This window comes from Flaviflagellibacter deserti (assembly GCF_042652085.1).
GTDB lineage: Bacteria > Pseudomonadota > Alphaproteobacteria > Rhizobiales > Methylopilaceae > Flaviflagellibacter > Flaviflagellibacter deserti.
This window is the reverse complement of sequence record NZ_JBHSJF010000006.1, coordinates 310,462-368,132: the sequence shown is the minus strand read 5'-3', so window position 1 is coordinate 368,132 and position 57,671 is coordinate 310,462. Positions and strand designations below refer to the sequence as shown.

General features: G+C 62.2%; 43 protein-coding genes, 2 tRNA genes and 1 pseudogene (1 of these 46 running past the window's edge). 20 read left to right on the top strand and 26 right to left on the bottom strand.

The window, feature by feature from the left end:
- Positions 1 to 263: the 3' portion of an MFS transporter gene (locus ACFPFW_RS08695; protein WP_114957589.1), read on the top strand. 940 nt of this gene lie to the left of the window's left edge; 263 of the gene's 1,203 nt are visible here — the last part of the coding sequence; its start codon lies off the left edge, out of view; it ends in the stop codon at positions 261 to 263.
- Positions 264 to 282: 19 nt separating this feature from the next.
- Here ACFPFW_RS08695 and ACFPFW_RS08690 read toward each other — a convergent pair whose 3' ends face one another.
- From ACFPFW_RS08690 to ACFPFW_RS08680, 3 genes are all read right to left on the bottom strand, one after another.
- Positions 283 to 1,017 (bottom strand): PopZ family protein, encoded by a 735-nt coding sequence (locus ACFPFW_RS08690; protein WP_114957588.1) that lies wholly within the window; start codon positions 1,015 to 1,017, stop codon positions 283 to 285.
- 135 nt (positions 1,018 to 1,152) lie between these two features.
- Positions 1,153 to 2,577 carry a TolC family outer membrane protein gene (locus ACFPFW_RS08685; protein ID WP_114957587.1) on the bottom strand — a complete coding sequence of 475 codons (1,425 nt, stop codon included), beginning with the start codon at positions 2,575 to 2,577 and terminating at the stop codon, positions 1,153 to 1,155.
- A 141-nt stretch (positions 2,578 to 2,718) separates the two neighbouring features.
- Positions 2,719 to 3,372, bottom strand: coding sequence for a protein-L-isoaspartate O-methyltransferase family protein (locus ACFPFW_RS08680; RefSeq protein WP_114957586.1), 654 nt, complete (start codon positions 3,370 to 3,372; stop codon positions 2,719 to 2,721).
- Between the two features lie 186 nt (positions 3,373 to 3,558).
- Here ACFPFW_RS08680 and ACFPFW_RS08675 point away from each other — a divergent pair.
- A tRNA-Cys gene (locus ACFPFW_RS08675) sits at positions 3,559 to 3,632 on the top strand.
- A 409-nt stretch (positions 3,633 to 4,041) separates the two neighbouring features.
- Positions 4,042 to 5,325 carry a polysaccharide lyase family 7 protein gene (locus tag ACFPFW_RS08670; RefSeq protein WP_114957652.1) on the top strand — a complete coding sequence of 428 codons (1,284 nt, stop codon included), beginning with the start codon at positions 4,042 to 4,044 and terminating at the stop codon, positions 5,323 to 5,325.
- A gap of 47 nt (positions 5,326 to 5,372) precedes the next feature.
- Here ACFPFW_RS08670 and ACFPFW_RS08665 read toward each other — a convergent pair whose 3' ends face one another.
- The 13 genes from ACFPFW_RS08665 to ACFPFW_RS08605 all read right to left on the bottom strand — a co-directional run bounded on the left by ACFPFW_RS08665 (position 5,373) and on the right by ACFPFW_RS08605 (position 29,042).
- Complete coding sequence (locus ACFPFW_RS08665) at positions 5,373 to 5,660, bottom strand: hypothetical protein (protein WP_114957585.1); 288 nt, start codon at positions 5,658 to 5,660, stop codon at positions 5,373 to 5,375.
- Positions 5,661 to 5,861: 201 nt separating this feature from the next.
- A complete protein-coding gene (locus tag ACFPFW_RS08660; RefSeq protein ID WP_114957584.1) occupies positions 5,862 to 7,295 on the bottom strand; it encodes a mannose-1-phosphate guanylyltransferase/mannose-6-phosphate isomerase in 1,434 nt (477 codons plus the stop codon).
- Between the two features lie 23 nt (positions 7,296 to 7,318).
- Positions 7,319 to 8,026, bottom strand: a complete 708-nt coding sequence (locus tag ACFPFW_RS08655; protein ID WP_114957583.1) for a GGDEF domain-containing protein — start codon at positions 8,024 to 8,026, stop codon at positions 7,319 to 7,321.
- Complete coding sequence (locus tag ACFPFW_RS08650; protein ID WP_114957582.1) at positions 8,026 to 9,063, bottom strand: right-handed parallel beta-helix repeat-containing protein; 1,038 nt, start codon at positions 9,061 to 9,063, stop codon at positions 8,026 to 8,028. Before ACFPFW_RS08650 ends, ACFPFW_RS08655 begins: the two co-directional genes overlap by 1 nt.
- Positions 9,064 to 9,077: 14 nt before the next feature.
- Positions 9,078 to 9,467 (bottom strand): hypothetical protein, encoded by a 390-nt coding sequence (locus ACFPFW_RS08645; protein WP_114957581.1) that lies wholly within the window; start codon positions 9,465 to 9,467, stop codon positions 9,078 to 9,080.
- A 4-nt stretch (positions 9,468 to 9,471) separates the two neighbouring features.
- Positions 9,472 to 10,935 (bottom strand): tetratricopeptide repeat protein, encoded by a 1,464-nt coding sequence (locus ACFPFW_RS08640; protein WP_162799722.1) that lies wholly within the window; start codon positions 10,933 to 10,935, stop codon positions 9,472 to 9,474.
- Positions 10,932 to 13,688, bottom strand: coding sequence for a tetratricopeptide repeat protein (locus ACFPFW_RS08635; protein WP_114957580.1), 2,757 nt, complete (start codon positions 13,686 to 13,688; stop codon positions 10,932 to 10,934). The genes ACFPFW_RS08640 and ACFPFW_RS08635 overlap by 4 nt, the downstream gene beginning before the upstream one ends.
- The gene (locus tag ACFPFW_RS08630; protein WP_114957579.1) at positions 13,685 to 16,573 is read right to left on the bottom strand and encodes a tetratricopeptide repeat protein; all 2,889 of its coding nucleotides are present in this window, start codon (positions 16,571 to 16,573) and stop codon (positions 13,685 to 13,687) included. Before ACFPFW_RS08630 ends, ACFPFW_RS08635 begins: the two co-directional genes overlap by 4 nt.
- 3 nt (positions 16,574 to 16,576) lie before the next feature.
- Complete coding sequence (locus tag ACFPFW_RS08625; protein ID WP_114957578.1) at positions 16,577 to 20,080, bottom strand: right-handed parallel beta-helix repeat-containing protein; 3,504 nt, start codon at positions 20,078 to 20,080, stop codon at positions 16,577 to 16,579.
- 27 nt (positions 20,081 to 20,107) lie between these two features.
- Positions 20,108 to 21,181 (bottom strand): PilZ domain-containing protein, encoded by a 1,074-nt coding sequence (locus tag ACFPFW_RS08620; RefSeq protein ID WP_114957577.1) that lies wholly within the window; start codon positions 21,179 to 21,181, stop codon positions 20,108 to 20,110.
- Between the two features lie 30 nt (positions 21,182 to 21,211).
- Entirely contained in the window at positions 21,212 to 22,756 is a 1,545-nt protein-coding gene (locus tag ACFPFW_RS08615) for a glycosyltransferase (RefSeq protein WP_114957576.1), read from the bottom strand.
- Positions 22,728 to 24,038, bottom strand: coding sequence for a nucleotide sugar dehydrogenase (locus tag ACFPFW_RS08610; protein ID WP_114957575.1), 1,311 nt, complete (start codon positions 24,036 to 24,038; stop codon positions 22,728 to 22,730). The genes ACFPFW_RS08615 and ACFPFW_RS08610 overlap by 29 nt, the downstream gene beginning before the upstream one ends.
- Before the next feature lie 600 nt (positions 24,039 to 24,638).
- The gene (locus tag ACFPFW_RS08605; RefSeq protein WP_162799721.1) at positions 24,639 to 29,042 is read right to left on the bottom strand and encodes a tandem-95 repeat protein; all 4,404 of its coding nucleotides are present in this window, start codon (positions 29,040 to 29,042) and stop codon (positions 24,639 to 24,641) included.
- Positions 29,043 to 29,356: 314 nt separating this feature from the next.
- On the opposite strand from ACFPFW_RS08605, the gene ACFPFW_RS08600 reads away from it, so the two are divergent.
- Together ACFPFW_RS08600 and ACFPFW_RS08595 are read left to right on the top strand one after the other, a co-directional pair.
- Complete coding sequence (locus tag ACFPFW_RS08600) at positions 29,357 to 31,075, top strand: type I secretion system permease/ATPase (RefSeq protein WP_114957573.1); 1,719 nt, start codon at positions 29,357 to 29,359, stop codon at positions 31,073 to 31,075.
- Positions 31,072 to 32,403, top strand: a complete 1,332-nt coding sequence (locus ACFPFW_RS08595) for an HlyD family type I secretion periplasmic adaptor subunit (protein WP_379770295.1) — start codon at positions 31,072 to 31,074, stop codon at positions 32,401 to 32,403. Before ACFPFW_RS08600 ends, ACFPFW_RS08595 begins: the two co-directional genes overlap by 4 nt.
- A gap of 35 nt (positions 32,404 to 32,438) precedes the next feature.
- On the opposite strand, the gene ACFPFW_RS08590 is transcribed toward ACFPFW_RS08595, so the two are convergent.
- The 6 genes from ACFPFW_RS08590 to ACFPFW_RS08565 form a co-directional block, all read right to left on the bottom strand.
- Entirely contained in the window at positions 32,439 to 32,936 is a 498-nt protein-coding gene (locus tag ACFPFW_RS08590) for a hypothetical protein (protein ID WP_114957572.1), read from the bottom strand.
- A gap of 45 nt (positions 32,937 to 32,981) precedes the next feature.
- Positions 32,982 to 34,094: an ABC-type transport auxiliary lipoprotein family protein gene (locus ACFPFW_RS08585; RefSeq protein WP_162799720.1), complete on the bottom strand. Its 1,113-nt coding sequence runs from the start codon at positions 34,092 to 34,094 to the stop codon at positions 32,982 to 32,984.
- 2 nt (positions 34,095 to 34,096) lie between these two features.
- Entirely contained in the window at positions 34,097 to 34,888 is a 792-nt protein-coding gene (locus ACFPFW_RS08580; protein WP_114957570.1) for an ABC transporter ATP-binding protein, read from the bottom strand.
- Between the two features lie 4 nt (positions 34,889 to 34,892).
- Positions 34,893 to 36,023 carry an MlaE family lipid ABC transporter permease subunit gene (locus tag ACFPFW_RS08575; RefSeq protein WP_114957569.1) on the bottom strand — a complete coding sequence of 377 codons (1,131 nt, stop codon included), beginning with the start codon at positions 36,021 to 36,023 and terminating at the stop codon, positions 34,893 to 34,895.
- 122 nt (positions 36,024 to 36,145) lie between these two features.
- The gene (locus ACFPFW_RS08570) at positions 36,146 to 36,604 is read right to left on the bottom strand and encodes an opioid growth factor receptor-related protein (protein ID WP_114957568.1); all 459 of its coding nucleotides are present in this window, start codon (positions 36,602 to 36,604) and stop codon (positions 36,146 to 36,148) included.
- 10 nt (positions 36,605 to 36,614) lie between these two features.
- Positions 36,615 to 37,697 (bottom strand): ATP-dependent DNA ligase, encoded by a 1,083-nt coding sequence (locus ACFPFW_RS08565; protein WP_114957567.1) that lies wholly within the window; start codon positions 37,695 to 37,697, stop codon positions 36,615 to 36,617.
- Between the two features lie 194 nt (positions 37,698 to 37,891).
- On the opposite strand from ACFPFW_RS08565, the gene ACFPFW_RS08560 reads away from it, so the two are divergent.
- Genes ACFPFW_RS08560 through ACFPFW_RS08550 form a run of 3 tightly spaced genes read left to right on the top strand, consistent with a single transcriptional unit; the run spans position 37,892 to position 43,411 of the window.
- Complete coding sequence (locus tag ACFPFW_RS08560) at positions 37,892 to 38,686, top strand: ImuA family protein (RefSeq protein WP_114957566.1); 795 nt, start codon at positions 37,892 to 37,894, stop codon at positions 38,684 to 38,686.
- Entirely contained in the window at positions 38,577 to 40,142 is a 1,566-nt protein-coding gene (locus tag ACFPFW_RS08555) for a Y-family DNA polymerase (RefSeq protein ID WP_379770288.1), read from the top strand. The genes ACFPFW_RS08560 and ACFPFW_RS08555 overlap by 110 nt, the downstream gene beginning before the upstream one ends.
- Positions 40,139 to 43,411, top strand: coding sequence for an error-prone DNA polymerase (locus ACFPFW_RS08550; RefSeq protein ID WP_114957565.1), 3,273 nt, complete (start codon positions 40,139 to 40,141; stop codon positions 43,409 to 43,411). Before ACFPFW_RS08555 ends, ACFPFW_RS08550 begins: the two co-directional genes overlap by 4 nt.
- 172 nt (positions 43,412 to 43,583) lie before the next feature.
- Here ACFPFW_RS08550 and ACFPFW_RS08545 read toward each other — a convergent pair whose 3' ends face one another.
- On the bottom strand, positions 43,584 to 43,838 hold the full coding sequence (locus ACFPFW_RS08545) for a hypothetical protein (RefSeq protein WP_114957564.1): 255 nt from the start codon (positions 43,836 to 43,838) through the stop codon (positions 43,584 to 43,586).
- Positions 43,839 to 43,968: 130 nt separating this feature from the next.
- Here ACFPFW_RS08545 and ACFPFW_RS08540 point away from each other — a divergent pair.
- From ACFPFW_RS08540 to nhaA, 7 genes and pseudogenes are all read left to right on the top strand, one after another.
- A tRNA-Asn gene (locus tag ACFPFW_RS08540) sits at positions 43,969 to 44,044 on the top strand.
- A 205-nt stretch (positions 44,045 to 44,249) separates the two neighbouring features.
- Positions 44,250 to 44,381 (top strand): annotated as a pseudogene (locus ACFPFW_RS08535) (hypothetical protein); the annotation flags it as partial.
- Positions 44,382 to 44,939: 558 nt separating this feature from the next.
- Positions 44,940 to 45,173, top strand: coding sequence for a DUF378 domain-containing protein (locus tag ACFPFW_RS08530; protein WP_114957648.1), 234 nt, complete (start codon positions 44,940 to 44,942; stop codon positions 45,171 to 45,173).
- Between the two features lie 334 nt (positions 45,174 to 45,507).
- Positions 45,508 to 46,362 carry a manganese catalase family protein gene (locus tag ACFPFW_RS08525; protein ID WP_114957563.1) on the top strand — a complete coding sequence of 285 codons (855 nt, stop codon included), beginning with the start codon at positions 45,508 to 45,510 and terminating at the stop codon, positions 46,360 to 46,362.
- A gap of 496 nt (positions 46,363 to 46,858) precedes the next feature.
- Positions 46,859 to 47,512: a PRC-barrel domain-containing protein gene (locus ACFPFW_RS08520; RefSeq protein ID WP_114957561.1), complete on the top strand. Its 654-nt coding sequence runs from the start codon at positions 46,859 to 46,861 to the stop codon at positions 47,510 to 47,512.
- Positions 47,513 to 47,535: 23 nt separating this feature from the next.
- Positions 47,536 to 47,943 carry a BA14K family protein gene (locus ACFPFW_RS08515; protein ID WP_114957647.1) on the top strand — a complete coding sequence of 136 codons (408 nt, stop codon included), beginning with the start codon at positions 47,536 to 47,538 and terminating at the stop codon, positions 47,941 to 47,943.
- A gap of 193 nt (positions 47,944 to 48,136) precedes the next feature.
- Positions 48,137 to 49,342, top strand: a complete 1,206-nt coding sequence (nhaA, locus tag ACFPFW_RS08510; RefSeq protein ID WP_114957560.1) for a Na+/H+ antiporter NhaA — start codon at positions 48,137 to 48,139, stop codon at positions 49,340 to 49,342.
- 155 nt (positions 49,343 to 49,497) lie between these two features.
- Here the strand turns inward: nhaA and ACFPFW_RS08505 are convergent, their stop codons facing one another.
- Complete coding sequence (locus ACFPFW_RS08505) at positions 49,498 to 50,262, bottom strand: Crp/Fnr family transcriptional regulator (protein ID WP_162799719.1); 765 nt, start codon at positions 50,260 to 50,262, stop codon at positions 49,498 to 49,500.
- A 62-nt stretch (positions 50,263 to 50,324) separates the two neighbouring features.
- On the opposite strand from ACFPFW_RS08505, the gene ACFPFW_RS08500 reads away from it, so the two are divergent.
- A complete protein-coding gene (locus ACFPFW_RS08500; RefSeq protein ID WP_379770281.1) occupies positions 50,325 to 50,768 on the top strand; it encodes a hypothetical protein in 444 nt (147 codons plus the stop codon).
- A gap of 772 nt (positions 50,769 to 51,540) precedes the next feature.
- Positions 51,541 to 51,774 carry a DUF2158 domain-containing protein gene (locus tag ACFPFW_RS08495; RefSeq protein ID WP_114957557.1) on the top strand — a complete coding sequence of 78 codons (234 nt, stop codon included), beginning with the start codon at positions 51,541 to 51,543 and terminating at the stop codon, positions 51,772 to 51,774.
- Positions 51,775 to 51,914: 140 nt separating this feature from the next.
- On the opposite strand, the gene ACFPFW_RS08490 is transcribed toward ACFPFW_RS08495, so the two are convergent.
- Positions 51,915 to 52,766, bottom strand: coding sequence for a class I SAM-dependent methyltransferase (locus tag ACFPFW_RS08490; protein WP_114957556.1), 852 nt, complete (start codon positions 52,764 to 52,766; stop codon positions 51,915 to 51,917).
- Between the two features lie 135 nt (positions 52,767 to 52,901).
- Between ACFPFW_RS08490 and ACFPFW_RS08485 the strand changes: the two genes are divergently transcribed.
- Both ACFPFW_RS08485 and ACFPFW_RS08480 read left to right on the top strand, forming a co-directional pair.
- Positions 52,902 to 55,949 (top strand): ATP-binding protein, encoded by a 3,048-nt coding sequence (locus ACFPFW_RS08485; RefSeq protein WP_114957555.1) that lies wholly within the window; start codon positions 52,902 to 52,904, stop codon positions 55,947 to 55,949.
- 24 nt (positions 55,950 to 55,973) lie between these two features.
- A complete protein-coding gene (locus ACFPFW_RS08480) occupies positions 55,974 to 56,240 on the top strand; it encodes a nickel-binding protein (protein ID WP_114957554.1) in 267 nt (88 codons plus the stop codon).
- A 659-nt stretch (positions 56,241 to 56,899) separates the two neighbouring features.
- Here the strand turns inward: ACFPFW_RS08480 and ACFPFW_RS08475 are convergent.
- Complete coding sequence (locus tag ACFPFW_RS08475) at positions 56,900 to 57,127, bottom strand: DUF6894 family protein (RefSeq protein ID WP_114957552.1); 228 nt, start codon at positions 57,125 to 57,127, stop codon at positions 56,900 to 56,902.
- Positions 57,128 to 57,235: 108 nt separating this feature from the next.
- On the opposite strand from ACFPFW_RS08475, the gene ACFPFW_RS08470 reads away from it, so the two are divergent.
- Positions 57,236 to 57,460: a hypothetical protein gene (locus tag ACFPFW_RS08470; protein WP_114957551.1), complete on the top strand. Its 225-nt coding sequence runs from the start codon at positions 57,236 to 57,238 to the stop codon at positions 57,458 to 57,460.
- Positions 57,461 to 57,671 lie beyond the last annotated feature (211 nt).

The window sequence follows — 57,671 nt, the reverse complement described above, 5'->3', positions numbered from 1 at the left end:
TCGCGCCCGCAATGGGGCTCGGCTGGATGATGCTGCACAACACGTTGCAGACAAAGGCAACACAGATGGCGCCGGAAGCGCGTGGCTCGGCGATGGCGCTGTTCTCGTCGTCTTTCTATATCGGCCAGACCACGGGCGTTGCGCTCGCAGGCTTGTCATTCGACGCCTGGGGAGCCGTACCCGGCTTCGTCACGGCCGCGATAGGCCTGCCGCTGCTAGGCGTCCTGTTCGCTGTGTTTCTTGGGAAAATCGCGAAAACCTGACGGGCAGAATATCCGACGATCAGCGGCGATTGCCGCGCGAGACACGCTCGATTTCGGCCTGGACGAGACGTTCGACCACGGCCGGCAGATTGGTGTCGAGCCAATCCTTCAGCATTGGCCGCAGCATCTCCTGAACGAGGTCGTCCAGCGTACGGGCATTTGCGGCAAAGATCGTATTGGCGAGCGATCCGAACGAGGCGGAAACCGCGCGGCTCGCCTCCGCCGCAAGCAGGCTCTCGCCAGACGGCGCGCTCGAACGCTTGGGCGTGGACGCCGCGCTCTCTTCCGGCAGCACGGCCCAGTCCGACATATCGTCTTCGTCGGGTGGTGACGCTGGTGGCGGTGTCGGATCGCGGAACTCGACCTCGTCCGGAACGGATTTCAGCGGCTTGGTGAGTTCGAGAACGTCCTCGTCCTCTTCCTCGTCGGCAATAGCGTCCCAGGGATCGACGGCCTCGGCGGCTAGTTCCGGCTCGGGCTCCTTGCCGGGCAGAGGAGGCGAGTCGAAGCTTGCGAGCATCGCATCGATATCGTCCTGGCTCATGCCGGCCATGTCGTCCTCAGCCGCCGCGGCGGGCGCGGGAGGCGGAGGCGGCGCGGCCTCGACGGCCTTCAGCGCAGGCTTCGCGGGGGCGGCAGGTGCGGGAGCGGCAGCCACCGGCGTCTCGCTCGGATCGTCGTCGGCGATGATCCGGCGAATGGAGGCGAGGATCTCCTCCATCGTGGGTTCGTGCGCTTTGGCGGTGCTGCTCATATTCGAAAAGGCCCCGGCGACACTAAACCTCGAAGGAGAATCATTGTTTCCCTGAGGTTGCGAGTATCGCACCGCAAAAATGGAAGACAAGAACCCTCGATTGCGTTTCCCCGGCTGACGCCGGGGTTGGCAATATCAGCGGCCGTCAGGCGTGCGCTGGCCGAACCACCTGTCACGCACCTGGTCGTAATGGATGCGCGAATCGTAGGTCGCGACCTTCAGGTTCAGCTGCACGACGTTCAGTCGGCCGATCGCCTGAAGCAGCGCATAGGAGGCGACGACACGGTCGCGCTGCGCGGTGATCAAGGTAACGCGGGCGTCGAGCAGGTCCTGGGTGAAGTTCAACACGTCGAGCGTGGTGCGCTGGCCCACCCGGTTCTCCTCGCGGACACCGTTCAAGGCGATCTGGGCCGCGTCGACCTGCGCCTGCGCGGCAATGATCTGGGACTTGGCGCCTTCGAGCGCGCCCCATGCCGACACGATGGCAGCACGGACCTGATCGCGGACGATTTCCGCCTCAAGACGGCGCTGGCCCAGGGTCTCCTTGGCCTGACGGATCACCGAATATTCCTGACCGCCCTGATAGATCGGCACGGTCAGCGTGGTGAGGACGGTGCCGTTAAACGTGTTGGTGTAATCCTCGCCGCTGAGGCCGCCGCCGAGCGCGTCGTCACGCTGCGTGCTGACGCTGCCCTGAAGATCGACCGACGGAGCGAGCACGCCCTGGGCGACCCGCACCTGAGCCGCCGCGGCGTCGACGGCATGGAATGCCGAACGCGTGGCCGGATGTTCCTTGAAACCGACCTGGAGAGCGGCATCGAGATTCGGAGGCAGCAGCCGGTCTACGGGCTTGCCGGGGAAGAGCTTGGTCGGCTCGTTGCCGATCACCTGGCGGTAGACGGCGCGGCTGGCCTTCAGATTGGCTTCGGCGACGCTGAGGTCGGACCGGGCGCCGGCGAGGCGCGATTCGGAGAGCGCGGTATCGGTGCGGGTGACCTCGCCGACCTGGAAGCGCTCGTTCGTGGCGCGCAGTTCTTCGCCGAGAAGGTCGACGTTGTTGCGGCGCAGGTCGAAGATCGCGAAATCGCGCAGCACGTTCATGTAGGCTTCGACGCCGTCGAAGAGCACGTTCTGCTCGGTGTTCAACAGCGTCTCGCGGGAGGCGAGTACGGACGATTCCGCGACCTTGACGTTGTTCTTGGTCTGGAAGCCGTTGAACAGGTTCTGGTTCAGCGTAACGCCGGCGCTGCGGCTGAAAACCTCGCTGTCGTTGATCGAGCGGATGCCCTCCTGGCGACGCTTGATTCGCGTGTCGACATAGCCTGCATCGGCGGAGCCGATCACCGTCGGGCGGTAATCGGATAGCGCCTGCGGAACCGCCTCGTCCGTTGCGCGGGTATTGGCGCGCTGGGCGTTAAGAGTGGGGTTGCCTTCATAGGCTCGGGCGAGCGCCTCGGGCAGCGTCTCCGCGCTCGCGGGAGCCGTAAAGCCTATCGACCCGACAACTGCCAGTAGCGGTACGGCGCAAAGCGCACCGGACATTCTCGTTGTCGGCTTCATGTATCGATCGCCCCAAAACGCATCAAACTCAGCCGGTCCCTCACCGGCTCGCTTCAATTTAGTGATCGATTAAGAAGTGGAACACCCGAACAATCCCGGTCCAGTCGCAATCATCGGAACTGGGGTAATTTTGCAACAGACCTAAAACGCGAATGCCGCCCTGCGCTCAAATCCCGGTAGCAGCGGCGCCGCCGCGTCGAACATCGGAAAGCCGCCGAACTCGTTGCCCGACCGGCGGAAAACCGTGCCTTGCCCGGTGCGCCCGCGTCCGTTGACGACGACAAGGCGGCCGTTGTCCTTGAGCTGGCCGGCAAATGCGTCCGGCAGAACTTCGATCGAGCCTTCGATGAGAATCGCGTCGAAAGGTGCGGACTGTGCATAACCGGCCACAAGAGGACCGGTGACCACGGTGACATTGCCCGCACCGACCGCCGCGAGATTCGCTTTTGCCTGGTCGGCGAGCGCCTCGTCGTCCTCAAGCGCGGTGACCGAGGCCGAGAGCCTGGACAGGATCGCCGAGCCGTAACCGGTGGTGCAGCCGACGTGAAGAACGCTTTCGGTTTCGCGGATGTCCGCTGCGACAAGCAGCTTGCCGAGAACCATCGGCGTCGGCAGCGAACGAGCCGCGGCGACGGGTATCTCGCATTCCGAATAGGCCATGGTTGCCCAAGCCTCGGGCACGAATCGCTCGCGCGGCAAGGTCGCCATCGCGTTCACAATGCCCGGACTCGTGATCTCGTTGGTGCGAAGCTGACCTTCCACCATGAAATGACGCGCCTGCGCGAAATCGAACATGCCTCGCTCCTGCCCCTTGTCCACGGCCCGTCAGGCTATGTGCGACGAAGACGGGACGAAGGCAAGCACACTCGGCATGCTCTGTCTCGACACCATGTCGCGGCCATGACAAAGCCGAAACGGATGGTTGAACCCGCGGCGGCTGGCTGATATGGCCTCCACGTCCGCCGAACTGGCCGGACCTGAGGCCACGTGGCGGAGTGGTTACGCAGAGGACTGCAAATCCTTGCACCCCGGTTCGATTCCGGGCGTGGCCTCCAGTTTCCTTAGGATGACCCTGTCAGCTGCGTGCACGCGCTCTTGCCGTGCCGACCGGGCGCCAAAGACCTCTGTTCGACGCCTGCTCAATCATTATGCATCGAGGCGGCCGGCGCGCTCGCATCGAACCTTAACCCGATTACTCATGCCCCTGTCGCACCGTCGATTCTCTGCAGTTAACCCAAGTTGACTGAAATCGAAGCAGCAATGCTTCCGGCCGGAAAGCGCCTTTTGACGGCCAAATTGCTTCCATGAAGGCGTCTCAATTCAAGTCCCTATTCGTTAACAGGAAGCCTAAAAGACGGTCTCACAGCTTCCTTATTTCTGAATTTCCTCCCAGTACTATCAAACAGTTCTTCAGTACTGTTGATAAACCTTGGTAACCTCAGTTTTGCGTAGAGGGGTATGATCATGGCTTTACAACCAGGCACCGCGCCTAGTGCAAATTTCGATCTTTCCGACTGGAAGATCACCCTGCCTGTCGATTCTAAGGGTTCGATCTCCGGCACCGCCGTCGAGGTGACGAACCTTAGCGGGTATCAAAACTCAAAGTATTTCTACACCGGCACCGACGGAGCGATGGTCTTCAGCGCCTCGGTCGACGGCGCCACCACCAGCGGCTCGAAATATGCCCGCTCCGAGCTTCGCGAGATGGACGACGGCGAGCGCGCCGCCTGGAATCTCAAGACCGGCGGCTTCATGTCGGCCACGCTCGAAGTCGACAAGGCCCCGATCAAATCGGACGGCACGACGGGCCGCCTCGTCGTCGGACAGATCCACGGCCATGACGAGGAGCTCGTCCGTCTCTACTGGGATAACGGGACGGTCTACTTCGTCAACGACCAGGCCGGTTCGGGCAATAAGGAGACGACGTTCAAACTCGCCGACAGCTCCGGCAAGAACCCCAATGTCTCGCTGAACGAGAAGTTCTCCTATTCGATCGATGCGCACGACGACGTGCTCGACGTTCGCGTCTATGCCGATGGGCAGGAGTACAAATCGGTCACCAAGATCAACGACGTCTGGGACAGCGACGCCTTCTACTTCAAAGCAGGCGCGTATCTGGGGGTGAATGAGGATACTGGCTCCGGCAGCGGCCAGACCTCGTTCTATTCGCTGGGCTTCAACCACGACGGAACGACCACCGTCCCCATGACCCCTCCGCCCACGGAGACCGCCCCCGAAACTCCGCCTTCCACTCCGTCCGCACCGAAGCCGCCTACTTCGACACCGTCGACTCCTGACACGACCAAGACCTTCGACGGCACCAGCAAGGCCGACACGATCAGCGGCAAGGATTCAAACGATCTGATTCGCGGCGCCGGAGGAGACGACAAGCTCTACGGCAAGCAGGGTAACGACGTCCTGACCGGCGGCGCGGGCAAGGACTACTTCACCTTCGACACCAAGGCGAACAGCAAGACGAACGTCGACATGATCACGGACTTCAACGTGAAGGACGACACGATCAGGATGAACGATACGGCGTTCGGAAAGCTGAAAAGCGGAAACCTGTCGTCGTCACAGTTCGTCTACGGCAGCGAGGCGGTCGATAAGAACGACTATGTCATCTACAACGAGAAGACCGGTGCCCTCTTCTACGATGAAGACGGCTCGGGCTCCAAAGCCGCGGTTCAGTTCGCGACGGTTCAGAACCACGCGCATCTGACGGCGTCGGACTTCCTGATCATCTGAAAGAAGATCCGGGGGCGTGCGGCGCAACATGCTGCCCGCCCCCTAGACTACGACGATGCCCTCTCCTGCTTGCGCATGCTGCTGGCCCGCGTTCCGACGCGCTTGGGCAGACCGACGCCGGCGCGCGCGAAACGCCCTCCGTTCGTCTTCTGATCCGACAGCAACATGGTCAGCGCCCGCCTCACCACTTCAGATCGCGACGGTTTGGGTTCCGGCTGCTGATCGATCCAGACATCGATCGCCACGCTCATTTCGGGGGACAGTTTTGCGCCGATCATTGCTGATGCGGCCGCAGACAAATCCCATCCTGCCAGAGTCTTGTTGAAGTCGTTCATGGTCGTCCCTCGAATTGGCCGAACTTCAGCTAATGGATAACATCACCTCAAACCTCATTTTCATGTATATTGCCCGCTCCGGCTCGCTTATATCAGTAGGAAATAGAGGAACGAAGCCACCAGCAGCACTCCCCCCATCAAACCGATACTCAGTTGAATCATGGTCAACATGGGTCACCTGTCGGTTTGCGCGGCCAGTGTTCAGGCTCGCGCATAGATGTCTTCCAGCCTGACGATGTCGTCTTCACCAAGATACGAGCCTGACTGGACCTCGATCAGCTTCAGCGGAACCAGACCCGGATTTTCCAGCCGGTGGACGCAGCCGAGCGGAAGGAAGACCGACTGGTTCTCGTACACGAGGAATTTCTCGTCATCCCTGGTCACTTGCGCGGTGCCGTGGACGACGACCCAGTGCTCGGCACGATGATGATGCTTCTGAAGCGAGAGCTTGCCACCCGGATTGACGGTGATCTGCTTGACCTGGAAGCGATCGCCCGAATGGACCGACTGGTAGAAGCCCCAGGGGCGGTGCACGAGCACCGTCTGGGTGGCCGCCGACTTCCCCTTCGCTTTCAGATGCTCGACGATCTGCTTGATGTCCTGGTCGCGGCTTTTCGGTACGACTAGGACCACGTCGGACGTCGCGACGACGACGAGATCGTCGACGCCAAGGGTCGCCACGAGCGGACCTTCGCTGCGGACGTAGCAGTTGCGGGAGTCCTGCAGGAAAACGTCGCCATGCCCGACATTGCCGGCCGCATCTTTCTCGCCGATATCCCAAAGCGCTGAATAGGACCCGACGTCGGTCCAAGGCATCGATGTCGGTACGACCGCGCAATTGGCGCTCTTCTCGAATACCGCGTAATCGATCGAAATCGACGGAGAGGCGCTGAAGGCATCGCCGTCGAGACGAAGGAAATCCATATCGCGGCTGGAATTGGCAACCGCGGCGCGCGCGGCGGCGAGAACGGCCGGCGCATGGATCTGCAGTTCGTCGAGGAAACGCCGGGCGGGCAGCAGGAAGATGCCGCTGTTCCAGAGGAAGTCTCCGGACTCCAGATAGCGTTCAGCGGTTGGCTGGTCGGGCTTCTCGACAAACTGGCGTACCGAATAGGTGCTCGGCGCACTTTCGAGGACGTCGCCCTTCTGGATATAGCCATAGCCCGTCGCCGCGTTGGCGGGCTGGATTCCGAACAGAACGAGGGAGCCGTTGCGCGCAGCCGGCTCACCAGCCGCGACGGCGGCTAGGAAGGCCTCGGCATCCGAGATGACGTGATCGGCCGGCATCAGAAGAATGAGGGCATCGGGATCGTCGGCTTCGGCGAGCAATGCCGCCACCGCAGCGGCGGGCGCGGTATTGCGTCCGAAGGGTTCCAGCACGATGCGCGGCGTCGGTCGTGCGAAGGTCCGCAGCTGTTCGGCGATGACGAAGCGGTGATCGGCGTTCGCGACCACGATCAAACTGCCGAATTGAGCGCGATCGAGCGTTCTGAGCGCCGCCTGCTGCAGCAGGGTCTCATGGTCTACGAGCGGCAGGAACTGCTTCGGATATGCCTCCCGCGACAACGGCCACAGCCGGGTCCCGGTGCCGCCGGACAACAGGACGGGAATAATCTTGGAGGTCTCTCTGCTCATGTCTCGCGCTCCCGCAACTTCAGTTACACGCCGCCCTCTTTAACGATTGCCGAGACGGTTACCTTCCGTCGCAGCGAACGCCGCTTTTTCCGCGCATACATCCGTTTGTCCGCTCGGCTCAGGACGTCGGCTGGGCTGTCGCCGTCTTCGAACCCGGCCACGCCGAACGAGAGACTGAAACACGGGCCCGCCCGCCGGCTCGCCGTCGGAATGTCCTTGATCGCCGACAGAAGGTTGGCGAGACGACGCGAGGCGCGGTGAGCGTCGAGGTGCCAGAGGAGAACAACGAACTCGTCGCCGCCCGTCCTGGCCACGATGTCCGATGCGCGCAGGCTGGCCCTCAGAAGCCGCGCCACGCGCACGAGCACCTCGTCTCCGACTGCATGGCCGAAGCGATCGTTGATCGCCTTGAAGTCGTCGATATCGATGACGGCGATCGATACCTCGGTGCCGTAGCGCACGTGCTGATCCAGGGCCAAAGCGAGAGAGCGATCGAACCCGCGCCGGTTCAATACTTCGGTCAGCGGGTCGATGACCGCCATTGCCTCGAGTTCGGCGATCCGCCGTTCCTGCTCGCGGATCTTGTCGAGAAGGACATCGACCTGTGCCGCCTGGCCGGTCGACGCCGCGTCCTGCCTCCCGGCTGGCAAAAGCTTGCCGATGCCGCCAAGACCTTTGAGCGAAAGCTGGGTTGGGCGCGATCTCCAGGCGCCGGAAGTATCGGTCGCCATCAGTTGCACCCGCTCGTTGGATCCACGCCGGACCTCGAAATCCCCGCCTCGTTATTGCCGATCTTGTTGCCGCAAACGGCGCCCTGCGGTTCGCGCACGTCCTTCACGGCGAAGCCGACCGTGTTCATGAACACGTTGCCGACCACCACGTTGTTGACGCCCTGATTTTCCTCGTCGCCGCCGAGACGGATGCCGGCGCCGGCGATTTCTCCGGACAGACGATTGTTTTCGAAACGGTTGCTGTCGCCGCGCGCCGAAAATCCGGCACTGTCCGGGTCACGATTGCCGCTGCAATTATTTCCAATGACCAGATTGCCGTAGGAGGATTCCTTGATGTCCACGCATTCGGCCGGCGTGTGGATCGTGTTGCCCCGGACGATGTTTGCCGTGCTGCGGTCAGGCTCGCTGGTCGGCTTTCCGATCGGGCTGTTTGCCGGAACCTTCACCTCGGGATTTCGCTGCAGCTGTTCGGGCGCCGTGCCGATATAGATGCCCTCCCCGTTTTTCTTCTTGTTGGCCGGGTTGAAGCCGCGATTGCCGCAATTGCTGATCGTGTTGTTCTCGACGAGATTGTTGCGAGCAAAGTATTTGACCCGAACGCACTCGCCGCCTGCGTCCACGAACTCGTTTCCCTTGATCTCGTTATAAGATCCTCCGAAGACGTACATAAGTATCGCCGCCTGGCTCATCTTCAGTCCGCTGACGTTGATGTAATTGTGATAAATACTGAACAGGCGCCCGTCATAGGTATTCTTGGCGACGAGCTGCGCACCGGGCTGACCCTGGATGGTGATCGGCTTTCCGGGCAGACCGGACCTTACCGTCCTGATTTCTTCCCGATAGGTGCCGGGCCGCACCTCTATCACATCTCCCGGCTGGGCCGCCTGCAGTGCGTCCTGCACCTTGTTGAAGAGCCCAGCCGAAGCGTCCTGTCTTCCCTTAGCGTCGACGATGAGTTGCGCCGCGTGGGCATATCCCAGCATCGCGACCATGATCGCTGCGGCATGGAGAGACAGCCGAACCGTCTGCCAGATCATCTTTGCGGGCTCCTTCAATTGGCACCCGCGACTGCGCGGATCTGATACACATTCGGCCGATCTCGCAGCAGGACGTACCAGCGTCCGCTGACGATCCTGACGCGCAGCGAGGACGGGCCGAATCTCATCTCGGCGATGCGCCGGATTTCGACCGGTCCCCTGCCGTCCATGTAGGTAGGCGGACAGGGCTGACCGTTGTCGGCGCCGAACGTGTAGCGGACGCCGGCGCTCGTCTCGTTGATCAGCGGCTCGCTCCTCCCGCGTCCGGCGATGAGCATGCACGGGCCCATCCGGCTCGGAATCCATTGGAAGGCGGTTTGGTCCAGCGACGTCGATTGCGCGGCGGCAGGCGTGGCCGATAGCGTCATCAAGGCGAAGGGGACGGCTAGGTGAAGAATCGACATGGCATCACCTCGTTGGCTGGGGAGCGGAACCGGCATCTGTCCGGATGAGGGCCGAGACGGCGCTTCCGTTCTTGGTTGCACGCTTGAGAAGATCGGCTGCCGCGCGGACGTCCCCCGGCGCCTCGCGATTCAGCAGATAGATCATGGCGAGACGCTGTTGGGCGTCTGCGTCGTTGGCTGCGGCGGCGTTCTTGAGAACGCCGACGGCGGCGTCGGACGAGCCGCTGCCCTGCGCCGGCAGGCCGAGCACGGAGGCATAGGCCAGCATGGCCGGTACGTTCTTGGCATCCGAGGCCGCTTTCAGCGCCGCCAGAGCACTGGCATTGAGGTCGGGAGCCGTCGGATCGCCGGCCAGTTGCGCCAGTACGCGCGGCGCGCCCTTGTCGCCCTGCAGCGCGGCCGACTTGAGATATCCAATGGCCCGCGTCGTTGCCGACGGCTCTGCCGACACGAGGAGTTCACGTGCGCTCCGCAGCAATGCGGCGGGCAGTTCGGCGCGGGTGGCGGTAGCCAGGAACGCTGCTTCGCGGTTCGTTCCCTCCAATCGTCCCATCTGAGCGCCGAAGGCTCGGTCGGCCTCCATCGCGAACGAAGGATAGGTTTTCGAGCCGAATGCGCTCCATTGGGCAATCGTCGCGGTGTCGGGATTCGGGCGGTCCGCGAGCCGCACAACGATCTCGGCGGTCGCCTGCGCGGCCGCGCCGGGATCCTTCATCGCTGCCAGTTGCTTCTTGGCCCGCTCGATGTCAGCGGATTTCCCGAGTCCGGTCGCGTAAGCGATCGCCAGGCGCTGCAGTCCCCGCTTGTTCTTGTTCGCGGCCGCTTGTTCGAACCAGCCGAGCGCCTTGCCCTGATCGGCGGGAACACCTACTCCCCGTTCATACAGCACACCAAGGGCAACCATCGGGCCGGCCGACTTCTTCCGGGCCTCGTTCTCGAACATCGCGATATACGCCTTGGGCTTCGCCAAGGCCAATTCCGGCCGGGCGGCGACTTCGGAAGCCAGGAGACGGACCGCCGGGCGGTATTTGGCGAGCGCGGAACTCTCGATCAGCCCCCAGGCGACCTCGTCGTCGCGGCCTTCGCAATAAATGCGCTCCAGGCCTTTGACATAGGTACCGATGGCCGCGCGGTCTTTGGTACCGACGGAGGCGAGAGTGGCCTTGCGCCCGGTGCCCGGACGCAAACGAGCTGGAATGCAGGCCACAACCTGAACCGGGCTCGTGACCGACGGGATAACCTTCTTCTTCGCCCGCTTGGCGGACTTCACAGTCTTGGTACCTCTGGCTGTTCTGACCTTCTTCCGTGTCGGCACGGCCAAGGTGGGAGCCAGGCTGGGCGCCTGGATCTTGACCAGCATGCCCGGCGATGGCGGTGCCCCCGTCCGCACGAATGCCGATGCCGTTTCGCCCACGAACAGGAATGAAGCGGCGGTGAAGCCGAGTGCAGCGATGCGCAATGGCGTCATGGCTGTGTACTCCTCGCGGAAACGGATTTGGCGGCGGCGAGCCACCGGTCGGCTGCGGCAATGTCCTTGTCGGCACCGAGACCGACACGAAGCGCCGAAGAAAGCTCCCGCATCGCCTTCACGTCGCCGTTCTCCGCCGCGCGCTTGAGCCATTTCGTGCTCTCGCTGAGGGACATCGGCACGCCCAATCCCGCGCTGTAGACGCTGGCAAGATCGCGCATGGCGGCCGTATTGCCGGCATCGGCCGCACGGCGCAGGAGATCGCGGCTGCGATCGGTGTCCATCGCCACGCCCTGCCCGCGCTCATAGATCAAGGCCAGCTGACGCATGGCGTCGGCACGGCCGTCATCTACGGCGCGCTGCAAGAGACCGATCGCGGCTGTGAAAGGCTTCGATCCAGCTGCCTCGCCATTCGTCAGCGTTCGGATCAACTCGACAGGCGCGCTCCTGCGACCGCGATCATAGGCCTGGCCATACCAGGCGACGGCGTCTTCCAGGACCGGTTCGCCGCCCGTTCCTGTCAGCATCCGGCCGAGTTCCAGCGCTGCTGAAGGGTGACCCGCCTCGTGAGCGGCCGCGAGGCGCGTCTTCGCATCCGCGGCCTGTCCGTAAATCCCGTCCCGGGCAGCGAGCCCGAGCGCGAATTCAGCCTCGGGATCACCGGCGCCTATGGCTTCGGCGCGGGCGAAAAGCTCGCGCGCCGCCTCGACGTCGAACGCTTTGGTTTTGTTGTCGGCAAGGACGCGTGCGACCCCGACCGAGTCGGCAGCCTTGCACACAGCACCATCGTTCAACGCTGCCAGCAACGCCTGCGCATCCTCCCGGCTGTTGGCGAGCGCGACGAGTTGGACCCGAGCCTTGCCCTCGCCGGCATCCGCGGCCCGCATCAGCACGTCCATCCGGTCGATGCCGGCTGGGAGCTCTTCCATCGTGCCGAGCGCGAGCATCGCCTCCGGCTGGCCCTGCTCCGCCGCGTACCGCAGCAAATTGACGGCCTCTTGCACCGCGCCGCTCTTGAGCAGGACGCGGCCCAGCTTCGTCGCGGCAACCGGTTCGCCGAGATCCGCAAGTGCTTTCAGATTCGCCAGCGCCTTATCGCGATCCGGCCCGGCATCCGATTGGCTCAATTGCAGCGCCGCGAGATATGCAGCCGCCTTCGGCTGCCCCGCGCCTGGCCGCAATGCGGCCTCCTCCCAACGCATCGCGGCTTCCGTATCCGGCACGCTGCGATGGCCGCGAAGAAGCGTCGCGATGTCGACCATCGCCAGGCGATCGCCTATGTTCGCGGCAAGCGTCAGATATCGAATTCGTTCGGGCTCAGTCGGAACCAGACGCGGCTCGTTACCCAGCATGCGAGCGCTGATCGGATCGCGAGGCGCCGCTGCGTCGAGCAATTCGCGCGCCTTGATGCGATCCATCGGCACGCCGAGGCCGCAAAGATGCAGCGATGCGAGGCTGCGCTGCGCTTCGACGACCTGCAGGCTCGCCTGGCGGCGGAGTTCGTCAAGCGCGTCTTCCTGTCCTCTGCCGGCAAAGATCTGGAGCGAACCCGGATGCCCGAGTTCGGCCGCTTTCGCGACCAGCCGATCGGCTTCCGCGGGGTCTGCCGGTCCGCCGAGACCGATCCTCACCATGACGGCCAGATCGGCGACGAGATCGGGATTGGGATCGGGAAGATCCGCGGCTTGCTGAAGCAAAAGGCGCTTGCGATCGAGATGAGGCGTGCCTCCGAACGCACCCGACAGAATGCTTGCGCCCAGACTGATGGCCTGAGGATCGCCGGCCCCCATCCTCGGGCCAAGGACGCTGAGCGCGGTCTCGTAATCATTCGGGCCACCGCGCCGAAGCAGAATCTCGACCTTGAGCTTCGCGACCCTGATCGAAGCGGGAACCGCATCGAGTGCTTCGAGGATACGAGCCAGGTCGCCCGCGCCGCGGTTTTCGGCAAGGAACATCTCGCCAAGGGAAACGATGGCGTCGGGATCGCGCACTCTCACACCCGCCTCAAGCCACCGGCGCGCGAGCGCGGGGTTGTAAAGCGGCGAGTTTTGGTCGCTCAGCGCTTGTGAAATTCGCCGCAGGGTCGCGCAATCGCCGAGCGCCAACTCGTTGGCGAACATCGCGAAGCCGGCCGTCGCAAGGCGTTCGGAAATGCCGGGCGCCGGCGGCTTCACCTCGCCCTCGCCATAGAGACGCACCAACTGGAACGCGGCGGTCGCACTGCCACCGAGGAAGGCGCGGCGATAGAGGGCGGCCGCAGTCTCGGTGGATTTCTCGACGGCTTCGCCACGCTCATAGAGCCGTGCCAGTTCCAGGAGCGCGTTGGTTTCGCCGGAGCGCGCCGAGCTTCGCAGAAGCGCAACCGCGCGCTCCTGGTCCAAAAGGCCCGCTTCCGGATCGAGCAGCAGCTTGGCCAGAACGATTTCGGCTTCGGCAGCGACCGAGGAACGCCCGTCGACCAGATGGTCGAGCAGCCGCCGCGCCGTCGGCGCGTCGGTTCGCCCGTCCAGGCCACCGGAAATCAGGCGGCGGGCGGCGCTGAGCATCACACCGGAATCGACCGGCTCGCCCTGCCATTGAGACCAATCCCTCCGGTCCTGCATGGGCGGCCGGGATATCCTGCAGACCTTGCTGAAGTCGGATTCGGGACGAAGGATCGCCGAGAACGTCTCGCCGGTCGTGGCGGCAATAGCCGGAGTCGCAAACACACCGACGGTGGCGAACGCGAGGACGAGACGGCCGATAGCACTCATTCGTCAGCCTCCTCTTCGGGCTTGTTATTGACGATCACGCCAAGCGCGCGTTCCGAGGGCCGATGGCCGGCCTGTCCTGCCCGCTGGAGCCAGGCAAGCGCGTCATCCTTCGGAAGCGAGATCTTGGATTTGACGAACGGCGACAGGCCCAGGCGATACATCGCATCGAGGTTGCCGAGCTCGGCGGCCTTCTTGAGCCAGGTTTCCGCTTCCGCGGATGCACCGGAGAGGCGGGCATGCTCGTAGAGTTCGAGCATGGCTTCTGAATTCTGCGCCTTCGCGGATTCCTTCATCCAGCGGACGCCCTGTCCCTCGTCGCGGGCAGTACCGGCTCCCGCGAGATAGGCGCGTCCCAACAGCAGCATCGCATCGGGCGAACCCATGCGCGCGGCGCGCAGATATTGGGAAAAGGCATCTTCGTTACGCACGCCGGCCGCGGCGTTCGATGCCAGGAACCGCGCATACTGGTTGATCGCGATAGCATCGGAACCGGCAGCGGCCCGCCTCATCCATTGCAGAGCGAGGTCATTGTCGATCGCGATGCCCGGCCCACCATTGGCATGGAGCAGTCCGAGCTTTGTCATCGCCGGAACGAATCCGTCGACCGCCGCCGCCGTGTAGAACTGGCGCGCGCGGCCGAGATCCTGCCCGGACCCTAGACCTTCTTCATAGACGCGACCGAGGAGGAAGGTCGCCTTGATGCGGAGCGGAGAGTCGGACCGGACAAGCGGCCGAAGCAGATCCGCCGCCTGCTTGCCTGCATCCTGCCCACCGGCATCGAGCAGCGACATGGCGAGCTGAACGCGCGCTCCGTCCCATCCACGTCGCCCCGCATCATCGAGCAATTGTCGTCCGAGGGCTTTCTTGTCGTCACCGCCGAGCCCCGAGATATAGGCCGTGCCAAGCCAGGCCTGGGCTTCGGCGCTGTCACGCCAGAGTCCGGCCAACGCGGCTTCGATCCGGGCCATCAGATCGGGTCGGTTGGCCTCGACCATGATCCGCGCGAAGGAAATCCTGTCCGCCGGCGTGAGATCCGAAGCCTTTTCGAGAACGGATAGCCACTTTTGCGTCGCGTCGCTCAGAGGCTTCCCGCGGTCCTTGACCAATTGGCTTTCGATGAGCGCGAGCGTCGCCACGCGGTCCTTGGCCTGCGCAGCGGTGGCAACAGTTTTGGCAAGTTTCGTGTCGTCAAGAAGATCGGAGGCGTGCAGAAGTTCGCCGAAGCCCTGCGGATCGCCTGCCCGGCCGAGTTTCCCGGCCAGGTCGGCGGCATCCCGCAGATCGTTCGGATCGTATGACTGCGACAGTATCTCGACGAGATCCAAAGCCGCATCCGTATTGCCGGCATCCATCGCCTGTTCGAGCCAGTACCGGCCGCGGAGCGGGTCACGGCCCGGCTCGCTGCCGGAACCGTAGAAGCGGCCAAGCGCAAGCATCGCATCCGAATTGCCGCGAGACGCAGCCTCCTCGTAAAGCGTCAATCCCTTTCCGCGAGCATCGGCATCGCCATACATCAAGGTCCTGGCCAGACCGAGCGCCAGGTCATCCGACATATCGCCGCCACGGGCGTCCACGGCGTTTTGCAGGACATCGACGGCCTTGCTCCACGACGGCTCGACCCCATCGCCGATCTGATAACGGCGCGACAGGAGAAGCGAGGCCGAGACGTGCCCCTTGGACGCGGCGCGCTCAAGCGCTTCGGCGGCTTCCGCCCGCTCGGCCTCCGTTGCCGCTTCGTTGCTTCCGAGAACGGCGCGGGCAAAACGATATTCCGCTTCCAGACCGCCTCTCGCCGATGCCGCACGATAGATGACGATGGAGAAACGGCCCGCGTTCGGCGCGCCGGATCGAGCGACTACGTCCCCTAATTTGAGCAGATCATTTCCGGCGATCTGGGGATCTGCGAGCACTCCGTCGAGTTCCCCCCGGACGTTCGCGGCGGGGTCTTCGATGCCACGGACCGTCACATCATAAAGGTGGGCTACCGGGTCGCCGAGCGCGAGCGCGCGGTCGAGCCAGTTGCGCCCAATATCCCGCCGAACGCTGACTGGCCCACCGAACATCCCGGCGATCGCCAATTGTCTTGCCGCTGGCATGGATCCAGCTTCGGCGGCGCGCTGTAGCCATTCGGCGGCGGCTTTCGGGTCGAAAAGCGAGCCCTTGGGGCGAGAATAAAGCCTAGCGAGACGAAGAGCAGCCGATGTGTCCCCCTTCTGATAGGCGGCCTCGAAGAGATCACGGGCCTGTTTGACGTCGGCAAAGCCGTACGAGGCATCGACAAGCACATCGCCGAGCTCGGACATCGCACTGCTCTTGCCCATCGCGATATCGCGCTCGAGCAGCTTCATGCCGGCCGCCGCGATTTCCCTGCCCTCCCTGGAGAGAGGACCCTTCAACGTTGCCAGGTCGAAATAGGCATCGGACTGGCCGGAGCGCATGGCCAGCCGCAGATCGCGCTCGATATCGGCAGCCGTGGCGCTACCGGAGCTTTTCGCCAACCGCGCCCGGATCAGGGCCGCCCGGCCGTCGCCGGCCGAAACGGCGAGGTCGAGAAGGCGTTTGGCCTCCACGGTATCCTGTGTGCCGCCCTCGCCCGCGATCATCATTTCCGCGAGGCGAGTAGCGATCCGTGCATGATCGGACCCCGGAACCCTGATCGCATCGGCAAGGATCGCCCGAGCCCTGACGAGATCGGGAAGACGAAGCGGATTGCCCGGAGCCAGGGCTTCGCCTGCGCGCAATTCCATCGCGCGGTCGAGCGCTGAAAGGTCGTCCGCCGTCGGTTGCTGGGCCACTGCCGCGGTGATCGACCCGACGGCAAGAGCACCGAGCATGAAACCCGTGCGAAGGGCGCGGAGGGAATTTATGCGAAGACCGGACGTCATGACTCAGCTCCCGTCACGGCTTGCGATGAAGGCGGTTGACTGAACGGTGCCCGAAATCGAGGTGCAGTCGTTCGTCGCGTCCGGATCGGAGAAGTCCGGCATGAGCTCGCTCGTCAGCAGCCCCTGTTCGCGCAACGGACAGGTATAGGCGGCACGCTTCGGACGGCACTGGCTCGCGACGAGTGAGGAACGGCCGGCCAGCACCGTGCCGGTCGCGCGCTCCGCGTCGCCGCCCAGGAGGCGCCGCCCGGCGAACCGGAACGAATTTTCGATCAGCGCCGCTCCGCTGACACCCGCCATGGAGATGCCGACCGTGTTCTTGCCGATGATGTTCCACCCAGCGGAGAAGGTCGTGACCGGGCTATACGGATCGAGCGAGAAGTCGCGGTCCTGACTGTCGGCATTGGCCGAGAGGTCCGCGATATAGGCTTCGATCCCGCGCTGAGCATTCTGGCGGATCGCATTGTGATAGACGCCGATATCCGCACTGTTGCGGATCTTCAGGCCCGATCGCTTGTTGCGGAACATGTCGTTGCGCAGGATCAGGTTGCACGAGCTCTCGAAGACGGTGATGCCGTCCTGCTCGTTGTCGAACGACGCGTTTCCGTAGACCACGTTACCGACGCTCTCGCGTTCGAGCATGATGCCGGAACCCGCATTGGCGAAGCTCACATTGCCGATGATCCAGCTGCGGTCGACTTCGCGCGAGACGATGATCCCGTGCTTGCCGAGCGACCCGTAGGTCGTGTTGTAGGCGATCATCAGCCGGTGCGACCGGTCGTGCGGGTCGACGGCGTAGATCAGGTTGTCGCGGAATTCGTTGCCGACGATCGCGATGTCGCGGCCTTCGTACGAGTAGAAGCCGTATTCGAGATTTTCGATCGTGTTGTCGACGATCTGTCCGGTCGGCTCCAGCGCGGTATCGATATGCCCGTAGTGCGGACCCGTCGTGATCGTCAGTCCGAACGCCTTGGTCATCTGGTAGCCGAGCGCCGTCAGCCGCGAGCCCGCGATGATGGTGTCGCTCGCGGTCCAGGAGCCGATGAAGGGCCGGAAAGTCTTGCTGCCGTATTTGTCGCTTCGCCATGACGGTGCGTTGGCCGCCATGTTCCAGCCGACGATCGCGCTATCGACGACGAACAGCCGTCCGCCGTTCATGATGAAGGCGCCGTCTTCCTCAGATAGACGGAATTCTTTGGCATCCCCACCAAGCATGAGCAGCGTGGCGCCGCGTGCGATGTTGATCGGAATCCTGATCGTGATGTTGTCGCCGGAGATGCGGACGTCATCCGGGAAGGCACGGGCGATATCCGAGATCGTGACGATGCCCTGGGCGACATTGATGTAGCGGCCCGCCGGAAGCCCCTGTGCCGTGATCGCGGGATCCAGGCTTGTGGCGATCCGCAGTCCTCCGTCGTCGTCCTTGACCAGCCGTTCATTTCTGAAGCGCTTGAACTGCGCCTCGTCCGGCAGAAGACCGATGCCAAACCGGCCGTCTCTCGGCAGTGGCACCTGCGCGCGGACGTCATGCACCGCCACGTTGCCGGCGGGAGGGGTGTACGGCTTCAAGGCGGGCTGGCCGGCGATGTGCGAGACCTCGACGCCGCCGCCGATATAGCTGACCGGCTCGCGGACGACCGGCGCTTCGGTGCTCGTCTCGGCCGAGCTCTTCTGATTTGTGAGGCGCTTCGAAGCGGCTTCGGCCAGACTCCTGAAGGCGGCGCGGCGTTCGTTGTGTTCTCCGATCGTGCGCAGCCGTTCCACGATCGGCCGCAGATCCTCAGCGCCCTTGGCCTCTTCAAGCGCCACGAAGGCCAAAGTCGCGCCATGGACGGCCGACCCGCCGATATCGTCGACCGCGCGGTATGCATTCGCGAAGTTCTTCGTTCGGGCGAAACCCTTGGCGATCTCCGCCTTTGCACGGATTTGTTGGTCGGGATTGGCGATCAGTGCCGCAACGGCGCCGCCGGCCTCGATTTCGCCAAGACGGGACTGCGCCGCGACGATCTGGACGAGGCGTTCGTCACGGTGCGGCGCTCCGCCCAACTTGACGGTCTCGAGAGCCTTGGCGAAAGCCTCCCTGGCGAGCGGAAGCGCCTTTTCCTTTCCGGCTTCGACGCCGACATCCAGGATCGCTTCGAGCTTCAGATCCACGTCGTCGACGACCGCTGCGATCTCCAGCGCCTTCGAATAGGACCGGCGATCGACGAGCTCCTCGATCAGCGCCATGCGAACCCGGTCACGATCCTCGGCGCCGCTCATGCCCGCGATCGCAACTTCAATCGCCTTCGGTTCGGCGCCCTTGACCTTGGCCTTCCAAATCCCGCTGAGCGCGAACGAACGATCGCTGTCAGACATGAGTTCCGGAAGGAGCCTCTCGGCCTCCGCCAGCCTGCCTGCATCGGCAAGGCGACGGGCGACACCAGCCAGCGCATAGGAACGCGCGGCTCCAGTCAGCGAGGCAGTCTCGGCGAGCGCACGCGTTTCTCTTTTCGTGCTGGCCAGCGATCGGACCACCATCGCGATAGCGTCCGGTCCCATATCGCGGGCGGCGGCTATCGCCTCCTCGAAGCAACCGTCCGACAGGGCCTTGTAGCCGGCCTTGTGGAAGGTAACGGCTAGATCACGGAACCGCTGGGCTCGGCGCTCGACAGCGGTCAGATCGCGGACGATCCGCAGCGCCCGGATCGTGTTGCCCTGCGCAACGAGACCGTCGAGCAGTCTCGATAAAGCTCGGTCGTGGCTAACTGGGTCATCCATCGCGACGATCGCAAGCTCTGCGAAATCGGCTCGCCGCTGGACCAGGGCTTCGTCAGCGATCTCATCAAGCGCCGCCTGCCGGTCCACGGAGAATGTGCTTCCGACGGCATGGCGGAGTTCGCCCTGCAGCGGGAGCTCGTTCTTGGTTTCGGCATCGTCTCGCGCCACGCCTTGAAGCAGGGCTGCCCTCGCGGTGACGTCGGGAGAACTACGGACGGCACGCAACAAATCGATGTCCATCAAGCCGCCGATCGAGGCGGCCAATCGCGTCAGATCCGGTGCGTTTTGCGGACTGGCTTCGGCGAGCGCCCGTTCGAGCAGCGCACGAGCTCTGGCCTTGTCGCCGTTCTCGGCAACGGCGCGGCCGATAGAGACAAGAGCGGCCACCCGCTTTTCCTTCGACAGGCCGACCGCGAGCGCTTCGGCTTCGGTCTCGTGCCAGTTCCGCTGGGCGGGATCGCGTGACGCGTGGATAAGATCCAGCCTGGCAGCCATCGACCGCTCCGCGAGAGCTTCTGCCGTTATGCCCGCGCCCGCGAGCGCATCCGCGGCCCCTGCCCGGCTCTTCGCCTCGAAGACCATGCGGGCGCGTTCGAACGAACGGAGCCGCTGCGCCGGGTCGACAATCGCTTCAGCGACCTTGACCTGATCCTTCAGCGCCTGGACGACGCCGTTGACGTCCTCCGCGGCGGCACAAGGCAGCGCAAGGCCGAGAACCGGAACGAGGCAGAGCCAGACAATTCGCATTGCGGATCTCCCAGGCGATCGTGTGTGTTAGACGAGCGACTTCAGCCAATCGGGAAGGCCCGGCAGCGACCTTCGCCAGGACGTCTCGAAGTAGACGCGCGCAGGCTGGCCGATTTCGGCGACGTCGAGCGCGTCCTGCATTTCAAGGACGATCTTCATGAACTCGCCGCCGAAAACCGCGCCATCGCTGGCCGGTACCAACCGGGGGTTCGACGGTGCGATGCTGCGGCCGTCGGCAAGGACGACCGTAACGGTCGCGCCGTCGATGATGCGGATCGCATCCTCCTGCGAGATGAAGGCCGCGACATAGGGCTTGGTCTCCTTGCGCCGCAGCGAGACCAGCGGCGATCCTGCGTTCACGAAATCACCCGCCAGGGCCACGCGGTTCTGCACGACGCAATCGCAGGGGCTGTTGATCAGGATGACCTTGCCTTCCGCGCTCTCGATGGCGGCTACGGGTTCGCCGCGCGCCACCGACTTGCCGTCGGCGACGAAGCCGACATTTCCGTTCACGGTTGCGGGAACGGTAACGAGGTCCGCGGTGATGACTGCCGACTTCGCGGGAATGACGAACAGCCGGTCGTAGACACTGCCGACGACGAAGCCGAGCAGAACCACCGAAGCGATGCCCGCCACGGCGAACTGCAGCCCGCGCTTGATGCCGTGACCAATCGGATGGGCGGGCTTGAGGTCACCACCGCCGCGCGACCGCGCCTGCGCCTGGTTATGCCGCGCGGCGACTTCGATGACGTCGCCGGCGTCTACAAGTTCGCCCGATACCACGGCATCGAGCACGAAGCGCAGCATATTGGTCTGCCGCGGCGTCATATTCACGAAACGCAGGCCCGCGCGGCTGTTCTTGGCATCGATGTGCCGGATTTCCGCGTCCGTATCGATGTTCAACCCGAACTGCGCGAACGGGAACGTGATCGCGACAGGAAGGATATCTCCGACTGCCCAGCTCTTGTTGGCATTGGCCACACCGAGACCGGCTACCGACCAGTCCAGAACGTCGATCTTCTGGCCGTCGATCGTACATTCGATCGGGACCCGCATCCTGACATGTTGCCTCTGGACTTCGGCTTCGTGGTTGATAGCCATCTTACTTCTCCATCAGCAGGTAGGCAGGGCCTAGAAGGCCATGCCGCTTGGGAACGAAAGGGTTCGGGTCCAAACCGCGATCGCGGTGATCAGCGCCGTGAGCATCACGGCGTGCGAAATGTTGGAAGACAGCGCGATGTAGCGTTCGCGGAAACTGCCAGCGTTCTTCGCCAGGGTGGTTTTCTGGCGTGTCCATTTCTGCTGGCTGGGGTGCGACAGCGCGTAGGTCTTCACCAGCGAGCCGACCACCTGGTTGTACCAGAGCAGGATCGGGTACCAGACCGACATCTCGTTGCGTTGGGACAAGAGAAGCAACGAAAGCATGTAGCGCGACACCAGAATCCAGGCTGCGTAGATCGCGAGTGCCCAGGCGGAGACCGAGATCGCGCTCAGCACAGCGAAGATGATCCCGGTCAGCGAGGTCCACATCGACAGCCGCTGGTCGATGATGCACCACCAGGTGAAGAGCCCGATCCTGGAAGGCCCGACGGCGATCGCCCGGCCATTCGTGCGCAGCATGTTGCCGAACCAGCGCTTCATCAGGGTGAGCGAGGTTCGGAAGAACCGCGGATCTGGAAGTTCCTCGACGGTGCGGACGACGACGTCGGGCACGTAGAGCATCTGGTAGCCACGCGAGAGCAGCCAGAACCAGCTCGACTTGTCGTCGCCAGTGAGCAGGCTGTACTGGCCGATGCGCCAATGCTCGATCCGATCGCTTTCGATCTGCCTGATGAAGCTCGGATCGCAGACCAAAGGAGCGCGGAACATCGACATGCGCCCCGTCAGGGTCAGCACGCGTCTGGACAGCCCCATTGACGACATCAGGATCTGCCGCTGGGCAAAGCGCAGGGAATACCAATGATGGAATATCCGCTTGCCGCCGCTCTGGACCTCGCTGATCTCGTCCGTAGTCAGGGCGCCGACATTCGGATCGAGCAGCAGGATCGGCGCGCAGCGCTCGACGATGTCCGCCGGCACGATGCTGTCGCCGTCGATGACCATGACGATGTCGTTCTCGGCGGGCCCAGGCTTAGTCGCGGAGACCGCCCGGAAGCCAAACGCCAGAGCGTCGCGCTTCCCGGTTCCAGCAATGCGGGTCAGGGTGAGATTGATGCGATCGTGGTCGGCTCCAACGAGATCGAGGAACAGACTCTTCACGAGCCGCTGGTCGGCCATCTCGACGAGCGACGCAATGATCGTCGAACGACCGGGATGCGCGAGCGCTGCCTCGAATACCGCGCGATATACGCGAATACTTGTGTCCGTGCTGATACGGAAACTCGTGATCAGGAAAAAGGCGTGCGGCGCCTCCGTCTCCCGCGCCAGCCGGCTCGCCCGTTCCCGCATCTGCGGGAACACCCATTTCTGGTAAAAGAGAGCGCGCGCGAGATGGAGCAGATTCCAGCTATATCGCCAGGTTCCGAGGATGCCGACCGCGAGGATCGCCCCACGGTCGAGATCGCTCAGAACGCTCGGCGGGATCACGCATATCAGAGCCGCGACACATGAAAGATAGAGCACATGCGCCGTGATCGATTGCGAGAAATCACCAGCAGATTCCCTGGTACCGCTCATTGCTCGCCATCCCTTGATCAACACGCACGAGGTCGATGACGAGACGATCGTCGTCGACACGCTTGAGAACTTCCCGCGACACGTCGGCATTGCCGAGGACCAGAACCTCGGCATGGTCGACGACGTCGTCGATCTGAGTGGTCAGCAGAGAGGCAAGGTGAGGAAGACGGGAGCGGATATACTGATAGTTCGCACCCGTCAGCTTTCCGATCTGGATATTCGGATCGTATATGCGGACGTCGTATCCGCGGCCGTAAAGCATCTCGCAAAGCTCGACGAAGGGACTTTCGCGGAGATCATCCGTGCCGGACTTGAAGCTCAGACCAACCATGCCGATCCGACGCGAGCCGGTGGCTGCGATCATCTGGTAAGCGCGGGCAAGCTGCACTTCGTTCGCGGCGAGCGTCGCGTCGAGAATGGGCGTCGGCACTTCCAGCTGACGGGCTTTGTAGCGCAGTGCCCTGAGATCTTTCGGAAGGCATGAGCCGCCGAACGCGAAGCCGGGTTTCAGATAAGCCGGCGAGATGTTCAGACGGTGGTCGGCACACAGCACCGACATAATCGTATGGCCATCGATTCCCGCCGCCTTGCAGATATTGCCGATTTCATTGGCGAAGCTGATCTTCAGCGCGTGCCAGGCATTGTTCGTATACTTGATCGCTTCCGCCGCACGAATGTCGACAGCGATCGGAGAAACCGGGATCTTCTTATGGATTTCCAGCAGCTTGTCGAAGGTTAACTCGTCACGCTTGCCGAAAACGATCGTACCCGGATTGTCGTAATCCTTGATGGCGGTGCTCTCGCGGAGGAATTCCGGATAATAGGCAATGCCGAAGCCATCTCCGGCCTTCTTGCCCGACGCGGCTTCGAGCTTCGGAATGATGATGCTGTCCATCGTTCCCGGAAGCATCGTCGAGCGGTAGACAACCGAATGATGGCTGTTCTTTTTGCGGATCGCGCTGCCGAGATGCTCGGTGACGTTGACCAGGTAAGAGATGTCGAGCGAACCGTTCGGAGCGCTGGGCGTACCTACACAGACGAAGGAAAGATCGCTTTCGCGTACCGCCTGCTCCGTATCTCCGGTTGCAGAAAGGGATCCATTTGCGACCCCACCCCTGATCAATTCGTCGAGACCGGGTTCCACGATGGGCGAAACGCCTGCATTCAGGCCATCCACCTTCTCCCGATTTACATCGGCCGCGATGACTTTGTTGCCGTCTCTACTCAGGCAGGCAGCGGATACGGCCCCGACGTAACCAATACCAAAGACGCTGATGTCCATCGCGCAATCCCCTTTGCTAGAGATGACTTATGAGCCGACTACCGCCCGATCCGTCATCTATTGCTCCAAGAGATTTTTACGCTAGCACGCTGTTTTCACTACGCAATGCACGTTGTTTGTTCACAAGCGCTTATGTTTAAACACAAAAGTGCTATAGATTAACATGTTCAAATCCACGTGATGCTATTCTGATTTGAAGCAAGTAAAAGAAATTATTGATGATACTGGTAACAACACATCGAATATACCGTGATTATAGAGATCACCACGAAATTTAAACAAAATTTAACCATAAGGTTAACCGCAACGGCACTCGACTATAAATTGTGTTTACAGATAAAATTTTGTATTGACACTAGCGATATCGTCGCTATTCGAGATTTCGAATCAAAGTGCGCTTGAGGCGCCGATTGCGTCGCCCAATTTTTGGGCACCATCGATATCAAACCTCAAAATTTGGTCGATAATCGTGGCTAAACTGCAGGAGTTTGGAGGCGGCGCGACCAAATGCATCAAATTGGATTTCGCAATCGCGCACAGCATCGGGATTGAAGAAGGCCGCGAACAATCGCGGCCTTGGCAATCGATGCATTCGCGGCATCAGATGATGAGGAAATCAGATGCGGTAAGAGCAAGATTCTTGCTTAGTTCCGCGAACTTTATCTGCTGCTGGGTGCCAATTCCGTCCGCATCGTAAAACAGTGCACCGGTGTTTTTGTCATAGATGACACGATCAAGTGCATCAGCCGCATTGGTGCCTGTGACGAAGGCAGCCACGGCGAGGCCACCTGGTACGAGAGCGGTAAAAATCACGTCATCAAGGACGATCGTGTCGTCGTTGACATTGAAGTCCTTCACCTTGTCGACATTGGAAGCGCCGAGCGCCGTATTGAACACGAACTGGTCGAGTCCCGCTCCACCCGTCAGGCTGTCGGTGCCCTGCCCGCCTTTGAGGACGTCGTTCCCGCCTCCGCCGGAAAGCGAGTTGTTAGCGGCGTTTCCGCTGAGCGAATTCGCGAGTTCATTGCCGGTCAGGGTGACGGCGCTGGTGCCGGTAGCGATGACCGCCTCGACATGAGAACCGGCGACCAATGTGTGGCTCGCCGTGGTGTACACCGTATCGAAACCTTCATTGGCGAGCTCGAAGACCCGGTCTCCCGACGCATCGGTGTAATAGGTGTCGTTGCCGGCACCGCCATACATCGAGTCTGAGCCGTGATTGCCGTCGATCGAGTCGTTCCCGGCGCCTCCCCTCAACGTGTCGGCGCTCCTGGTTCCGACGATCGTCAGACCGCCGGTCGGAGGCTCGTCGACGGGCAGAACATTAATCGTGAACCCCTGTGCGGAACTCTTCAGGCCGGCGGAATCCGCGACTTGATACTGGAAGGAAACCGCGCCGTTGAAATCGGGAGCGGGCACATAGCTGAACGTGCCGTTCGCATTGAGCGTCAAACCGGAGACCGGCGAAACGAGGCTGTAGGTCAGCGCACTGCCTTCGACATCCGAGCCCGCCGGGATCGTGCCCGTAATCGTGGTGTCTTCGTTGCCCGTCACCGAATTGCCCGCCGCCGCCGCCGCCGCCGCATCATTCACGGCCGCAATCACGATGGCGAATGTCTGCACCCCGACACTCGGGAGGCCGAGGGAGTCCACGACGCGGTACTGGAACGACACCGTGCCGTTGGCATTTGCTGCCGGCTGGTAGGTGAAGGATCCATTGGGATTCAATGTCAGACCCGCGACCGGAGCCACGAGCTGATAGGTCAGCGGCGTATTGCCATTGGGGTCCGAACCAGTCGGGATGGTGCCGGTGATCAGCGTGTCCTCGTTGCCGGATACTGTGTTGCCCGTGCTGGACGGAACCGGCGGCTGGTTCGCGGCCGCCGTGACGGTGATGCCGAAGGTCTGGGGTGCGCTTTGCGCGCCCTGGGCATCAATTACCCTGTAGGAGAACGAGACGTTTCCGGCCGTGCTGGCCGCGTACGAGAAGCTGCCATTCGGGTTGAAGGTCAGTCCCGCCACCGGCGCGACGAGCGCATAGGTCAGCGGCCCCGCCTCGACATCCGAGCCCGCGGGCACGGTGCCGGTGATCGTCGTGTTCTGGACGCCGGAGGCGGAATTTCCCGAGGAGGAAGCCGTCGGCGCATCGTTCACCGGGTTGACGGTGATGGTGAAGGTCTGAGGTGCGCTGGTGAGGCCGGTGCTGTCGACGACGCGATACTGGAACGCCACCGCACCGTTGGCATTAGCTGCCGGCACATACGAGAACGTGCCGTTCGGATTGAATGTCAGCCCGGTGACAGGAGCGACCAAGCTATAGGTAAGCGTCCCGCCGTCGGCATCAGAGCCGACCGGAACGCTGCCCGCGACGGTCGTGTCCTCGTTTCCTGAAACGGCATTGCCGGTTGCCGCGGCGACCGGAGCGTCGGCGACCGGCGCGACGCTGATCGTGAAGTTCGTAGGCCTGCTGATGGCGCCGAGAGAGTCGACGACCTGATACTGGAAAACCGTGCTGCCGTTGAAGTTGGCCGCAGGAATGTAGCTGAAGCTTCCATTCGCATTGAGTGTCAGCCCGGGAACCGGTGCGACGAGCTCATATGTGAGCGGGCCGCCTTCCGTGTCCGCGCCGGCGGGCACGGTTCCGGTGATCGTCGTATCCTCGTTGCCGGAGGCGGAATTACCCGTTGGCGACGCGACCGGCGGCGTATTGGGCGTGCTCGGAGCTGCGGCCACGCCCTCGAAGTCGCTCGAATGCAGCGAGGCGATCGTGCCGGTGGGCGATTTCAGACGGAACACCTCTTCGTGGGCGCCGTCCTTGACCATCCAGAAGCCGTCTTCGAGGCCGATCAGGACCGCGGCTGCGCTGAAGCCCGTGAAGACGAGCTTGTCGCCCTCGGCCGCGCCGTTACCGGCGAAGTCCTCGATGACGTCGCCGCCGAACTCGCCCTTGCGGAGGATGAACGTGTCGTTGCCCTCGCCGCCATAAAGCTGGTCGGCGCCGAGTCCGCCCTCGAGCGTGTCGTTGCCCCCCTCGCCCCTCAGTCTGTTGATCGCCGCGTTGCCGACGATGACGTTCGCAAGGCCATTGCCCGTACCGTCGCGATCGAGCGTCCCGGTCAGGGTCAGGTTCTCGACATTCGCGCCGAGCGTATAGGTCAGTGAACTCAGCACCGAATCCGTGCCGCCCCCGGCAAGCTCCGTGACGACGTCGCCAGTGTGGTCGACATAGTAGAGGTCGTTACCCAGACCGCCCTGCATCGTATCGGCGCCGCCCAAGCCGTTGAGGGTGTTATTGCCGGAATTGCCGACGAGTGTGTTGGCGACCGTATTGCCAGTCGCCGACAAATGATCGGTGCCGAGCAGGGTCAGGTTTTCGACTTCGTTGGCGAGCGTGTAACTCACCGTCGAGAAGACCGTGTCGATGCCGCCGAGACCGGCATTGGCCCTCTCGGTAATCAGGTCGCCGACATTGTCCACGTAGTAGGTGTCGTTGCCGTTGCCGCCGTCCATGTCGTCGGCGCCGCCCTTGCCGTCGAGGATGTCGGTGCCGTCGAGACCTTCGAGTTCGTTCGCCGACGCATTGCCGATCAGCGTGTTGTTCAGCGCATTGCCGGTGCCCCGGATCGCCGTGCCCGTCAGCGTCACGTTTTCGACGTTCGCCGCGAGCGTGTGGTTGAGCGACGACAGGACCGTGTCGTTTCCTTCATTCGGCTGCTCGACCACCACGTCGCCGGAGTGGTTGACCGTATAGGTGTCGTTACCTGCATGGCCGACCAGCTGGTCCGCGCCGGTTGTGCCGAACATCTGGTCGTCGCCAGCCGTGCCGGGTTGCGCAGGAACCGAGATCGCGCCGGCCGTCGTACCGGAGATCACATTGCCCGACAGCGAAGTCCCCGAAGGATTGCCGGCCGGCGAATTGGTGACTTCCTCGCGGATGCCGTAGCGGGCCCGGATAACGCCGTCGGCAAAGATCTCGTTGTCGACGATCTGGGTGTCGGTGGAATAGTACGTACGCGGCGGGTCGACGACATCGTCCAGCCTGAGGCGGATGTTCACCTCGTCATACTGTCCGTTCGCTTCCTGCGAATTGTTGTGGATCACGTTGGCGGTGATGATCGTATTGGTGGCGCCCTCGATGCGGATGCCCTGCCTGGCGTTCCCGTAAACATCGGCGCCCGTGACGGTCACGCTGTCCGAGAGCTTTATGAGAATGCCTTCGCGGGTGTTGTTGTGATAGCTGCCGCCGACGACTTGGACGTCGGTCACCCAGGGGATCGTGTCCTCGCCGTCCGGAAAGACGTTGCTTCGCTGCACGACGAGGCCAGCACCGCCGGTCGCGCCGCTGCCATTGCCATAGGCCTCGTTGTTCTCCAGCAGGATGTCGTTGCTGCTGTTCTGGATGTTGAAGCCGTGGCGGTCATTGTCGTAGGAGACGTTGTTCCTGTAGACGCCGCCAACAACGTAATCCGCCACGAAGCCGTCGAGGCCGTTGTCGTGCGCGACGCTGTTCTCAACGACGAGGTTGTAGGTGATTTCGTGCGGATTGATGCCGTAGGCGTTGCAATTCTTGACCTCGAGTCCACTCAGCGTGATGTTGGACTGGGTCTCGCCTGAATCCGCCTTCACGCCGCAGATGAAGCCGGCCTGATGCTCGATATTGTTCGCGCGGTTGCCGTCGATCGTCAGGTTCGAGATCGTGACGTTGGTCACGTCCTCGTCGAGCGTCGTCCGGACGATGCCGTTGATGCGGTGATCGAAGTTGTCGACGAGCTTGACGATCGTATTCCCGGCACCGTCGCCGGTCAGCGTGATGTTCGAATAAAGCTCGATCGCGCCTTTTGAGGGATTGGTCGGATCGCCGCTGACGAGGAAGGTTCCGGTCGGGATGTAGACCGTTCCTCCGCCCGCGGCCCGGGCGGCGCTGATCGCGTCCCTTATGGCCTGCGAGTCGTCAGTGGCGTCATTCGCGGTCGCACCGAAGTCCAAAACATTGAAAACGGCCATGACGACATCAGCCCGCATTTGTTCGGGCGCGTCACGACTACAAGTCGCGACACGATCCCATCACCGCACCCCGGTTGAAATTCTTGTTGAAAACTTGGGCAGCGTAAAGACACAATTAACTATTATGGCGGGCAGCGAGCATCAAAGTCCTCATTTTCCGGGTCGAAGTTGTCCGAGTTTCGACATCGGAGGGACGTCAAAAAGCAATCGTCTTTCCCTGAGAAAGACGCTGTACCGACGCATTTCGACGGTCTCAGTGAAGCACCATCGCTCGCACGAAGTAACATTTACGCGAGCGGAAAAGACCTTCCACGATGGCTGAACCTTTGGATCGCCCGGACCATCTTCGCGCGGCGTTAGGCGCTTTCAAGAGCGCTTTCGTCGCCATCGCCGTTTTTAGCGGCTTCATCAATCTGCTGCTTCTGACCGGCTCTTTCTTCATGCTGTTGGTTTATGACCGCGTCCTGCCGAGCCGCAGTCTGCCAACCCTTTTCGGGCTTCTGATATTCGCCGCCGTTCTCTACGGTTTTCAGGCTGGGCTCGACATGATCCGCAGCCGTGTCCTGGCGCGCATCAGCATGGGCATGGACGAGTTTGTTGGCATGCGCATCGTCGGGACATTGCTCGCGGCTCCGCCCGGCGCGACCAGCGGCGACGGCATGGGCGCCCTGCGCGATCTCGATCAGGTGCGCGGCTTCATGGCATCGATAGGTCCAGCGGCATTGCTCGATCTGCCATGGATGCCGCTGTACATACTGATCTGCTTCCTGTTCCATCCGTTGATCGGCATCACGGCACTTGTCGGCGCCCTGATATTGATAGGCCTCACCGTGCTGACGGACACGGCCAGCCGCGCCCCTTCGCAAGCGTCCGCACGATCCGCGACGGCCAGAAATCGCATCGCCGAAGCCGGGAGACGCAATGCCGAGGCGCTGCAGGCGATGGGCATGGTCGACACCGTCGCTTCCATGTGGAGCGTGGCGAACCAGGCCTTCCTCAACGATCAGCGCAAGCTTTCCGACGTGACCGGCTTCTATGGCTCGATCTCGAAGGCCGTCCGCATGCTCCTGCAGTCGGCCATCCTTGCGGTGGGCGCCTACCTCGTCGTCAACCAGAATGCGACCGGCGGCATCATGATCGCGGGATCGATCCTGATGGCACGTGCGCTGGCTCCCGTGGAGCTCGCCATATCGCAATGGCGCTCGTTCGTTGCGGCCCGCCAGAGTTGGAAGCGGCTTCAGGGCCTCCTCAATGCGATACCCGAGGCCTCGGAACCCGTCGAACTGCCCGCTCCGAAAAACTGGCTGAGAGTGGAGAACCTCAGCGTGGTACCTCCCGGCGCGGCGTCGTTTGCGGTCCGCGACGCTTCATTCCAGCTCAGGGCCGGCAATGCGCTCGGCATTATCGGGCCGACGGCATCCGGCAAGTCATCACTGGCCCGGGCGCTCGTCGGCGTCTGGGCGCCTGCGCGCGGCTCGATCCGGCTCGATGGCGCGACGCTCGACCAGTTCGCGCCATCCATACTCGGCCGTCACGTCGGCTACCTGCCGCAGGACGTGGAACTCCTGGACGGCACGATCGCGGAGAACATCTGCCGCTTCGATCCGCAGGCCAAGGCAATTGACGTCATCGCGGCGGCGAAGGCGGCAGGGGTGCACGACCTGATCGTTCATCTACCCGGCGGCTACCAGACGGTCATCGGAGAGAGCGGCGCGTCGCTCTCGGGAGGCCAGCGCCAACGCATCGGCCTTGCCCGAGCACTCTATCGCGATCCGTTCCTGGTTGTTCTCGACGAGCCGAACTCGAACCTCGACACCGCGGGCGAGGAGGCGCTCACTCAGGCTATCCTGGATGCCCGAACTCGCGGCGCGATCGTGGTCGTCATTGCTCACAGACCCAGCGCACTGATCGGCGTCGACATGATCCTCTTCATGCAGGACGGCCATGGCGGACCGTTCGGCCCGAAAGAGGAGGTCCTGCCGAAAATCCTCAAGCCGACACCCGTGCCGCTCAGACCAGCAGGAGCCGCATGATGCTGCCGCGCCTTTCCGACGACGGAATGATCCGTCAACTCTCGTCCTTCCGCTCATTGCGCAAGACGCTCATCGCCGGCGGCGTGCTATCCGCGGTTCTGTTCGGTGCCGTCGGAGTACTGGCCGCCGGCTTCACCCTTAGCGGCGCGATCATCGCTCCCGGCACTCTCGTCGTGGAATCGAGCGTCAAGCAGGTCCAGCACCTCGAAGGAGGAATCGTCGGCGAAATTCTCGTCAAGGACGGAGACCGTGTCTCAGTGGGAACCGAACTGGTTCGACTGGACGCGACGGTCACGAAAGCCAATCTGGCGGTGGTCGTCAAAAGCATGGACCAGTACGACGCCCGGCTTGCGCGCCTTCAGGCCGAGCGGGACGGCAAAGACAGCATCAGCTTTCCGCAAAGCCTGCTCGATCGACAATCGGAGGACGAAATCGCCGAGAGCATCAATGGCGAACGGGTGGTCTTCGATACCCGAAGGACCGTCCGCGACAGTAAGATTTCGCAGCTGCGGGAACGCATCAACCAGCTACACGAGGAAATCGGAGGCATCGAAGCCCAGATCGACGCCAAGGCGCGGGAGGTCGAATTCGTCCAGAAGGAACTGACGGGAGTAAGGGAACTCTGGAAGAAGAACCTGATCCCGATCCAGCGCGTCAGCCAGCTCGAACGCGATGCGACCAGGATCGGCGGAGAGCGTGGTGCGCTGATAGCCTCCGCAGCCTCAGCCAAGGGAAAGGTCACGGAGACGGAACTCCAGATCCTGCAGATCGACCAAGATCTCAAAAGTGAGGTGGCGCGCGATATCCGCGAAGCGCAGTCCAAGCTTGGAGAACTCGCCGAACGCCGCATCGCTGCCGAGGAATCCCTAAAGCGGATCGCCATCCGGGCCCCACGGGATGGCATCGTGCATCAGCTCGCGGTTCATACCGTCGGCGGGGTGATCGCGGCTGGCGAGGTTCTGATGCAGATCGTGCCGGACCTCGACGCTCTGACGGTCGAAGCGCGAGTGTCGCCGACTGACATCGACCGGATGTATGTCGGTCAAGCCGCTACGCTGCATTTTTCGGCGTTCGACCGTGGCACTACACCCGAGATCAACGGCCGCGTATCCCGCATCTCGGCCGATCTGGAGCACGACCAACGCACCCAGGTATCGTACTATCTCGTCCGGCTCGCCTTCTCATCGGACGATCTGTCCAAGAACGGCTTGAAGGCTGTTCCCGGCATGCCGGTCGAAGCGTTCATTTCGACAGGCAACCGAACGATGCTGTCTTATGTACTGAAGCCGCTCACGGACCAGCTCGCACGAAGCTTCCGGGAAAGCTGATGTAGGAACGGCTGCTTTCGCAGCCGTTCCTTTTGTTACTTCGCCAACCTCAGATTGATGTTCGCGGTCGCGGTGCTTCCGCCACCGGCCGAATCCATCTTCATCTGCTGCCTGTCGTCCTTGGTGACGAGATTGAGCGTCGCTCCGAATCCCGCGGCGTCGATCCGGATCATGATCCGCTGCTCCCTGACCTGGCCGGTCACCTTACCGTTCACACTGCGGGTCGTTTCCGACCAGAGGCCGGATAGCGCGCCGGACGAATCCGCGGTCATCTTGCCATTGAGCTCGAAGCGGTAATTGTCGCTATTGCAGGAGAAGGCCACGTTGAGATCGGTCGCATCCGGGGTCGTGACCGAATAGACCGTTTTGCAACGGATACGCTCCTTGGTGCCGTCGCTGTACGCGATCGTACCGTCGCCATTCCATGTCCCGGGGAAAGCCGAGAACGGACCGGCCGCGGCGGGCACGGCACCGGCGAAAAGAAATGCGGCCAGCGCCACCCAGCGAGCGTGTCCCGCACCAGTGTTCAACATGCGAACCTCCAGCAATACCTGTCTTATCCGCCCGTCCGGGTGCACTCAGAGCACGCCAAGCGTCCAGGAGACAAGGTCTGAAACGACTCCGCGGAAGGCGGTGTCGAAAGATTTGGCGACCGTTGCCGCATTGTCGGTCTTGGTCGGCGCCGCCGCCTTGAAGACCCGTGCGGCGACGACCTTGCCGTCAGCCATGACTTTGGCACTGAACTCAAGCATCACCTGCGGATCAGCCGCGGTCGAAACCTCGAAGGTACGAAGATCGATCACGAGCTGATGATCGGCGGTGAAATCATCAGGGTTTTTTGACACGCCCATGAATTTGGCGTTTTCGAAACCCTGAACCACCTTGGCCTGGATCAGTTTGGGCAAATTGTCGGCCCATTGCGCATCCGGATATGCCGGGGCGACGCCTCCGTTGGACTGGACGAGTATCTTCTGGGTATCAAGCGCCAGAACCGTGGTCGGTTCCGGCACAGCCAATTGTCCGGTCGGCATGGTCGCGGGACCCGTGATCTCCTCCGGAACCGCCAGGGTGAAGACGGTCGCCGGCGGCTTGTTCTGGGCCGCGAAGGTGTTGCTCAGTCCCGTCATCACCGTGTCGATCCGCTCGGAATTGCGGGCGAGCGCAGCGGCGAAGACCTTGATGTCGGCGATCGTGCTCTTCAGGGGATCGGCGTTGTCCATGACCACGCTGTCGATATGGCGGAGCACGTCACGGGCGGCCTGAATGGCATCCTGCGCGGCGCCGGAGCTGGCAATGAGAGTGGGCGGACCGTCGGTCGCCGTAAGCGGCGCCGCGCCATCGCTTCCGCCGGCGAGCGTGATTGCCGGCGATCCCATCAGCCCTTGCATCTCGACACCGGCCTGGGTGTCCGACGCGATCGGCGTGTTCTGGTCGACCGCGATCATGACGTCGACCTGTTTGGGCTTCTGCCGGTCGATCCGGAGGCCGGTCACCTCGCCGACCCGCACGCCGTTGAACAGGACCGGCGAGCCGTCGCGAAGACCCGGCACGACCGCGTCGAAGCGGACGCGGTAGGTCACACGCTCGCCGACCCCGCCGATATTGTTGAGCCAGTAGATGAAGAGGAAGCCGGCCACCACGATGACAAGCGTGAAGACGCCAAGCAGAAGATATCGCGCACGCGTTTCCATGATTAAACCCCTGCCTTTTCTGCGTGCCCGCTGCGAACGAGTTGCGCCCGCTCGCCTCCGAAATATGCCTTTACCCATGGATGATCGCTTTGATGCATCGTGGCCATGGGTCCGACCGCGACGACCTTGCCGTCGGCAATCGCGGCGATGCGATCGCAGACCGTGACCAGGCTGTCGAGGTCGTGGGTGTTCATGTAGACGGTCAGACCCAAGGTCTGCTGCAGCGTCCGGATCAGCATATCGAAATCTTCCGCCGAGAGCGGGTCGAGACCGGACGTCGGCTCATCGAGGAATACGATTTCCGGATCGAGCGCGAGTGCACGGGCCAGCGCGACGCGCTTCACCATGCCGCCCGAGAGTTCGGATGGGAATTTCGTGGCGTCATCTGCCTTGAGGCCGACCATTTCGAGCTTGGCGATGGCGATCTCGTCGAGGATCTCGTCCGGCAGATCGAGATATTCGCGCATCGGGAACTGGACGTTCTGGATCGCGGTCAGCGAGGAAAACAAGGCGCCCTGCTGGAACAGCACGCCGCAGCGCCGACCGGTCGCCTCGGCCTGCGCGGGGGTCGCGCGTTCGAGGTCAACGCCGAACAGCTCGATCGCCCCTCCCCGCTTCGGGACGAGGCCGAGGATCGTCCGGAGCAGAACAGACTTGCCGCCACCCGACGCGCCGACCACGCCGAGGATTTCACCGCGGCACACTTCGAGCGATAGATGGTCGAGGACGGTGCGGGAGCCGAAACCGACCACGAGGTCGCTAACCCGGATGGCCAGCTGTTCGTCAGGTGTCATCGGCTCACATCCCGATCGATGAGAAGAAGATCGCGAAGAAGCCGTCGAGCACGATCACGAGGAAGATCGATTTGACCACCGAGGCCGTGGTGCCGAGGCCGAGTGATTCTGCGCTGCCCTTGACCTTGAGGCCCTCATTGCAGGCAACCGTGCCGATGAGCAGGGCCATGAACGGCGCCTTGATCATACCGACCTGGAACGTGGTCAGCGTGATCGCCTCATGCAGCCGGCCGATATAGATTTCCGGGCTCATGCCGGCATAGAGCCAGGCGACGACGCCGCCGCCGACGAGAGCCGACATGCCGCCGAGAAAGGTGAGAATCGGCATCGCCAGAACGATGGCGACGATCCTCGGCAGGATCAGCACCTCGACCGGGTCGCGGCCCATGGTTCGGAGCGCGTCGATCTCCTCGCGCATCTTCATCGAGCCGAGCTCGGCCGTATAGGAACTGCCGGAACGCCCGGCGATCATGATCGCCACGAGCAGCACCCCGATCTCGCGAAGGACGAGCACGCCGACAAGGTCGACGACGTAGTCCTCGGCGCCGAACTGGCGGAAATGGAAGAAGCCTTGCTGGGCGATGATGCAGCCGATCAGGAAGGTGATCAGCACGATGATCGGCACCGACTGCCAAGCGACGCGATCGAGATGATGTACCAGCGAGGTGAAGCGGAATGTGCTCGGGCGAACGATCGCCCGGCCGACTGAAGCGGCGATGGCACCGAACAGAGCGAGCAGCTTTGCGCCGTCCGAGATGGTCAGGGCCGTGGCCTGGCCGAGCGCGATGAGCTGCGAAGCGACCCAGGTCTCCTTCCTCTCCGGCGCGGGCGCGGCGCGGTTCGACTGGCGGACTTCCTCGATCAGATCGTTGAAGCGGCCCGGGACACCGGCGAGCCTGGCCTCGCCCCCCTCGGCCGTCGTCTTCCTCAGCAGACGTTCGAGCAGCCAGGCACCGAAGGTGTCGAGTTCGCCGACGCCGGCGATATCGATCGTCAGCGACTTCGCCGGCTGGCGCGCGGCTTCGTCGGTGAGCCGGTAGATTTCCGTCGCATGGGACGAGGTCCAGGCGCCGCTCGCGGCCAGTCCTCCGGCCGCCGGCTCGAGGCGTGGACTTGCAAGAGTTGCTGCTGACATGGGGCCTCGGGACGTTCCGGTCGGTTCGTATCAACAATCCAGGCGTTATCGCCCGAGTCTACTGCGCGGGAATGTCTGTGAGTGTCCCGACTTAGGTCAAGTTGTCTGAGGTTGTATCGCAGCTAATCCGGGCAAGCCTGTTGCCAATATCTGACATTACCGGGGTCTACCGGGGAACCTGCCTCTTTATTCATCGCCATGATGGCCGAGCGGAATGCCCTCGCCTCGTCCGAACCGACCAGAAGTGCAAGGCTCCTTATGATGCGGCTGATCCTGAGATGATTATGATCGTGCGCGCGGAGCCAATGCGGATTAGCGCGGAGGAAGACGAGCATGCGCTCCGTTGCCGCCCGGAGATTGGCCTGGGCCGCGGAGTCGTAGCGTATCGCAGCGATATCCTCGGGGGTGAGCACCGGCGCGTCCGGCTGGGCGCCGCTCCGCTCGGGCAGCGGAAAGAGCCATTGAATGTAATCGTGAACGGTTTCGAGGCGGGCGTCAGACAGAGCGAGGATATCGACAACGGTCCGGGCGCGATGGTCTGTACCGGTTCCGGCAAGGAAGGTGTGGAGTTGGCTGGCCATCCGGTTCTTCTCACACCTTCGTCAAAAGCACAGCCAATTCTCCCGGCGACAGGGGCTTGCCGAGCTGATCGAAGCGGCATTGCACAGGCGCCTTGTCGGGACGCCATCGCATGAATTTGGTGCCGTGGCGGAAACGGTTACCGGTGACGTGGTCGTAGCGCACCTCGGCGACAAGCGAAGGGCGGAGCGGCTGGAACTCGCCGCTGCGCTCGGTACTCCATCGGCTCGGTCCGCCGGGTGCGCGACCAGTGAAGCCCGGCGGCTGGATCATGCTTTCCAACTGCCGCGTCAGAACGGCGCGGTCGAAATCGGCGAAACCAGAGGTAAAGCCGACATGGTGGAGCAGCCCCGCGTCATCATAGAGACCGAGGAGCAGCGAGCCGACCTCGCGCTTTCCCTGGGCGTAACGGAAGCCGCCGACGACGCAGTCGGCCGTCTGCAGGTGCTTGACCTTGAGCATCGCCCGCTCGCCGGCCAAATATGCGCCGTCCAGCCGCTTAGCGACGACTCCGTCGAGCGCTCCGCCGGCGTGATCGAGCCAGTTCCGGGCCTCATCGCGGCTGCGCGTGAACGGCGACAGTCGAAGGCCCGTCTTGTCCTGAAGATGGTTCCAGAAGATTTCGAGGGCGGCACGACGCGTCAGCAACGGCTCGCTGGTCAGTGCGACACCCTTCATGTCGACCAGCATGTCGAACAGGATGAACTCGGCCGGTGTCTCGACCGAGAGCTTGCGCACCCGGCTTTCGGCGGGATGCAGGCGCATCTGCAGGGCATCGAAGGATAGTTCCTCACCGACTGGCACAACGAGTTCGCCATCGAGCACGAAACGGTCCGACGAGAGGGAGCGCAGCAAGGCCGCGACTTCAGGGAAATAGCGCGCGAGCGGCTTCCCTGATTTGGCGCGCAGGTCGATCTCACCGCCGGAGCGATGGGCGAGGCAGCGGAAGCCGTCCCATTTTGGCTCGAATTGCCAGCCAGGTCCGCCCGGCAGGACATCGGCGGCACGGGCTTCCATCGGCGGGGTATCGATGGAGAGCTGGTCGAGGACTGCCCGCCCAGATGTCTCGGGATTGTTGGATTGAAGCTGCACCATCTTGATTAAGTGCCGTGGAGACGATCAGGGTTCCGCCTCACATGCTTCCTCATTGCCGGGCTTGACCCGGCAATCCAGTGGTCTGGGAGAACCAGTCTGGATGCCCGGGTCGAGCCGGGCACGAGGGTTCGTAAAAGCCTGTTGACTCCCCATTGGACCGGAGTCCTAATAAGAACAAATAGGGAACATGAGGAATGCAAGCCGCGCGTGAGACGCTTGCCGGGCTCCGGCGGAGCCTTGCCGCCATCCAAGCGGACAGAGGAGCCGAAGGGTCGCCGCGGTTTCAGTTCGGCCTGTCGGAAGTAGATGGGGCGGTCGGCGGTGGGCTGCCCAAAGCGGCGCTTCACGAGGTATTCGCCGCTGGCAGCGCGGACGGGCCGGCGGCGAGCGGCTTCGGGCTCGCAATGGTTCTCCGGGCCTGCCAGCCCGGACAGACGATCGTCTGGGTGCGGCAGGAAATGGCTGGCAAGGAGTTCGGTGAGCTCTACGCGCCGGGGCTCGCCGAATTCGGGGCCGATCCCGCCTCCTTCCTCGTGGTGCGGGTTCGCGATGCGATCTCCGTGCTGCGGGCGGGAAACGAGGCGCTGCGCTGCCAGGCCCTGGGAGCGGTCGTCATCGAGGCCTGGGGCGAACATCCGGCCTTCGACCTTACCGCGACGCGGCGGTTGGCACGGCGGGCGGCACGCTCGGGCGTCGGGGCCTTCGTCATCCGGCTCGATGCGAAGCCAATGCCGAGCGCCGCCTTGAGCCGCTGGCGGGTGACGAGCGGGTCGAGCACCGCGCTCGCGACCGGGGCGCCGGGTACGCCTGTGTTCGAGATCGAACTCTTGCGGCACCGGGCGGGCTTTCCGCTCCGCCGCTTCAGTGTGGAGTGGGACCGTGAGCAGTCTGTTTTCAGGAGGCCGTCGCTATCTCGCGCTCTGGTTTCCCCTGCTGCCGACCGACCGTTTGCACCGGCTCAGGAAGGCGAATGGCGCCGCGCCGGCTGAGAAGCCGCTTGTCATCCTCGCCAAGGTCCGGAGCGCGCTCAGGATTACCCATGCTGACCGGCGGGCGCACACGGCGCGGCTTCTGCCCGGCCTGACCCTCGCGGATGCGCGGGCGCGGGTGCCGGACTTCGATACCGAGGATGAGGATCAGGCTGCTGACCTTGCCGCGCTGGAACACATCGCCGACTGGTGCGACCGCTGGACCCCGCTCGTCGGCATGGATGGTGCGGACGGCCTGATCCTCGACATCACCGGCTGCACGCATCTCTTCGGCGGCGAGGCCGGGATGCTGCGCGAAGTGCTCGGGCGGCTGACGGCATTCGGCTTCACGTCCCGTGGCGCTCTGGCTTCTACGCCCGACGCGGCGCGGGCACTTGCCCGCTATTCGAAGGGCGGCGTGATCCCGGCTGGTAGGACTTCGGAGGTAGTACGCCCCCTTCCTATCGCGGCGCTCGGCCTCGACGATGCACGTGTCATTGCCTTGGCCCGCGCAGGCCTGAAGCGGGTCGGCGATCTGGCCGACCGACCGCGCGCGCCGCTCGCCGCGCGGTTCGGCGATGATCTTCTCGATCTTCTTTTGCGCACGCTCGGCGAGGCCGAGCATCCGATCTCGCCGCGCCGTCCCCTGCCGGAACTGGTTACCGAGCGCCGCTTCGCGGAGCCGATCGGCCGGGCGGAGGATGTCGAGGCGACGATCGGAGAGCTTGGCCGCGATCTCGCCCTTCTGCTTGAGGCGCGCGGCCATGGCGGACGACGGTTCGAGGCGAGCTTCTTCCGGGCCGACGGCGCGGTACGACGAATCCCCGTCCTTACCGGTCGCCCGTTGCGGGACGCGAAAGTGCTGGCACGGCTGTTCTCGGAACGGCTCGACGCACTGGCCGATCCGGTCGATCCCGGCTTCGGCTTCGACATGATCCGCCTCGCGGCCCTCTCGTCGGAGGCGGCGCTAAACGTCCAGGCCGAGCTCGACGGCAGGGAAAGCGGCGACGAGGCAGTGGCGGAACTGATCGACCGCCTCGGCGCCCGTTTCGGCCCGTCGCGGGTGACGCGGTTCGTGCCCCGGGACAGCCACATCCCCGAGCGCGCGGCCGAGGCCGTCCCGGCGATATCGCCCGAGGCCGGCAGCAATGACTGGGTAGAAAGCGAACCGGGCGAGCCCCCTGCCCGACCGCTCCGTCTGTTTGACCCGCCGGAGCCGATCGACAACACGCTCTTCGAAGTGCCAGACGGCCCACCGATCCGCTTCCGCTGGCGGCGCATCGTGCATGAGGTCGCGCGCGCGGAGGGTCCAGAGCGCATCGCAGCGGAATGGTGGCGGCGCGAAAGGGAAATGCCGACGCGCGACTATTTCCGCGTCGAGGATCGCGAGGGTCGTCGATTCTGGCTCTACCGCGAGGGTGTGGTCACCTCCCCCGGAGACCAACCGCCCTGGTTCCTGCACGGGCTGTTCGCATGACAGCCTTCGCCGAACTCGTCGCCGCCTCGAATTTCTCGTTCCTGCGCGGCGCGTCGCATCCGGGCGATCTCGTGAAGCAGGCGGCGCTGCTCGGCATGAACGGCATCGGCATTGCCGACCGCAATACGGTTGCCGGCGTGGTACGGGCCTATGTGCCGGTGCGCGATGCGATAGCCGAATTCGAGAAGGACGAGGCGAACAAGGGTAAGATCTTCCCCTTTAAGCTTCTCGTCGGCGCGCGTCTGGCTTTCGAGGACGGCTCTTCAGACGTCGTCGTCTATCCGGAAAACCGCGATGGCTGGGGGCGGCTTTGTAGGCTTCTCACGATCGGAAACCTGCGCGGGAAGAAAGGCGAATGCCTGCTCCGGCTCGACGATCTTCTGGCCGACACCCGCGACCTGCTGATGATCCTGATCCCGCCATCCAATCCGCGCGACGGGGAGAAGGCTCTCGCCCAATTGGCCGAAGCCGTTCCCGGCTCGCTCTGGCTCGGCACCACGATGCACCGCAGCGGCCGCGACCGCCGCCGCCTCGCGGTGCTGAAGGACATGGGGCGGGCCTACCGCGTGCCGCTCATCGCCACCAACGACGCGCTCTACGAGACACTCGAGGAACGGCCCCTGCAGGACATCGTCACCTGCATCCGCGAAGGTCTGAAGATCGAGAGCGCCGGACGAATCCTGGAGGCCAATGCCGAACGGCATCTGAAAAGCCCCGACGAGATGATGCGTTTGTTCAGGGACGCACCGGAAGCGATTGAGGAGACACAGTATCTTCTCTCGCGGATGGAATTCTCGCTTTCGGAACTCTGCTACGATTATCCTGAAGAACCGGTGCCTCCCGGCAAGACGCCGCAGACCCATCTCGAAGACCTCTGCTGGCGGCGCGCCACGCTGCGTTATTCGGATGGCATCCCGGAAAAGGTCGCGGGGCTGCTGACCGACGAGCTCGCATTCATCGCCAAGTACGACTACGCCCGCTATTTCCTGACCATCCACGACATCGTCCGCTTCGCCGACGACAAGGGCATCCTCTGCCAGGGACGCGGCTCTGCGGCGAATTCCGTCGTCTGTTTCATCCTCGGCATCACCAATGTCGATCCGGAGGAAATCGATGTCCTGTTCGCGCGCTTCCTCTCCGCCGAACGCGAGGAGCCGCCGGACATCGACGTCGATTTCGAGCACGAGCGGCGCGAGGAGGTCATCCAGTACATCTACCAGCGTTACGGCCGCGAGCGCGCCGGCATCGCCGCGACCGTCATCTCATATCGGCCGCGCAGCGCCATCCGCGAGGTCGGCAAGGTGCTCGGCCTCAGCGAGGACGTGACCTCCGCTCTCGCCTCGACCGTCTGGGGAAGTTGGGGCGACAACCTGCCGGAGGGCCATGTGCGCCAAGCCGGGCTCTCACCGGCCAATCCCGAAATCGCCCGCGCCGCCGACTTCGCCAACCGGCTGATGGGCTTCCCGCGCCATCTCTCGCAGCATGTCGGCGGCTTCATCCTGACACGCGGCCGGCTCGACGAGACGGTGCCGATCGGCAATGCCGCGATGGACGACCGCACCTTTATCGAATGGGACCGCGACGACATCGCCGTGCTCGGCCTGATGAAGGTCGATGTCCTGGCGCTTGGAATGCTGACCTGCCTGAAGAAGGCACTGACCCTCCTGCACGATCACAAGGGCATCGAGCACAGCCTTTCCTCGATCGAAGCAGGCGACGAGGCCACTTATGACATGCTGTGTGAGGGTGACTCGATCGGCGTGTTCCAGGTCGAGAGCCGGGCGCAGATCAACATGCTGCCGCGCATGCAGCCGCGTGAATTCTACGACCTCGTCATCGAGGTCGCGATCGTCCGGCCCGGCCCGATCCAGGGCGATATGGTCCACCCCTATCTCAGGAGGCGGGCGGGCAAGGAGCCGATAGAGTTCCCCTCGCCCGGTCCGGGCTATCCGCAGGACGAGCTCTTTCAGGTTCTCGGCAAGACCAAGGGCGTCCCGCTGTTCCAGGAGCAGGCGATGCGGCTCGCCATCGTCGCAGCCGAGTTCACCCCCGAGGAGGCGAACGGCCTGCGCCGTGCCATGGCGACGTTCCGGCATGTCGGCACGATCGGCACGTTCAAGACCAAGATGATTGAGGGCATGGTCCGGCGCGGCTATGAGCGCGCCTTCGCCGAGCGCTGCTTCGCACAGATCGAGGGCTTCGGCAGTTACGGCTTCCCGGAGAGCCATGCCGCCGCCTTCGCCCATCTCGTCTATGTCTCGTCCTGGATCAAATGCCACCACCCGGACGTCTTCGCGGCGGCGATCCTGAATTCGCAGCCGATGGGCTTCTATGCCCCGGCGCAGCTGGTGCGCGATGCGCGCGAGCATGGGGTCGAGGTGCGGGAGATCGACATCAATTCCAGCCGCTGGGACAACACGCTGGAGGACCTCGGACGCGAAGACAGGGCTCAGGCGCTGCGTCTCGGCTTTCGCCAGATCGACGGCTTCAGGGAGGAATGGGCGGACCTCCTCGTCGCCCGGCGCGGCCTCAGCTATCCGAATCTCGAAATACTCGCCCGCCGCACCGGTCTGCCGCGCCGGGCGCTCGAACTCCTGGCCGATGCGGACGCCTGCCGTTCGATCGGCCTCGACCGCCGCGAGGCGTTATGGGCCGTGCGTCGCCTGCCGGGCACTGAGCCGCTGCCCCTGTTCTCGGCTGCGGACGCGGTCGAACTCGCCACGGAACCGGCCGCAAATCTGCCCGCCATGCCGCTCGCCGAGCATGTCGTCACCGACTACCAGGTGACGCGCTTGTCGCTGAAGGCTCATCCGATGATGTTCCTGCGCGAACGGCTGCGGACTGAGGGCATCAGAAGCTGCGCCGAGACGGTGGGGCTGAAGGACGGCGCCTGGACGAAGACCGCCGGCGTGGTTCTAGTCCGGCAGCGGCCGGGCAATGGCAATGTCGTCTTCATGACCATCGAGGACGAGAGCGGCATCACCAATGTCGTGGTCTGGGCGAGCCTGTTCCAGCAGTTCCGCCGCGAGGTGATGGGCTCGCGGCTGATCGAGGTGCGCGGCCGCATCCAGCGGAGCGAGGAAGGCGTGGTCCATCTCGTCTCGCAGCGACTGATCGACCGCAGCGCCGATCTGCAATTGCTCTCGGAAGAATCGAAGCCGCATTTCCAGTTGACGCGAGCCGACGAGATCCTGCACCCGCAACATCCCCGGACCTCGAACCATCCGCGCAATGAGCGGATCATCCCGAAATCACGCGATTTCCACTGAACCCGCCGCCTCTGCACGCCGACCAATGGTCAACGACGCAATCGAGGATGACGGTCATGAACAAGGACACGAGTGAAGATTTCGCGATGGGCCTGTTCGCGTTGAGCGCCACCTTCGGCCTGATCTGGTACGCCTTCGCGGTCGTGGCCCAAGCCTGAGCGTTTCAGGGGCGCTAGCGCGTCTTCTCCTCCCGGCGACGACGCTGTCGCCAGCGGCCCCATCTGATCTCCATCCTACGGCGGAACCGGCGAACGGCCGGAATATCGACCGACAGGATGATGAGGCCGAGCGGCACCATCCAGAATCCGAGGACCGGCAGGAAGCCGAGAATGCCTCCGCAGATCAGCAGGGCACCAAGGATAATTCTTGCGAGGCGCGAGCCCGGAAGGGCAAAGCGTCGCGAGCCGAACTTCAAGTGCGTCGACATGACATCCCGTTGAAACAGCGCCCTCTCCCCATAGATAGGTGGGGATGACGGATGAGGCGAGCGCGAAACAAAGCTTGGCATGCGCGCGAACTCTGCTATATGCAGGCCCGCGGTCGTCGAGGCGCCCCATTCCCTGATAGCTCAGCTGGTAGAGCGTTCGACTGTTAATCGAATGGTCGCAGGTTCGAGTCCTGCTCAGGGAGCCATATTTCAGGGGAGCGCGGTGATCCGTCTCCCCTGTTTCATGTCTGAAATCCGCGTAAATCCAAGGAGTTTGCACGAACGTCTCAGACGCTCGGCAATTGCGCTCGTTCACCCACCAAAGTAGAACGGGTTACAAACCGGGATACAAGGGCGGGCGGTGACGAGGTTTCGCGGTAGGTCAAACCGCATCCGGACAGCGGCAAATACCGCTATTACAGGCGCGTGCCGCGGGATTGCCAGCTCGACAAGCGCGTCTTTGTGAAGAAAAGCCTCGGCACGAAGAACCACGCGGCGGCCCTCGCCGCAGCGCGCGACTTTCACACGTCCACCGAAGCGCTCTGGGCAGCTCTGCTTTCCGGCGAAAATCCTGAAACCGCGTGGCAGCGCTACGACGCGGCGACTCGGATCGCTCGCGCGTTTGGTTTCAGCTATCTGCGTCCAGCCGAGATCCGCGACGGGTCGCTTGCAGAGATCATCAGCCGAGTCACGATCGCGCACGAGAAGCAGGAATCAACATCGGTTGTTGCGGGGATGCGCCAAGTCGGCGCACATGCCTCGCGGCATCACACGACCGCTAGAACTTCCCGGCAGTATTTGCAGCGGATTAAGCGCGATCGGAGCCGTCTGTTCCTCCTTGGCGGCGTGGCTCCGGAAAGTCCTGCCACCGACTTGGCAGAGCTTTCACCGCGTGAGGGAAGCGTTGGCCAACCACATGGAATTGTAATCGCTGGGTTGCTGATGTTGGCTTGCGGGCTCGCGACGCCCCTGCTCATCGACAGCACGTATTCCAGCTGCGTCCGGATGCGTGCCGCCCCCGAAAATCTTTGTGATTACGCCGTCAGGAACTCGATCGCTGCCGAGCTGTTGTCCGGCCTGACAATTGGCCTGGAGGAAACAATGAGAGCACTCAACATCATAACCCTTTTGCTGATTATCGTCGGTGGCCTGAATTGGGGTTTGGTCGGCGCATTCGAGTTTAACCTGGTAGATGCGCTGTTCGGCGCCGGAAGCGTTTTCAGCAAGGCGGTCTATGTGCTGGTCGGCGTGTCGGCAATCTGGCAACTAATTCCATTTGTCCGCTCGATGAGCGTCGGCGAGACAGCGGCCCAACGCGCTCACGGCCGCTATTGAGGCGGTCATCGGACTCCGTCCCAACTGATGACCACCCCGCCCCGTCGAGTGTGCTGCGCTCGACGGGGCATTCATTTCGTTAGATGCCACCGTCCACTCTCGTGTTTCCCACGCGGGTGCGATTTCGGACTTCGAAGAAGCTGCGACGTTGCGGAACGTTCGCTGAGTATCAGGTTACCGCCACCTCTCAACGACAGCGGCTGTATTGGTCCGCCAGGCGGCGCGCGACGATCACCATGGTTCGGTTGCGTACTCGCGATCCGTCATCGGCACATTGGTGCGTTGGGCATGGTCAGCCCGCTGAGCGGGTACTCCCCAACGTCCGGAGCCGCACATGTATTACAACGATCCACGCCTGCAATTTCCCGTCCGTGTAGAAAACCCGGATCCCCGCTTCGCCCGTGCGCTCCAGCAGGCTATCGGCGGCGTCGAAGGAGAAATACGCGTCTGCATGCAGTACTTCTTCCAGGGCTGGGGTGCGCGCGGCCCGAAGAAATATCGCGACATGCTGCTGACCACGGCGACCGAGGAGCTCGGCCACATCGAGATGTTGGCGACTGCAGTGGCGTTGAATCTTGAGGGCGCGCCGCTCTCGCTGCAGGAAGAGGTATCGCAGGACGCAATCGGCGGAGCCATCCTCAACGGAGTGAATTTCCAGCAGATCCTATCGTCGGGTCTCAATGCGATGCCCGTTAATAGCGACGGCATTCCTTTCGACATGTCCCACATCTACGCCAGCGGTAACGCCGCGGCGGATATGACGGCGAATGTCATGGCGGAGTCGACAGGGCGGGTCCTGGCCGTGCGACTTTACAACATGACCGACGATCCGGGGATGAAGGAGATGCTTCAGTTCCTGATCGCTCGAGACACCATGCATCAAAACCAGTGGTTGGCAGCGCTCGAGGATATGGGCGGCTTCGAGAAGAACTTCCCGATTCCCAACAGCCATCCCCAAGGCGAGGAGTTGCAGGAGTTCAGCTACGCCTTTCTCGGCTTCGATCGCGATGGCGCCGAACCCGTTCAGGGACGATGGTCCAACGGCACGTCGATGGATGGCAAAGGCACGTTTACGAGCCGGCCGATGGAGCCCCTCGGCGACGAACCCAAACTCGCGCCACCGCCTCCCGCCAGCGGAGCTCAGGATAAGCAGATGGATGGCACGTCGATTCTCGCGGGCCTCGTCTAGCAGGACACTGAGTGAGAGATTGCGCTTAAAGTGCGGGCCCAATTCGGGCCCGCTCCTTCGATTTCCGAGACGTACGGCTTACTCTCTGGCATAGCCTTGATTGCCAAGCCGCCATTCCTGGTCAGCCGCACATAACTCTCCTCGAATTTGATCCAGCCCTCGCCGAGGCAGTAAGCAAACGCGAGTTGAAGGTGAGGGGGATCGTTGCCGCGCTCGGAAAAGAGGGTCTGAAGTCGGTCGAGCATGGCAATGCGCCAACCGGCACTTTGGAATCTCTCAGGCCTCTGAGGGGGAATCAGGAATTCCCTTATTCCAGTAATGCTTCAAGCAAATGCGAACGGAAGGGCTTGCTGACCTCCCATCGCCGAGCCTTCAGCCGGTCTCGTTAACCTTCAACTCTGCTCCAGCTTTTTTGAACGTTGAGAAGAAACCGGCTGCGCTTCGTTTCGTTGGGTCCTTGCGTAACTAGACGCGCCCTGCCTAACGGAGACCATCGATGCTGAAGCAATCCCTCGCCGCTTGCCTGCTCGCCGGCGCGGCACTATCGCCGGCCGCGGCTCAAACCAGCGCTCCGGCCAATCAAGCTGCGCAAACTGGTGCGCAACAAGACAAGGTGCGGTTCGTAGAGAAGCTGCAGGGTCAGCAGTTCCGAAGCTCTGACCTCCTCGGCCAGACCGTCTATAATCTGCAGAACGAAGACATCGGCGACATCGGCGACCTTGTTCTCGATCGCGATGGTCAGGTAGCTGCTGTTGTGATCGACGTCGGCGGCTTTCTCGGCATAGGCGCCAATGAGGTGGCCGTTCCGATGAACGCGCTAAAGTTCGAGCCTCAAGCCGAGGGTACTGCGTCCTCCGATCCGAACTCCGCTACTGGTCGAAGCGCTGCGAGTGGACCGGAGGCTCCGGCGAGCGGCGCTGGTGCAGCCGGCGCCAACACGCAGACCTCGGCCCGCAATCCGGCCGTTAACCAGAGCGGCACGATGAGGTCCAGTGAGGCTGCGAATACGTCAGCGAACAACGCCAACAGCATGATGGGCGGCAACGACACTCTGAGGGCCAGGATCGTTCTTTCGACCACTCGCCAGGATCTTCAGGGAGCCCCCAAGTTCTCGGATGACACCGGCGGTCAATCCGGCCAGCGCCAGTGAGGGGAGCCGAGCTCTTGAACAAGATGAACAAGTCAGCAATCGCTGCGGCGATCTCGATCGGCCTTGCGATTCCCACTGTTCCGGCCATGGCCTTCCCGAGCGTGCCTGTGAAGGCTGACAAGGGATCTGGCCTTACGGATGTGCAACACCGCGTTGAGCGACGGGGAGATCGTCACTATTGGCGAGGACATCGCGGCTATCGCGAACGACGCCCCGGCTATCGCTATCGCAACGGCTTCTGGTTCCCTCCGGCAGCGTTCGCCGCAGGTGCGCTGATTGGGGGCGCGATCGCCGCCGGCCGGGCAGCGGCGACCGATGACGATCACGAGGACTGGTGCCGCGACCGCTATCGCTCCTATCGAGCTTCTGACAACACCTATGCGATCGGTGGCGGCGCTCGACGAGAGTGCGCGTCCCCCTACATGCGATGATCAGGAACATCACCCGGCGGGCACCGCCGGGTGATGCCAAGTCCCGCTCGATGCATAAGCCCGCGAACCCAATGACTTGGGAGTCCAGCTAAATCCGTGCTTTGTCATTGACGCCGGGATCGTCCCCCGAAAGTTGGCTGCCTTCCCGGCGCGAACTGCACGCCGGATCCTTTATTCATGCTCATGAGGTTCGATGCAGAGTAGTGCTAGTGCTACGGTGAAGATCCGGCCGCTTTCGATGCTGCGTTCGTTCCTGAAGAACGAGGCGTCGGCCGGTATCGTCCTGATGGCTGCCGCAGCGATTGCCCTGCTGATAGCGAACTCTCCGTGGTCTCCCTTCTATTTCGGCATTCTGAAGATCCATGTCGGCGGCCTCAGCGTTCTTCACTGGATCAACGATGCGCTGATGGCGCTGTTCTTCCTTGTTGTGGGACTGGAGATCAAACGTGAGTTCGTCGATGGTCAGCTTTCAAGCTGGCCGCGTCGCATTCTCCCGGGAGCGGCGGCAGCAGGCGGCATGGTGGTCCCCGCTGCGATCTACGTTGCGCTCAACTTAGGCACAGCTGAGACAATGCCCGGCTGGGCCATTCCCACCGCGACCGACATCGCGTTCGCCCTGGGTGTTCTCGCGCTGCTCGGCTCGCGTGTTCCGGTGTCACTCAAGATTTTCCTAACGGCTTTAGCCATCATCGATGACTTACTGGCCGTCCTCATCATTGCGGTCTTCTACACCGCTGACCTGTCGTTCGGCTGGCTTGGCACCGTGGCCTTGATTCTTTTCCTGCTGATGGCGCTCAACCGTGCTGGTATCATGGCTCTGACGCCCTACCTTCTCTTGGGAGCGGTTCTCTGGTTCTGCGTCCTGCGCTCTGGAGTTCATGCCACCTTGGCGGGTGTTTCGCTCGCGATGACGATCCCCCTCGGAAAGTCGCCGGGTCGGCCAGACGATGTTGCATCACCGCTCCACATCCTCGAGCACGCTCTGCATTACTGGGTCGCATTCGCGATTGTTCCGATTTTCGGTCTTGCGAACGCGGGAGTGTCGCTGTCGGGCCTGGGCTGGTCCAATCTTCTTGCACCGTTGACCCTCGGCGTTGCCGGTGGGCTCTTTCTCGGCAAGCAGGTCGGCGTCTTTCTGACGACGCTCATCGCCGTTCGGCTCAGGCTCGCTGATTGCCCAGAAGATGCCACGTGGCTGCAGATCTACGGCGTGTCGTTGTTGTGCGGCATAGGTTTCACAATGAGCCTGTTCATCGGACTTCTCGCGTTCGAAGCTTCTCCTCATTTGCAAGACGAAGTGAAGCTCGGCGTTTTGCTAGGATCGGTGGCCTCGGCGATCTGCGGAGGTGCGGTTCTTTTTGGATGCGGAGGCCAGCGGCGCGAAGAGAAATCACGTTGAGCAGAAGGTGGCGGATTGCGACTCCCCCGTGCTTGATCCTCGTTAATTCCAGGCCGAATGGCACATCGCTATCGTGATGCAAGTAGTGCTCAGCGGGAAAGGCGATCCGACGTTGGCGAACGAGCGTTTCCGGCACTTAAAGGACGTTGTTCAGCCTACCGAGCCACATCGCGGTCAGTTAGCAGGCGATCATATTCATTTTGAATGATGCGGAAGCAGTCACAAGATGTGCGTTCTAGTTCCTCGGGCGAGGTGATGTCGATCCTCCCGCGACTCCTCAGAAGCACGCCCTGTTGCTCCAATCTGGCTAACATCTGAGTCACCCCCGCTCGCCGTACACCGAGCATTCTTGCGACAAGATCATGAGTCGCTGGGATGGTCCTGCTCTCCAGCCTCGCCAAGGCCATCAGAAGCCAGCGGCACACACGCTGCTCGAGCGTATGACGAGCATTACAGGCGATGAGAACGGATTGCTGTGTCATCCGAGCCTGGATGTGAAACAAGAGGTTCCGCCGAAACTGGGGCTGTTCGGCAAAAGCTATCGTCAGATCTGCTGCGGCGATTCGAAAAGCTGTGCCACTCATCTGGACAGAACAGCGGAGCGGTGAACGATTGGTTCCGAGGATGATCGGGATCCCAATAAATCCGTGCTTCCCCACGATCGAGGTTTCCATTGGCTTCTCTCCGCTTCCCCTCGAAAGAAAAGATGCGGTTCCGGTGATCGGGAAATAGGCGTGAGTCACGGGAAGGTTGGGCTCGATCAGCACCTGTCGGCGTCGAAGATGCATCTTGTCGAACTTGCCTTCAATCGCCGCCCACTCAGTTGCAGGGATCAAACTGAGCAGCCTGTTGCCAAGCGTGCTCGATCCATCGGTGTTCCATCGTTGAAGCTTACTTTCAATCGTCTTCTTCGCGACCAACGGAGCACTCCGATCAGACAAATGATTTTGCTGCGACATTAAGCATTGCTGATGTGAATCGAATGATCACTCCTTGGATCATAGGTCACATCAAGCGCTGTCATATTAAGAAACATCTGAGAGGCACTGTTACCAACCTTTCCCGGGAATCCAGAACACAGATTTTTGGTTCGCCAGCGTACTCTAGGTTCTTCTCAATCAGGCGGCCGGATGCTCGACTGGATTCGCAAACAAAGAAAGAAACGTGTCCGGGTGAGCCCGGCATAGAGAAGCTACGTCAGCGACAAGAATCACAATGGGAGTGGGCCATGGGGGTAAATCAGACGCCGGGAAAGGCGCAGAACGTCGTTGTCTCCAAGCGGTTCAACGTTCTGGACCTCGCTGAAGAAACAGGGATACCCGTCGCAAAAGCCCGCAAGCTGATTAAGCAATTCGGAAATGACGCTGAAACACTGATCGCGGTAGTACAAGGCAACCTGAACATTGCCTCTCTGAAACGCGAGTGAGTTCGTATGAGCCCGACGCGCTCAGATCGAACGCATCACTTCGAGGCGCATGAACTAATTTCTGACGCGTCTCCGACTCTTTGGTCGGACATCGGCGAAGTTCTCAGAGCGAATGGTTACGCAACGTCTGAAACTCCAAACAAAATTCAAGCGCTGACGGTCTTCGAATGCCACAAGCGAATGATCTGTGTGACCGGCGACAACGCGTTCGCACATGGCCTTTTCCTTCGAGTGTGGGCGCAGAATTGGCCTCGCTCGTCAGTATTGATCTCATCAGAGATGCACGACTTCAAGCTTAAGGCACTCTCCTTTAGCAAAAGGTCCTGCCAACGCCGGTGCCACCCCGGTGATCTCTTGACCTTGGTCGAAAGATTAGCCAGCGAGCAGTAATGATCTCGTCCTGTAAATTTCATCACTTAGCTTTTGCTGCGCTCATTCTCGTTCTTGGTGGGACCTCAAAAAGCGAACTCGCCAACGTACCACGAAATTCGTCGCAAGCCGGAAGTCACCATTGTCAAAGGTTGCTCGCGGTCGATTATGAGCTCTCCATTTATTGTTCTCTATCGCGGCGACGAGGAAGCGAGCCATATGCCGGTGAAGTCGGCCGAGTGCCGGATAGAAGATGAGGAGATACTTCCCTCTTTCTCGGCGCCCTCCACGCAGCGGGTAGATTTACTTCGGAACCAATGGGCCGCGATTTCACCAATCGGCACCGGAAGAGACTGGTCCGGTCAGGCGTTCACTTTTCGCATGACTATGCCTCAAATTTTCAATGGTTGAGCCGGAAACGGAAGAGTTCAGGGTTGGCGATCTTGTACGTCTGAAGACGGGCGGCAGGACGGCTCTTACCGTGTTCGCTATAGGAATGGACTTGCAAGGTCATCGACGGCTGTGGTGCTGCTGGCACGACGAAACGGGAGAACGAAAGGGATCGTTCGCGCCGGGCGCACTGGAGCTGGTGTGTCTCTTCGACCGTTCAGACGATCAGAGCGGTTGCTCTGACTAACCGTGCGCGCTTCGAACGCGATTTCAATCCTGATGAGATGACCCCTGCAAGGTGCACCGACGAAGTTGGTTCTTCTTGCAGCAGCATGCGTAATTCCACGCAGGAACTTGCTCCTTCGGAGCAGACGCCTGCCACCTTCCTCATTTGGTGCCGCACGCCACGACCATCTCGCATGGTCCCTCAAACCCGGATGCCGTGTCGAAAGCGCGAAGTGCTTGTTCGATCTCCTGCCACGCCTCCTCGCGGCCGGCATCGTCCAGGCCGCTGAGCATCTGGTGAAGGGCACCGAAGGACTCGCGTTCGAACCGTACGCAATCGGCCGCGTTGGGTGTGCAGACCGGAGCGGCGACGAGAAGAGCTTCCACGTCGTGGAACCCTGCCCGCCGGATTTCGTCAGTCAGGATCCCGGGACCGCCTAGACTGAACGGACCCGGCTGACCCGGCAGCGGCGGCGGTAGGTTCGCACGTCGGCGAATGATTGAGACCGGAACGGAAAAGAACCTATTGTTTTCCGCCGTGCCGTAGACGATCGCGCCGATCCTTCCTCCGACCCTGAGCGCCCGTCTCATACCAGCGAGAGCTTTTTGCTGATCGGGAAAGTAGATCAATCCGACCCGAGAGATCACGGCATCGAAGCTAGCTTCTGGTACCTCAAGATTTTCGCCGTCCATCACGCGCGCCTCGACATGAGTGAAACCCGCTCGTCTGGCGTTCTCGGCGGCATGGTCGAGGATGTTTGAGGAGATATCGGTCGCGAGAACATAACCTGTGGGCCCAACGCGCTCCGCGATCTGTAGCGTCTCGTCCCCCGCGCCGGCCGCCACGATGAGAACTCGGCTTCCCGGCCCGATCTGCGACATCTCGATCAGGATTTCGGTAGCTGGCCCCAACCACCGCCGCAGTAAGGGACTCCAGTCATTCCAGGCCTTGGCAGCGCTCTGCCACTGCTGACACGTCGTTTCCTTATATCTGACGGGGTCGAAGACATTCATTTTGAACTCCGTTGGTTGCGGACGCCGATCGAGCACGTGTTTCGTGCGGGGCTCTGTTCGGCTAGACTTCAACAAGGCCGTGGATATCCCCGTGGGAGTTGGCGTGGATTTCGGCTGCTGCTGAGGAAGGAGTGCATGCCGCTCCAGATCCAAATGACGGGTGAGTTACAGCTCTTCAGGGACGGGCTGCCTGTCAGTCTGCCAGCCTCGAAGAAAACACGCGCGCTCCTCGGCTATCTTGTTGCGACGGCTCGCTCTCATCGCCGGGAACGCTTGTGCGATATCTTCTGGGACGGCCCGGACGATCCACGCGGTGAGCTGCGTTGGAGTCTCAGCAAGATTCGCCCCCTCGTGAATGACCAGAAGGCGGATCGCTTGGTCGCGGACCGCGAGCATGTGGGCATCCAAACGGATGCTGCCCAGGTGGATCTTTTTCAAATTCGTTCGTTGGTGGCGGACGACCCATCCAGCACGTCGACGGAAGCGCTGAAGAGAGCCGTCGAACTTTTCCAGGGCGAGTTTCTCGACGGGCTTGATCTCCCCTCCTGTTATCGCTTTCAGGAATGGTGCATGGCAGAGAGGGAGGCCGTCAGCCGCCTTCGGATCAGCGTTCTCGGCATTCTCATCGAACGTCTCCACGATGCTCCCGCGGACGCGCTTCCTTATGCCCGCCAAATGGTGACCGCCGATCCATTGTCGGAACCCGGTCACGCGTCGGTGGTCCGGCTCCTTGTGCACTCGAACCGATCCGCGGAGGCACTCAGCTATTACGAACACGCCCGACGCATCTTGGAAATCGAGCTGTCGACAAAGCCCGGAGAAGAACTCGAAGAGGCGCGCCGGCTCCTTGCGCCTGCACGCCGACGAGTTGCCGAGCACACCCGCTGTCCATATCTCGCAAAGAGCCCGCGATCAGGACCTTCTCGCGCATTGATCGGCCGCCATGCCGAACGCGCTGAAATCGATCGGCTGGTGTCCGCGGCGCTGAATGGCAATACGGATGTCGTTCTCATCAAGGGCGAGCCCGGCATCGGAAAGAGCCGAATGCTCGATTACGTGGCGGAGACCGTTGCCGCCACGGGTGGGGTGGCGTTTCGTAGTCGCGCTTTCCAATCCGAAGCCATCCGGCCCTACGGGATCTGGACGGACATGTTGCGTACGATCGCTCGAGCGGACGCCACCGCCGAACGTTGGCGCAGCATCAGCAACGTCTTGACCGACGGAATGTCTGCCCCGGATGCGTTCGCCGACCGATCCGGTCTGTTCGAGTACGTCGTCGATACCTTGCGGACAGCAGCAGGGGACCGGCCCGTAGCGATCCTAGTCGACGATGTCCAGTGGTTGGATGAGGCATCAGCGGCTCTGCTCCATTACGTTGCCCGCCAATGCAGGACGCCTATGGGTTTTCTTCTCGGCTGTGCCGCACGCTCCGGCGAGATCGGCGACAACGCACCGGTGTCGAAGTTGTTGCGGGCGCTCGCTCGCGAGGATCGCCTTCGCGAGATTCGTCTCGCCGCGCTTTCTGCCCAGGACACGGCTGCATTAGTGCAGACCGTCGCCCAGGAAGGGATCGACCCCTCGTCGATCGCGGCCCAGAGCGGGGGAAACCCGCTGTTCGCTTTGGAGCTTGCTCGCACCCGCTGCCCCGGCGAGATAAGTCGCACGATCGAGACCGTCATTGCGGACCAATTTGCAAGCCTCACGGATCACGCACGTGACCTGCTTGCGTGGGCAGCCGCCTTCGGCCGCAACTTCACCGGCGAAGATCTCGCGCGACTCGGATTTGTCGACCCAGCTGAACTAATCGGAGCGCTGCTAAACCTCGAACGACGTGAACTCATCCACCCGCTCGACGACGGATCGTATGACTTCAACCACGACCTGGTCCGGCAAGCGGCTTACCGCACGCTCTCGCATCCCCGCCGCAGGTTGGTGCACCGGCATATAGCAAGGAGTCTCAGGTCGGATCTGGAAAGGGATTTCACACTGGCCGGGGAGTTGGCCCACCATGCCGAACTCGCGGGGGATTTTGAGGAGGCGGTCCGTGCTTGCGAGATTGCAGGACAGCGCGCCTTGCGCCTGTTTGCCAATGCCGACGCCGCATCGCTTGCCGACCGCGGCCTCCATCACGTGCAAGCGCTCGCGGACGGACCCGCCAAGATCGAGGCGCGAATGGCGTTGCTGAAGGTTCGGCTCTTCGCCGCGACAGGTCCAAGGATGCAGCGTCTCCCTCCCTTGGCCGCGTCGATCGAAGAGACGATCCAAGCGGCGCAGAGACTATTGCTCTCGGACGTCGCGGCGACCGGACACTATCTTCTGTCCGTCCTGAATCAACAGGCCGGTCAGCCGGAGCAAGCACAGAAGAACACGTTGGACGCCGCCGCCGCCGGACGATCAGCCGGTCTTGCCATAAGTGCGCATCAGCTCGCCAATACCGCTCGATGCCTCCTGGAACTTGAGACGGACGTACATCGAGCCCGTACTTTGATTGCAGACGCAAGTGATCTCGCGGCTTCCCTCGACGTCGAACTTTGTGAGTTGCACTGGGCTCGAGGGCTTCTGCAACGCTGGGATGGCGAGGCAGACGCCATCGGATCGACCGAGCGTGCACTCCTCCTAGCTCAATACGAACAAGACCGTTGGCGTGAATATAAGTGCCTCACGCTTCTGGCTATGCTGGCGCTGGAGGATGATCGTTACTCGGACGTGCGCGCACGATGCACCGAACTCATGGTCGTCGCAAAGCGCCTTGGCGACGATGAGACACCATTCGTCTCCGCTCTGGACGCGCTGGCCCTGCTTGCCAGTAGCGCGGAAACCGAGTCCCTTGATGCGTTGGACCAGGCGCTCGCCCAGCTCCGAGCGGTCGATGACAAATCTTATCTGGCATATTCACTGAATAGCGCCGCCCGCCTTCAGATGAAGCGAGGGTGGACGGGACCAGCGTTCCAGAACGCGTCAGCGGCCTTGTCGATTGCATCGATCTTGCATCGGGTGAACGAAGTCACCATCGCCAGGTCTCTCTTGGCCGCGATGGGCGATCACACCGCGCTTGGCCAAATGGTGGGGCTTGCTCGGCAACCACATCATCCCAACGAAATCAGCGCCCGTGCTCTATCGGCGGTTCAATCTGCCCTTCTCCGTGTCCTCCCTTCCACGATGGCTTCCACGGTCCGGGAGTGAACCTGACTTGAAAGGAGACCGCCCATGTCCCGCATCATCGTCGAAAGAAACTTCGAGCCGCCGCTCACGGAGGAAGAACTCAAGGCCACCGAGGCACGAATGGCCCCTTGCCTCGAACTCTACGACGTTCGTTGGCTCCGCAGCTTCTGGTCCGGTGACCGGCGTCGCATGATTTGCGAATATGAAGCGCAAGATGTTGCCAGCGTACGCAATGTACAACGGGAGGCGGCCGCCAAGTTCGAACGAGTCTGGGCCGCCGATGTGCTCGAAGAGACGCCCATTGCGCCATAGCCAAGGACTGTCCGCAATGGGTCAAAAGCGGACATTCGCAGGATCCCGAAAAGCATACCATGGCCCAGCAGCCTACATGGCTCGCTGAACGGCAGGGAGCCGAGAGTCTCGATCACGAGCATCTTCGGCCAGTGACGAACACTTGAACTCTCCCGATATACAAGTCGGGATCGAGTTATATCGCGGAGGCAAGACATTATAATACTACTTCAAGATATTGATTTTGCTCCACCCCGACGACAACCGGAACCACTCCTGCTCAGGGAGCCGCCGCCTTTTTGCGCACTGAAGGCGCGCTAGAGCCGCCGAAGTACGATATGGCCTGAGGTGCCCCCGTAAGCGCGATTATGCTTGAGCGGCTCGCTTGTTAACCTAGATCAATTTCCGGCCCGTCAGCCCGCACTATGTGCGAGATATGGTCGAGATTGCATACAGCGTCAGGGGGTCAGCTCCGAACGGTTCTCTCAAGAGCATCGACTGCGCACGCGTTGAAGACGTGCTGGAGAAGATCCTTGAGCTCTCGCTCCGAGGCTTCTTCGATATCCATGTGCAGGATGCGAGCGGGCACATATACGAGGCGGCCGACTTCGTCGTCGCGTGCAGACAGCCTCGTCCTGACAAGACGCTCTAGCCCAATCGCAAAATTGCCGGGGTAGGGTTCACTTCCTCAGATGTCGGTTCGCCACGACCTTGATGGACGCCACCGGCGCGTTGAGCTGATCCTCGACAATGACCTCCCAGTTCGTGTCTGCACGTAGTTTACCGTCCATATCTCGCAACATTTCCCCGCATAGGGTCACGGCTTCAGCCCACGCCTCGTCGTCGTTTGGCAGATCAATCCTGACCGGATTCCGGGTCAACGGGATTTTGAAGGTGTATGTGCCCATGCATGGAAAGCGCCGACGCCGCACGTCGGTTTCGTACGATACCGCACGCGCATGTGATGTTTTAAGTATGTTAGCGCGCTTCGGGCTTCGGGCGATCAAGCTTCGAGGATGACGAAAACCAACACCATCTATCTCACGCGCTCCGGTGAACATTGGCAACTTCGGCAGGAGAGCAGACGACCCGAGATATTCGCGACCAGAGACGCTGCACTCAAGGCGGCTCTCATGATTTCGCAGTCTGACAAGGCTGAGGCGGTGAAGGTTGAACTTTGCGGACCAGGTAAGGAAACGATCTATTTCTTTGCCTTCCCCGGAACGGTGACTTTCAACTGAGCTTGGATAGCTCACCGAGTTGCCTGCCGTTGCGCGGCGGCCCGCCGGGTTCTTGGATCACGAGAACGGAATGACGAGCAGCAACCGATCCGTATTGCGGGAGGCGTTGCGATACTTCGTCGACCCGACCGGATCGGTCATGATCGGAGCCTACCCGGACGTGTGCTGGGAACGAGGCGCCAGAAGCCCAAAGTGGCGTGAGGCGACCCTT

Excerpts from the sequence above, each read along its gene's own strand:
- ACFPFW_RS08685 (WP_114957587.1), bottom strand. The coding sequence starts at position 2,577 with ATGAAGCCGACAACGAGAATGTCCGGTGCGCTTTGCGCCGTACCGCTA.
- ACFPFW_RS08570 (WP_114957568.1), bottom strand. The coding sequence starts at position 36,604 with ATGGCCAGCCAACTCCACACCTTCCTTGCCGGAACCGGTACAGACCAT.
- ACFPFW_RS08665 (WP_114957585.1), bottom strand. The coding sequence starts at position 5,660 with ATGAACGACTTCAACAAGACTCTGGCAGGATGGGATTTGTCTGCGGCC.
- ACFPFW_RS08590 (WP_114957572.1), bottom strand. The coding sequence starts at position 32,936 with ATGTTGAACACTGGTGCGGGACACGCTCGCTGGGTGGCGCTGGCCGCA.
- ACFPFW_RS08485 (WP_114957555.1), top strand. The coding sequence starts at position 52,902 with ATGCCGCTCCAGATCCAAATGACGGGTGAGTTACAGCTCTTCAGGGAC.
- ACFPFW_RS08495 (WP_114957557.1), top strand. The coding sequence starts at position 51,541 with ATGGTTGAGCCGGAAACGGAAGAGTTCAGGGTTGGCGATCTTGTACGT.
- ACFPFW_RS08640 (WP_162799722.1), bottom strand. The coding sequence starts at position 10,935 with ATGACGCCATTGCGCATCGCTGCACTCGGCTTCACCGCCGCTTCATTC.
- ACFPFW_RS08625 (WP_114957578.1), bottom strand. The coding sequence starts at position 20,080 with ATGCGAATTGTCTGGCTCTGCCTCGTTCCGGTTCTCGGCCTTGCGCTG.
- ACFPFW_RS08680 (WP_114957586.1), bottom strand. The coding sequence starts at position 3,372 with ATGTTCGATTTCGCGCAGGCGCGTCATTTCATGGTGGAAGGTCAGCTT.
- ACFPFW_RS08525 (WP_114957563.1), top strand. The coding sequence starts at position 45,508 with ATGTATTACAACGATCCACGCCTGCAATTTCCCGTCCGTGTAGAAAAC.
- ACFPFW_RS08545 (WP_114957564.1), bottom strand. The coding sequence starts at position 43,838 with ATGTCGACGCACTTGAAGTTCGGCTCGCGACGCTTTGCCCTTCCGGGC.
- ACFPFW_RS08515 (WP_114957647.1), top strand. The coding sequence starts at position 47,536 with ATGAACAAGTCAGCAATCGCTGCGGCGATCTCGATCGGCCTTGCGATT.
- ACFPFW_RS08500 (WP_379770281.1), top strand. The coding sequence starts at position 50,325 with ATGATCACTCCTTGGATCATAGGTCACATCAAGCGCTGTCATATTAAG.
- ACFPFW_RS08550 (WP_114957565.1), top strand. The coding sequence starts at position 40,139 with ATGACAGCCTTCGCCGAACTCGTCGCCGCCTCGAATTTCTCGTTCCTG.
- nhaA (WP_114957560.1), top strand. The coding sequence starts at position 48,137 with ATGCAGAGTAGTGCTAGTGCTACGGTGAAGATCCGGCCGCTTTCGATG.
- ACFPFW_RS08610 (WP_114957575.1), bottom strand. The coding sequence starts at position 24,038 with ATGGACATCAGCGTCTTTGGTATTGGTTACGTCGGGGCCGTATCCGCT.
- ACFPFW_RS08580 (WP_114957570.1), bottom strand. The coding sequence starts at position 34,888 with ATGACACCTGACGAACAGCTGGCCATCCGGGTTAGCGACCTCGTGGTC.
- ACFPFW_RS08530 (WP_114957648.1), top strand. The coding sequence starts at position 44,940 with ATGAGAGCACTCAACATCATAACCCTTTTGCTGATTATCGTCGGTGGC.
- ACFPFW_RS08490 (WP_114957556.1), bottom strand. The coding sequence starts at position 52,766 with ATGAATGTCTTCGACCCCGTCAGATATAAGGAAACGACGTGTCAGCAG.
- ACFPFW_RS08575 (WP_114957569.1), bottom strand. The coding sequence starts at position 36,023 with ATGTCAGCAGCAACTCTTGCAAGTCCACGCCTCGAGCCGGCGGCCGGA.
- ACFPFW_RS08670 (WP_114957652.1), top strand. The coding sequence starts at position 4,042 with ATGGCTTTACAACCAGGCACCGCGCCTAGTGCAAATTTCGATCTTTCC.
- ACFPFW_RS08585 (WP_162799720.1), bottom strand. The coding sequence starts at position 34,094 with ATGGAAACGCGTGCGCGATATCTTCTGCTTGGCGTCTTCACGCTTGTC.
- ACFPFW_RS08645 (WP_114957581.1), bottom strand. The coding sequence starts at position 9,467 with ATGTCGATTCTTCACCTAGCCGTCCCCTTCGCCTTGATGACGCTATCG.
- ACFPFW_RS08560 (WP_114957566.1), top strand. The coding sequence starts at position 37,892 with ATGCAAGCCGCGCGTGAGACGCTTGCCGGGCTCCGGCGGAGCCTTGCC.
- ACFPFW_RS08690 (WP_114957588.1), bottom strand. The coding sequence starts at position 1,017 with ATGAGCAGCACCGCCAAAGCGCACGAACCCACGATGGAGGAGATCCTC.
- ACFPFW_RS08600 (WP_114957573.1), top strand. The coding sequence starts at position 29,357 with ATGGCTGAACCTTTGGATCGCCCGGACCATCTTCGCGCGGCGTTAGGC.
- ACFPFW_RS08620 (WP_114957577.1), bottom strand. The coding sequence starts at position 21,181 with ATGGCTATCAACCACGAAGCCGAAGTCCAGAGGCAACATGTCAGGATG.
- ACFPFW_RS08660 (WP_114957584.1), bottom strand. The coding sequence starts at position 7,295 with ATGAGCAGAGAGACCTCCAAGATTATTCCCGTCCTGTTGTCCGGCGGC.
- ACFPFW_RS08605 (WP_162799721.1), bottom strand. The coding sequence starts at position 29,042 with ATGGCCGTTTTCAATGTTTTGGACTTCGGTGCGACCGCGAATGACGCC.
- ACFPFW_RS08520 (WP_114957561.1), top strand. The coding sequence starts at position 46,859 with ATGCTGAAGCAATCCCTCGCCGCTTGCCTGCTCGCCGGCGCGGCACTA.
- ACFPFW_RS08470 (WP_114957551.1), top strand. The coding sequence starts at position 57,236 with ATGACGAAAACCAACACCATCTATCTCACGCGCTCCGGTGAACATTGG.
- ACFPFW_RS08615 (WP_114957576.1), bottom strand. The coding sequence starts at position 22,756 with ATGAGCGGTACCAGGGAATCTGCTGGTGATTTCTCGCAATCGATCACG.
- ACFPFW_RS08635 (WP_114957580.1), bottom strand. The coding sequence starts at position 13,688 with ATGAGTGCTATCGGCCGTCTCGTCCTCGCGTTCGCCACCGTCGGTGTG.
- ACFPFW_RS08650 (WP_114957582.1), bottom strand. The coding sequence starts at position 9,063 with ATGATCTGGCAGACGGTTCGGCTGTCTCTCCATGCCGCAGCGATCATG.
- ACFPFW_RS08595 (WP_379770295.1), top strand. The coding sequence starts at position 31,072 with ATGATGCTGCCGCGCCTTTCCGACGACGGAATGATCCGTCAACTCTCG.
- ACFPFW_RS08630 (WP_114957579.1), bottom strand. The coding sequence starts at position 16,573 with ATGACGTCCGGTCTTCGCATAAATTCCCTCCGCGCCCTTCGCACGGGT.
- ACFPFW_RS08655 (WP_114957583.1), bottom strand. The coding sequence starts at position 8,026 with ATGGCGACCGATACTTCCGGCGCCTGGAGATCGCGCCCAACCCAGCTT.
- ACFPFW_RS08565 (WP_114957567.1), bottom strand. The coding sequence starts at position 37,697 with ATGGTGCAGCTTCAATCCAACAATCCCGAGACATCTGGGCGGGCAGTC.
- ACFPFW_RS08475 (WP_114957552.1), bottom strand. The coding sequence starts at position 57,127 with ATGGGCACATACACCTTCAAAATCCCGTTGACCCGGAATCCGGTCAGG.
- ACFPFW_RS08480 (WP_114957554.1), top strand. The coding sequence starts at position 55,974 with ATGTCCCGCATCATCGTCGAAAGAAACTTCGAGCCGCCGCTCACGGAG.